Here is a 54,852-nt window from a genome sequence, read left to right on the forward strand (position 1 = left end):
CGGCGGCGGTGCCCTCGGCGAGGGTGCGGCCCTTGCCGAGGACGGCGATCCGGTCGGCGAGGCGGTCGGCCTCCTCCAGGTACTGGGTGGTCAGGAAGACCGTCGTGCCGCCGGCGGAGAGTTCGCGGACCACCTGCCAGAGTTCCTGGCGGCTGCGCGGGTCGAGGCCGGTGGTCGGTTCGTCGAGGAACATCACCCGGGTCGTGCCGGGGTCGCGGACGAGACCGGCGGCGAGGTCGAGGCGGCGGCGCATACCGCCCGAGTAGGTCCTGGTCAGCCGGGTGCCGGCCTCGGTGAGGCCGAAGCGTTCGAGGAGTTCGGCGGTGCGCAGGGCGGCGGCGGTACGGGACAGGCCGGAGAGCCGGGCCGCCGTCCACAGGTTCTCGGCGCCGGTCTGGGTCTCGTCGACGGCGGCGAACTGTCCGGTGAGGCTGATCGCCCGGCGGACCCGGGAGCGCCCGGTGACGACGTCGTGCCCGGCCACGCGCGCGTGGCCGGCGTCGGGCGTGGTGAGGGTGGCGAGGATGCGGACGGTGGTGGTCTTCCCGGCGCCGTTGGGGCCGAGGAGGGCGAAGACCGTGCCGTGGGGGACGTGGAGGTCGAGGGCGTCGAGGACGCGTACGTCTCCGTAGGTCTTGGTCAGGCCGGTGGCTTCGACGGCCGGGTCCATGGGCGTGCTCCTTCGGCTCATGAGGTCTGAGGACGGATCGCGTGACGGCGGTGGTGACGGGAGTGCTGGTGGCCGTGACGGCGGCAGTGACGGGGCAGTGACGGTGGCGGCCCGTGGACGGCCCCATTCCCGTACTGCGTATGCCATACGCGCTACTGTGTAAGGCTTACGCATTACTAGGATGGGTGTCAAGCGTGCGAGGTGCCGGGAGGCGGCGGGTTATGGCGGACGGCGAGGGTGACAGGGGTCGCGGCGACGGCGGGACGTTCCTGCCGCCGAGCATCGAGGCGGCCTGGGGGCTGCGGGAGCGCCCCTCGAAGGGCCCCAAGCCCGGCCTGACCCTGGACCGGATCGTCGACGCCGCCGTCGCCCTCGCCTCGGCCGAGGGGCTCGGCGCCGTCTCCATGGGCCGGGTCGCCAAGGAGCTCGGCGTCTCGACGATGTCGCTCTACCGGTACGTCTCCGCCAAGAGCGAGCTGTACGTCCTGATGCAGGAGGCCGCGACCGGCACCCCGCCCGCGCTCTTCCCGCCCGGCGCCGACTGGCGCGAGGCGCTGGAGTCCTGGGCGTGGGCGCTGCGCGAGGTCTACCACCGCAACCTCTGGATGCTGCGGATGCCCGTCTCCGGGCCGCCCGCCACCCCGAACCTGGTCGCCTGGTGGGAGAAGGCCCTCGTCGCCCTCGGCGGCACCGGGCTCGACGCGGGCGCCAAGGTCTCGGTGGCCATGCTGCTCGGCGGTTTCGTACGGAACGACGCCCTGGTCATGGCCGACCTCGCGGCCGTCATCGCGGCGGGCGGGGCGAGCCCCGAGGAGGTCCTCTCCCGCTACGGCCGGACCCTGCGACGGCTCGCCGACCCGGAGCGGTACCCGGAGGTGGCGCGGCTGCTCGACTCGGGCGTGATGGACGTCGCCGACGAGCCCGAGGCCGAGTTCCGCTTCGGTCTCGCCCGGCTGCTCGACGGGGTCGCGGTGCTGGTCGAGGGGCGTGCCTCGTGACGCGGGGCCCGGGCCTGCGGGGCTCCGGCGCGTCGTCCCCCGGCCTGCGCGAGCGGAAGAAGGAGCGCACCCGGCAGGCGCTCTCGGACGCGGCCGTCGCGCTCTTCCTCGAGCGGGGCTTCGACGCGGTGTCGGTCGCGGAGGTGGCCGCCGCCGCCGAGGTGTCGAAGCCGACTCTCTTCCGCTACTTCCCGGCCAAGGAGGACCTGGTCCTCCACCGCTTCGCCGACCACGAGGACGAGGCGGCGCGCGTGGTGGCCGCCGGGCGCCGTGCCGGTACCGCGCCGCTCGACGCGCTGCACGCGCACCTGCTCGACGGGCTCGCCCGGCGCGATCCGGTCACCGGGCTCTGCGACCATCCGGCGGTCCTGGCGTACCTCCGGCTCCTGTACGGCACGCCGGCCCTGGTCGCCCGGCTCCACGCGTACCGCGTGAGGTCGGAGGCGGCGCTCGCGGACGCGCTCGCCGCCGACGCGCCCGGGGGTGCCGGCCGGCTGGTCGCGCGGCTCGCCGCCGGGCAGATCGTGACCGTGCTGCGGGTCCTCGCGGACGAGAACACGGCCCGGATCGCGGGCGGGGAGACGGCCGAGGCGGTGGAGGCGGACGCGGTGGCGGCGACGGAGGTGGCGTTCCGCGCGTTGCGGGAGGGGCTTCCGTACTGAGGCCCTCCCTCCAGGACCCGGGATGCCGTAGACAAGTTAAAAACGTAACCCAGTAACTATTTCCGTTAGGCTTGCCGGAATGACGTCACTGGACCTTGAGCTCGCCCGCGAACGCTCCCACCACGACGCCTGCCGCGCCGCCCTGACCCGTATGACCGAGGACGTCGCCGGACAGGTCGTCACCGGCGAGGACGTCGCCGCGTCCGGCGCCGACGCCGAAGCCCTCGGGTACCACCTCCGCAGCCGCGCCAAGGAGATGGGGGAGCAGCCTCCGGGACCGCTGTTCTTCGGGCGCCTCGACCGCGAGGACGGCCAGACCCACCACATCGGCCGCCGCCGGATCGCCGAGGAACCCGCCGCTCCGCCGCTCGTCGTCGACTGGCGCGCCCCCGTCTCCCGCGCCTACTACCAGGCGGGCGCCCACGACCCGCAGGGCGTCGTCCGGCGCCGCCGCTTCGGCTGGGCCCCGTACAGCGGGGGCGCGTCGGAGGACCTGACCGCCCTGGAGGACGAACGCCTCACGGCCGGCGGGGCGGTGACGGTCAGTGCCCTCCTCGCCGGGGAGATCGAACGCCCCCGGGTGGGGCCCATGCGGGACATCGCCGCCACCATCCAGCCCGAACAGGACGACCTCGTACGCTCCGACCCGGCCGCCTCCCTGTGCGTGCAGGGCGCGCCCGGCACCGGCAAGACCGCCGTGGGCCTGCACCGGGCCGCGTACCTCCTCTACACCCATCCGCAGCGGATCCGCCGCTCCGGCCTCCTCGTCCTCGGCCCCCACCGTGCCTTCCTCTCGTACATCTCCGAGGTGCTGCCCGCGCTCGGCGAGACCGGCATCCGCCAGGCCACCCTCGACGAGGAGATCGCCCGCCACCCCGTGCGGGCCGAGGACGGCGAGGCGGCGGCCCTGGTCAAACACGACGCCCGGATGGCGGAAGTCCTGCACCGTGCGCTGTACGGCAGGGTCGACCCGGCCCCGGCGGAGGACCTCGCCGTCCCCGACGGCTCGTACCACTGGCGGCTGCCGGCCGGCCTGCTCGCCGAGATCGTCACGGCCGTACGGGAGGAGGCACCGCCCTACGCGACGGGCCGCGAACGGGTCCGCGCCCGGGTCGTACGGGCCCTTCAGCTCCGGGCCGAGCGCCGGTCGGGGCCGATGGGCGCGGCCTGGGCGCGGCGGATCGAACGGGCGCGGGCGGTGACGGCGTTCCTCGACGCGTGCTGGCCGAGGACGAGCCCGGAGGAGGTTCTCGCGGGTGTCCTCGCGGACCCGTCCGACCCCGCCCTGACGGCGGCCGAGCGGGCGGCGATCCGCTGGGACCGGCCGCCGCGTTCGTACCGCTCGGCGCGCTGGACCGCCGCCGACCTCGTCCTCCTCGACGAGCTCGCCGGGCTGATCGAGCGCCCCGAGAGCTACGGCCACGTCGTCGTCGACGAGGCCCAGGACCTCTCGCCCATGCAGTGCCGGGCCATCGCCCGCCGCACCGCCTTCGGCTCGCTCACCGTCCTCGGGGACCTCGCCCAGGGCACCACCCCGTGGGCCGCCCGCTCCTGGCGGGAGCAACTGGCCCACCTGGGCAAGGCGGAGGCGCCGGTGGTGCCGCTGACCCTCGGCTACCGGGTGCCGGCCGCGATCGTGGACCTCGCCAACCGGCTCCTTCCGCACCTGGGCGCCGACGTGCCGGCGGGGCGGTCCGTCCGCGCGGACGGCGAGGTGACGGCCCACCGGACGACGGACCTCCTCGCCGCGACCCGCGAGGCCGTGCGCCACGCGCTCACGGCGGAGGGATCGGTCGGGGTGATCACCGCCGACGCCCTGGCCGGGCCGGTGGGGGAGGCGGTCCGCGGCTGCGGGGCGGGGGAGCGGGTGAGCGTGCTTCCGGCGACGGCCGTCAAAGGCCTGGAGTTCGACCATGTCGTGGTGGTCGAACCGGCCGCGATCGTGGCGGCCGAGGCGCGCGGGGCGAACCGGCTGTACGTGGTGCTCACCCGGGCCGTGTCGCGGCTGACGCTGGTGCACGCGGGGGAGCTCCCGGAGTGGCTGGGGCGGAGTCCGGTGGGGGCGTCCGAGGGGTGACGGGGGCGGGTGCCAGTGGCTGTGGTGCCTCGGGGCAGGTGCCGGCGGGGGTGCCTGCTGGGGTTCGGGGCGGGCGGGCCGGTGCTGCTGTGGCTGCGGGGTCTCGGGGGCGGACGCGCTCCTCGGTGGTCGTGCTCCTCAGTGGGTGGTGAGGGTCCTGGTGGGCTCCGGCAGCCCGGCCGTCCCCGTGGGGCCGGTGGCGGCCGGACGGCGCAGCACGGTGAAGGCGACGGCCAGGGCGACGAGCAGGAGACCCGCGCCGACGCCGAAGGCCAGGTGGTATCCGCCGGTCAGGGCCTCGGCGGCGGGCCGGCCGGCCGCGGTGAGCGACTCGGTGCGGGTGGCGGCCAGGGTGGAGAGGACCGCGACGCCGAGTGCCATGCCGATCTGCTGGGTGGTGTTGAACAGGCCGGAGGCCAGGCCCGCGTCCGCCTCGTCGGCGCCCGACATGGCGAGCGAGGTGAGGGCCGGGAGCGCCAGGCCGAAGCCGGCGGCGAGCAGCATCACGGGCAGCAGGTCGGTGACGTACGAGGCGTCGACGGGGACGCGGGTCAGCAGACCGAGGACGCCGACGAGCAGGAGGAGGCCGGTGAGCAGGACGTTCCGCTCGCCGAAGCGGGCGATGAGGCGGGCGGAGGCACCGAGCGAGACGGCGCCGATGACGGCCGCGGCGGGCAGCATCGCGAGGCCGGTCCCGGCGGCCCCGTAACCGAGGACCTTCTGCAGGTAGAGGGCGACGAGGATCTGGAAGGAGAAGAGCGCGGCGACCATCAGCATCTGGACGGCGTTGGCGCCGGAGACGCTGCGCGAGCGGAGGATCCGCAGCGGCATGAGCGGGTTCGCGGCCTTCGCCTGGCGGAGCAGGAACCCGGCCAGGAGGGCGAGCGCGAGGGCCCCGAGGCCGAGGGTGTGCGCCGAACCCGCCCCGTACTCCTCGATCTTGACGACCGCGTAGATGCCGGTCATGAGCCCGGTGGTGACGAGGGCCGCGCCGATGACGTCGGCGCCCGCCCCGAGCCCGAGACCGCGGTCGGAGGGGAGCGCGCGGAGGGCGACGAGGACGGTGGCGACGCCGATGGGCAGGTTGATGAAGAAGATCCAGTTCCAGGTGAGGGCGTCGGTGAGGACACCGCCGAGGACCTGGCCGAGGGAGGCGCCGGCGGCGCCGGTGAAGCTGAACACGGCGATGGCGCGGGCGCGTTCGCGGGGAACGGTGAAGAGGGTGACGAGGATGCCGAGCCCGACGGCCGAGGACATCGCACTGCCGACGCCCTGGAGGAAGCGGGCGGCGATGAGGACGCCGGGGGAGGTGGCGACCCCGGCGAGGAGGGAGGCGGCGGTGAAGACCCCGGTGCCCGCGAGGAACATCCGCTTGCGGCCGATCAGGTCGCCGAGGCGGCCGGCGAGGAGGAGGAGCGAGCCGAAGGCGATGAGGTAGGCGTTGACGACCCAGCTGAGGCCGACCGGGGTGAAGCCGAGGTCGCTCTGGATGGCGGGCATGGCGACGGTGACGATGCTGCCGTCGAGGATCGTCATGAGCATGCCGGTGGCGAGGACGCCGAGGGCGAGCTGCGGGGAGAGGGGGCGGGTGCGGGCGGGTGTGGGCATGGGGGTCACTCCTGTTCGTGGGGTCCGAGGATCGAGGGGGCGACAGGAACGACATTAGCAGAAGGTTTTGTTGCAGACTATTTTTTACGGAACGAAGGTCGGGGTGCGGGTCGGCCATACTGATCGGCGGCATTCCAACGGGGTTGTGCCGCAGGGGACTTGGGGGTGGGCGGTGTGGGCGGGGACCTGCCGGAGCGCATCGGCGACTACGTCGTGGAGCGTGAGCTGGGCGCGGGCGGCATGGGGACGGTGTACCTGGCGCGGTCCCGGGGCGGACGTACCGTGGCCGTGAAGGTGGCCCGCCCCGAGCTGGCGGTCGATCCGCACTTCCGGGCCCGGTTCCGTGCCGAGGTCGACGCGGCCCGCAGGGTCGGCGGGTTCCACACGGCGCAGGTCGTCGACGCCGACCCGGACGCGGCGGCGCCCTGGCTGGCGACCGCGTACATCGCGGGGCCGACGCTGTCGGGTCTTGTCGCGCGACGGGGCCCGATGGGCGAGGACCGGCTGCGGCGGCTCGGCGCGGCGCTGGCGGAGGCGCTCCAGGCCATCCACGGCTGCGGTCTGATCCACCGCGACCTCAAGCCGGGCAACATCATCATGGCCGACGACGGCCCGCGCGTATTGGACTTCGGTATCGCCCGGGCCCTGGAGTCGACCCGGCTGACGTCCACCGGAGCGGCCTTCGGAACCCCTGGCTTCCTGGCCCCGGAGCAGGCCCAGGGCCTCGAGGTCGGCGGGCCGGCGGATGTGTTCGCGCTGGGCGCGGTCCTCGTCGCGGCGGCCGGAGGCCGTGCGTTCGGGGAGGGCACCCCGATGGCACTGATGTACCGGGCCGTGCACGAGCCGCCGGACCTGTCCGCCCTGCCCTCGGGCATGCGCCCGGTGGTCGCCGCCTGTCTGGCCAAGGACCCGGCGGCCAGGCCGACGCCCCGGGAACTGCTGGACCTGTTCGCGCCGGACACGGCGCCGAGCACGACGCCGGGCACGGTTCTGGACGCCGCTCCGGGCGCGACGGCTCCGGGACCCACGGGCACGGATACGGCCGCGCACCCGCCGACCTTGCCCGCCGCCCAGGCCGTGTCACCCGCGCCTGCCGGGCCGACACCGGCCGCCGGGTCGATCGCGGGGTCGGCCGCCGCGCCGTTCGACGGGGGCATCGCCGGTGCCGAGACCGTTGCCGCCGTGTCGTCCGCCGGGCCTCGGCCCGTGGACGCGCCGCCGGAGAGGAAGCGCGCGGGAACCCTCGTGGCGGGCGTGGCCGGAGCCCTGATCGCGCTCGGTGGCGCGGGCTACGGCCTCTACGCGTCCGTGGGCTCGGGCTCGGACGATTCCTTTCCCAAGGCCACGCACGAGATCGTCATCCCCGAGTCGATAGTGGGAGGCGCGTACGGGTGGGACATCGAGCACCGCCTCCCTCCGGACCCACAACCGGACAGCGAAAGCCGGAGGGATTCCACGCACTTCACCGCCGACTACACCGTCACCAGCACCGACCGCGACACGCCCCCCATGTCCCGGACGGTGAAGGTGTACGGCTCTTCCGGCCGGTACAAGAACCCGGAGGAGGACCGGGACGCCCTGATCGAAGCCATGACGGCGACAGGCAGCGAGAACGTCGTCGATGAGCCCAGAACGATCAGCGTCCCCGGCTCGGACGTCGAGTTCCGCTGTACGACGGTGGACCAGGAGACCGTGTGCGGCTGGGGTGACGCCAACACCACCGTCGCGGTCGCGTTCTACCCGAGCGGCGAGCTCGAACGGGCGGCGGCGGAGACCAGCGAGATCCGCGACGACCTACGCAAGCCGATCGTGCCCTCCGGGACGCCTTCGGGCGCGCCCTAGGCGCGCTGCCGCGCCCGGCGGGCCGCCTTCGGGCCCTCGACGGGGGTCTCCAGATGGCCGGTGACCAGCCGGTTCAGGGCCCGGAGGAGGACGGTCCGCTCGTCCTCCGGGAGGGAGGAGAGTGCGCCCTGATGCACCCCGTCGACGATCCTCTGGCTCTCCCGGGCGACCTTCGCCCCCGCCTCGGTCACGGCGATGATCCGAGCCCGCCGGTCGGTGCTCGAAGGCCGGCGCTCGGCGAGCCCGGCCTTCTCCAGGGCGTCGACGGTGACCACCATGGTCGTCTTGTCCATGTCCCCGATCTCCGCGAGCTGCGCCTGGGTGCGCTCCTCCTCCAGGGCGTGGACGAGGACGCAGTGCATCCGGGGCGTGAGCCCGATCGCCCCGAGCTCGGCGGCCATCCGGGTCCGCAGGACGTGGCTGGTGTGGTCGAGGAGGTAGGAGAGGTCGGGCTCGGTACGGGCGGGGGCCATGGCTGTCATGCCTGCCAGGGTAACGAGAATCGATCCGTCGCGGATTATCGAGAAGCGGACGGGCGAGGGGCACCATGGAGGCATGACGACGCCGATGCTCTTCCTGGACGTCGACGGACCTCTGGTTCCCTTCGGGGCGAGAGACGGCGCGTACCCGACGTACCCGCCCGCGCCACCCCCGTCCGTGGGCCCGCTCCTCGCGCGGCTCGACCCCGCGCAGGGGCCGCGGCTCGCGGCACTGCCGTACGAGCTGGTGTGGGCGACGACCTGGGAGGACGACGCGAACGCCTGGATCGCGCCGCGCCTCGGACTGCCCCCGCTGCCCCTGGTGCGGTGGCCGGACGACGGGCCGGATCCGGTGGCGGGGCTCCACTGGAAGACGGCGGCGCTCGTGGCATGGGCGGACGGGCGGCCGTTCGCCTGGGTGGACGACGAGATCGGGCCCGCCGACCGCGACTGGGTCGCCGCCCACCACCCCGGCCGGGCGCTGCTCCACCGGGTGGACCCCGCCCGTGGGCTCACGGAAGCGGACTACGAGACGCTCGCCGCCTGGGCGGCTGAGGCGCTGTTGTCGTAGCGGGGGCCTCAGAGGCCCCGGGCGCCGTCGATCCGTTCCCGCAGGAGGTCCGCGTGGCCGTTGTGGCGGGCGTACTCCTCGATCATGTGGATCAGGACCCAGCGGAGGGACACCTCACCGCGCCAGCCGTCGCGGCCCGAGACGTCGAGGTCCGGGGCCTCGGCCGCGAAGCGTTCGGCGAAGTCCACCGCCGCCCGCCAGGCCTCCCAGGCGGCGGCGACGGAGGCCGGGCCGGGCGCGGCGCCGTCGAAGTCGCCGTCCGGGTCCTCGGCGGAGGACCAGAGCGGGCCGGCGTCGTCACGGCCGGCCAGTACCTGCTGGAACCAGCGGCGTTCGACATCGGTGAGGTGTCGGACCAGGCCGAGCAGGGACAGGGTGGACGGCTCGACGGACCGCCGGGTCAACTCCCCTTCCCGCGCCCCTGTCAGACCGGCGCACTTCAGGACCAGGGTCGCGCGCTGGTCCGCCAGGAACCCGGCGAGCATCCGCCGCTCGTCCCCGGTCGCGGGACCGGAGAAACGGCGGGGCGCCGGGCCGCCCGTCTCGTCGAGGACCTCCGCGCGCCGCCTGGGGCTCACCACGCCGGCTCACCCGCCCCGCCGAGCCCGACCCAGTTTTCGACCCGGTCCCCGACCCGGTCCCCGTCCTCTGCGAGGTACGGCACGCCCCGCCGGATGCGTCCAACTCCCATGCTCGGCCTCCCTGTTGGCTTCGCGCCCATGCTGGCACGGGGACGGGCTCGGGGGAGGCGGTAGGGGGCGGCAGGGGTGGCGACTCTTGCAAGCACCTGCTTGCAATAGTTAGCAAAGGCTGGCATGGTCGGAGCATGGCATCGCTCAACGTCGGCAATCTCGGTGAGTACCTCCGCGAACAGCGGCGGACCGCCCAGCTGTCCCTGCGGCAGCTCGCCGATGCCGCCGGGGTCTCGAACCCGTACCTGAGTCAGATCGAGCGGGGGCTGCGCAAGCCCAGCGCCGAGGTGTTGCAGCAGGTCGCCAAGGCCCTGCGGATCTCCGCCGAGACGCTCTACGTACGGGCCGGGATCCTCGACGAGAAGGAGCGGGAGGAGCTGGAGACGCGCGCCGTCATCCTGGCCGATCCCTCGATCAACGAGCGGCAGAAGCAGGTGCTGCTCCAGATCTACGACTCCTTTCGCAAGGAGAACGCCGCCGAGGCCGCAGCGGCAGCCGCCGCGGCCGCGTCAGCCGCAGCCGTCGCGGACGCCGCCACTGCCGCCGACGCGCCCGCCGATGTCCCCGATGCCGAAACGCCCCTGAAGTAGCTCGCTCGTACGTCACATCCGGGAGGACCACCAGCATGGCCATCATCGACGAACTGCGTACCCCTCTCTACTTCGCCGCCGGCACCGCCGACCTCGCCGTGCAGCAGGCCAAGAAGGTCCCCGGCCTGATCGAGCAGCTCGCCGCCGAGGCGCCCGCGCGGATCGAGGCCGTACGGAAGACCGACCCCAAGGCCGTGCAGGAGAAGGTGACCTCCCAGGCCAAGGAGGCCCAGGCCACCGTTCAGTCGAAGCTCGCCGATGTCGTCGGCAATCTCGACACCGACCTCAAGAAGCTCGGCGAGACGGCCCAGGACCTCGCCCTGCGCGGTGTCGGTGTCGCCGCCGAGTACGCCGTCAAGGCGCGTGAGAAGTACGAGGAGGTCGCCGCCCACGGCGAGGAGGCCGTCAAGGCCTGGCGGGGCGAGGTCGCCGAGGAGATCGTCGAGATCGCCGTCGTCGTCGAGCCCGAGGAGAAGGCCGACGAGAAGGCCGACGAGCCGGCGGCGGACACCGCCGACGAGACGGCCGAGGCCAAGAAGGCGCCCGCCAGGAAGGCCGCCGCCCGCAAGGCACCCGCCAAGAAGACCTCCGTCGCCGCCGATACGGAGTAGGCCGGGGCACCAATACGGGTACCCGTGGCGTTGTACCGGGTACCTTGACCGCGAGGCGCTCTTCCTCTCTCTCCTAGGCGGTGCTCAGCATGTTGCGCGCGGGATTCGACTCCCTCCTCACCCTGGTGATCTTCCTGATCTTCACCGGCTTCGCCGTCGCCGCGCTCGTCTTCGCCGCCATGGCGCGCGAGGACGCCTACCGCGCCGCCGACAAGCAGACGAAGAAGTTCTGGCTGATCATCCTGGGCATCAACCTCGCCCTGAACCTGCTGCTTCCGATGCTCTTCCTGCAGATCGCGGGGGTGATCGCCGCCATCGTCTTCATGGTGGACGTGCGTCCCGCGCTCGCGCAGGTCTCCGGCGGAGGCCGTGGCGGCCGCGGGGGCGGCGGCTCCAGCAGCGACGGACCGTACGGCCCCTACAACGGCGGCCGATAGCGACGGCAGGAGCACATACGTACAGGTAGAGGTACCGGTACACACAGGTGCGCAGGTACAGGGCCCGGGGTCGTCCCCGGGCCCTGTCACGTTCCCGGGGGCAGCCCCCAAGCCCTGTGACGGTCCCGACCCCTGTGACGGCCCCGGGTCAGCCCCGGGTCCTGTCCCGTTCCAGCGCGAGGACCGCCACGTCGTCCGTCAGCTCGCCGCCGTTCAGGGACCGGACCTCCGTGACCGCCGCCTCCAGGAGCTCCTCGCCCCGAAGGCCCGAGGCCAGCTGTCGGTTGATCATCCCGACCATCCCGTCCTGGCCGAGCCGGGGCGAACCGGGTCCCGCCGAGCGGCCCTCGATCAGCCCGTCCGTGTACATGAGCAGGCTCCACGCCCCGCCGAGCTCGACCTGCCGGCGCGGCCAGCGGGCGCGCGGCAGCAGGCCGAGGGCCGGACCGCCGTCCTCGTACGGGAGCAGCCGGGCCGCCCGCCCCTGCCGGGCGATCAGCGGCGAGGGGTGGCCGGCCAGGCAGAGGCCCGCCCGGCGTCCGTCGGGCGCGATGTCGACGGTGCAGAGGGTCGCGAAGATCTCGTCGCTCTCCCGCTCGTGCTCCAGGACCTGCTGCATCGTCGAGAGCAGCTCGTCCCCGCACAGGCCGGCGAAGGTCAGGGCCCGCCACGCGATCCGCAGCTCGACGCCGAGCGCGGCCTCGTCGGGGCCGTGTCCGCAGACGTCGCCGATCATCGCGTGGACGGTGCCGTCGGGCGTACGCACGACGTCGTAGAAGTCCCCGCCGAGCAGGGCGCGGGAGCGGCCGGGCCGGTAGTGGGCCGCGAACCGCAGGTCGGAGCCCTCCAGGAGGGGCGTGGGGAGCAGCCCGCGTTCCAGGCGGGCGTTCTCCTGGGCCCTGAGCCGGGACTCGGCCAGCTTCACCTGGACGGCGTCGGCCCGCTTGCGTTCGACCGCGTACCGGATGGCCCGGCTGAGGAGCCGCCCGTCGAGTTCCTCGCGGAAGAGGTGGTCCTGGGCGCCGACCCGTACCGCCTCGGCCGCCAGCTCCGCGTCGGCGGAGGCCGCGAGCGCGAGGACGGCGTGGCGCGGGGCGAGGCGCAGGATGTGGCGCAGCGGGGCGAGCGGGTCGTCGCCCGCGGCGGTCCGGGGGCCGGGCAGGGAGAGGTCGACGAGGACGCAGTGGACGTCGTCGGTGAGGAGCCGTTCGGCCTCGGTGAGGTTGCGGGCGGTGCGGATACGGACACGGGTGCCCGCTGCGTCCGCCGCGTCGAGGAGTTCGGGTACGGCGAGGGCACCCGCCGGGTCGTCCTCGACGACCAGGAGAGTGAGATCGGTGCGGTCGGTTCCTGTGACTGTGCCTGTCATAGCGGTGGCGTCCGTAGCGGTGGCGTCGCCGGGTCCCGCAGCAGCAGAGACGATTCTCTGACGCGGTACGGATACGGGCATCGGTCCGGGTTTCCTTCCCTCCCCCCGAGGGTGCGCAGGGCGCCGGGTGGCGTCCCGCCCGTCCCGGACCATAGCGGTAGGGCGGTGCGCAGCGGAATGGTGATCAGGCGGTCGGCGGCCGCGTCGTGATTGGCATATGCCGCGGAAGGGGAGGTACTTGTCCCGGTATGCCCGGGCAGCGGGCCCCGGGGGCAATGAGAAAGGTCACGCTCCGACGGCGGCTCCCGCCACGGCGCCGTGGCGGGATTCCGTCAGCTCGGACGTACGGCTCCAGCCCCGGCCCCGCGCGTGGGTTCCGTCACGTCGGGCGTACGACTCCCAGGATCTCCATCGAGCCCGCCCCCGCGAGCGTCACGTTCCGCCCGGGGCGGGGGGCGTGCACCATCATGCCGTTCCCGACGTACATCCCGATGTGGCTCGCGTCCCCGAAGTAGACGATCAGGTCGCCCGGCCGCATGTCCTTGATGTCCACGCGCGGCAGCAGCCGCCACTGCTCCTGCGAGGTGCGCGGGATGTTCAGGCCCGTCGCCCCCCAGGCGCGCTGGGTCAGCCCCGAGCAGTCGTACGAGTCCGGGCCCTCCGCCCCCCACACGTACGGCTTGCCGATCTGGGCCGTCGCGAACGCGATCGCCTTCCTGGCGTCCGCCGTCGCGTCGGCCTTCAGGCCGGTGAGGACGCCGGTGCCGAGCCAGGTCGTCTGGGCCCGCTGCCGCTCCTGCTCCTCGAGGAGCCGCAGCCGCTCCCGCTCCTCGGCGGCGAGCTCGGACTCCAGCTTCTTCGCCGCGGCGATCTTCTCGTTGATCTGCTTCTTCGCCTGGGCCTGCCGGATGCGGTCGGCCTCCAGCTTGGTCCAGTTGGTGCCGGCGTCCTTGGCGTAGACGTCCAACTGGGCCTGGGTGCGGCTCATCTCGCCGAGGAGGTCGGTGGTGGCCTTCGCCCCCTCCTTGAGCCGGCCCGCGGCGTCGAGGAAGAGCTGCGGGTCGTCGGTGAGGACGAGCTGCGCGCCGTCGGGGAGGCCGCCGTTGCGGTACTGGGCGCGGGCGGCGGCGCCGGCCTGGGCCTTGAGCGCCTCGATCCTGGCGCGGCCCTCCACGATCATCCGGGCGACCTGGACGATCTCGGCGGACTGCTCCTTGGCCTTCTCCTCCGCGAGGTTGTACGCGTCGGTGGCGACGGCGGCCTGCCGGTACAGGGTGTCTATCTCCTTGCGCACCTGCTCCAGGCTCTTCTTCGGCGGGGGCGGCGGGAGCGGTGCGGCGGCGGCCCGGAGGGTCAGCGCGGGAGAGGCCAGCACGGTCAAGGCGCAGATCACGGTGATCGCGGCGGTGGCGTGGCGGCGTCGGTTCACGAGCTCCCCCTCGAGTGGCCAAATCTGATTTACCGTCAGTAACCTGGTGGCGGCGATGGCGATAGTGCCATGCGAAACCGGAAAACGACAGGGGAAACCGGGGCTTGTCGGGCCGGTTCCCCCCCCACGGGGGACGAGTGATGCGCGCGTGGCGTTCCCGGCGTACGGGAAATTCAGCGGGAGTTGGGGAAGGAGCCGCGCTTCCTTGTGCCCTCGGTCTCACTCCCGGGGCGCCAGGGCCTCCCACCGGACCGTCACCTCTCCCTGGCGCCACCGCCGGGGACCGTCCGTCAGGGGCCAGTCCGCCGCCAGGTCGCGGACGGCGCGGATCCACCGCTGCCGGGCACCGAGCGAGGCGTACGGGGCCGCCGCCGCCCACGCCCGGTCGAAGTCCCGCAGGAACGCGTGCACCGGCTCGCCCGGCACGTTGCGGTGGATCAGCGCCTTCGGCAGCCGCTCCGCGAGGTCCGAGGGGCGCTCCAGGGAGCCCAGCCGGGTCGCGAAGGTCACCGTCAGCGGCCCGCTCCGGTCGAGTGCCACCCACACGTGCCGGCGCCCGATCTCGTCGCAGGTCCCCTCGACGAGCAGCCCTCCCCCGTGCCCCCTGGCGCCGGAGGGGTTCCCGGGACCGGCGGGGTTCCCGGGCGCGAGCCGCTCGCACAGCCGCCGCCAGACGGCCGCGACCTGCTCCTCGTCGTACTGGCGCAGCACGTTCGCCGCGCGGATCAGGGAGACCTGGCCGGGGACCGGCACCTCGAAGCCGCCGTGCAGGAAGGAGAGGCCCTCGTGCTCGTACGGCTTCGCGGCCTCGACGCGGGCGGGTTCGATCTCGATGCCGTAGAGGCGGGTGCGGGGGTCGGCGGTGCGCAGCCGGGCGAGGAGTTCGACGGCGGTCCAGGGGGCGGCCCCGTAGCCGAGGTCCACGGCGACGGGCGGCTCGGGGGAGCGGCGCAGGGCGGGGCCGTGGACGGCGGCGATCCAGCGGTCCATGCGGCGCAGACGGTTGGGGTTGGTGGTCCCGCGGGTCGGCGTGCCGACGGGGCGGGTGGTGCGCGGGGCCATGCCATGAGCGTAAAGGTTCACGGCCCCCACCCGCCCCGGCCGGCCGGGCCCCGCCCGGTCCCCTTGGCGCCCTGCCCCGGTCCGGCAGGTTCCGCCCGGTCCGAACGGCGTTCCGACCCGGTCCGGCAGGCCACCGACCGGTCCGGTGCCGCCCTGCCCCGGTCCGGCAGGTCCCTGCCGGGCCCAAGGCACTCCGACCCGGCCGGCAGGTCCCGCCGGGTCCCAAGGCACTCCTACCCGGCCGGTAGCCCCGCCCGGCCTCAAGGCACTCCGACCGGCCCGCAGCTCCCGCCCGGTCCTCATGGCTCCCCGGCCTGGCCCGAACGCCGCCCCGCCCCGTCCGGCACGCCCCGCGCGATCCGGCCCGAACGCCGTCCCGCCCCGTCCGGCGGCCCCCGCCCCACTCGTCACTCCGCCCCCACCCCCGGTAATGAATTGGCAAAGCGCCCCGCCCGCCGGAAATGAAAGGTGCAATTCCGGTGTTGTGGCGGCTGGAGGACGGACCGCGCCCTCCGCCCGTCATGCCCGACACGGCTCGGCCGGTACGACCCGGCCCAGCTCAGCCCCCGAGGCCCCCGAGCGGAAGGACCGCCGACGTGAGCCAGTACGTGTCCCGGTTCGCCGGTACCCGGCACCGGCACCCGGCACCATCCCGGCTCCGGCTCCCCGGCTGGAACCGCACCCCGCGCCGCGTGGCCATGCTCAGCGTCCACACCTCCCCGCTGCACCAGCCGGGCACCGGCGACGCGGGCGGCATGAACGTCTACATCGTCGAGCTGGCGAAACGGCTCGCCGCCATCGACATCGAGGTGGAGATCTTCACCAGGGCCACCACCGGCGGTCTCCCCCCGGTCGTCGAGCTCACCCCGGGCGTGCTCGTACGGCACGTCGACGCCGGTCCGTACGAGGGTCTGGCCAAGGAGGAGCTGCCGGCCCAGCTCTGCGCCTTCACGCACGGCGTGATGCAGGCATGGGCGGGCCACCGGCCCGGCCACTACGACCTGGTCCACTCCCACTACTGGCTCTCCGGGCACGTCGGCTGGCTCGCCGCCGAACGCTGGGGCGTGCCGCTCGTGCACGCCATGCACACCATGGCGAAGGTCAAGAACGCGGCGCTCGCCGAGGGCGACACCCCCGAGCCCGCGGCCCGGGTGATCGGCGAGACGCAGATCGTGTCCGCCGCCGACCGCCTGATCGCGAACACGGCCGAGGAGGCCGACGAGCTCGCGCGTTTCTACGAGGCCGACCCCGGCAAGATCGCGGTCGTCCACCCCGGTGTCAACCTCGACCACTTCCGCCCCGCCGACGGCCGCGCCGCCGCCCGGGCCAGGCTCGGGCTGCCGCAGGACGCCTTCGTCCCGGTCTTCGCCGGCCGGATACAGCCCCTGAAGGCCCCGGACATCCTGCTGCGGGCCGCCGCGGCGCTGCTCGACCGGGACCCCTCGCTGCGGTCGCGGATGATCGTGCCGGTGGTCGGCGGCCCGAGCGGCAGCGGCCTCGCGAAGCCGGAGGGGCTGCAGAAGCTGGCCGCGCGGCTCGGCATCGCGGACATCGTGCGCTTCCACCCACCGGTGAGCCAGGACCGGCTCGCGGACTGGTTCCGCGCGGCGAGCGTCCTCGTGATGCCGTCGTACAGCGAGTCCTTCGGCCTGGTCGCCGTCGAGGCGCAGGCGGCCGGTACCCCGGTCGTCGCGGCGGCGGTCGGCGGCCTGCCCGTCGCCGTACGGGACGACGTGACCGGTTTCCTGGTGCAGGGGCACGACCCGGTGGACTACGCCCGCGCGCTGGGCCGGTTCGTCGCGGACCCGTCCCTGACGGACCGGATGGGCGCGGCGGCGGCCCTGCACGCCGGCTCCTTCGGCTGGGACACGGCGGCCTCGGGCACGGCGGACGTGTACACGGCGGCCGTGCACGACCATCGGCTGCGCGAGAACCGCCGTCGCGTACGCTCCCACCATGGCTGAGACCAAGGACGTCCGGCGGATCATCGAGTCCGCCTTCGACGACGCGGAACTGGAGTGGGAGTCTCCCGAACCCGGCTCCTACGTCGTCAAGCTCCCGGGCACGCGCAAGCTGTTCACGACGCTCTCCCTGCGCGCCGGCCGCCACTCGCTCTCCCTCAACGCCTTCGTCATCCGCCACCCCGACGAGAACGAGGCGGGCGTCCACCGCTGGCTCCTCGAGCGCAACCTCAAGCTGTACGGGGTGGGTTACGCGGTCGACGGCCTCGGTGACGTCTATCTGGCCGGCAAGCTTCCGCTCTCCGCCGTCACGCCCGAGGAGCTGGACCGGCTGCTCGGCTCGGTCCTGGAGGCGGCGGACGGCGATTTCAACACGCTCCTGGAGCTGGGCTTCGCGTCGGCGATCCGGCGCGAGTACGAGTGGCGGGTCTCGCGCGGCGAGTCGACCCGCAACCTCGACGCGTTCAAGAACCTGACCCAGAAGCCGTCGCGCTAGTCGCGCTAGTCGCGCGAGCCACGCGGAAACCTGCTCACCGCCCCCTTCCCGCAAGGGCTTTGCGGTGCCATGCTCACGCCCGGCGCACATCTGAACACCGTTCATATACATGAAAGGTTCAGGGGTATGGCACTCAGCAGAAGGCAGTTCGTCGGCGGCGCGGTGGCGGTGGCGGGAGCCACGACGGCGGGTCTCGGCACGACGGGGTTCACCTCGTCCGCCGACCCCGCCGCACTCTGGCGGGAGTTCGAGGCCGCCCCCTACACCCACCCGCAGATCCCCTACGTGGGCCGGGCCGGCGCCCACGGCGGCACCCGCCGCTCACCCCGCCCGCCGGTCGTGGCGAACGCCCTCACCTACGGGGCCACCCCCGACGGATCGGCCGACTCGGCACCCGCCATCAACCGCGCCCTCGCGGAGGCGGGGGAGCGGGGCGGCGGCACGGTCCTGCTGCCGCCGGGCACGTACCGGATCGACGACTACCTCCGGATCGGCCACAGCGGCGTCGTCCTGCGCGGCGCGGGCTCCGGCCGCACGACCCTGCTCGCCACCCGGAACCTCACCGAGCTGATCGGCCCGTACGGCTCCCGCTACGGCGGCGACAAGTCCTCCTGGTCCTGGGCGGGCGGCCTGATCTGGCTCTCCCCGCACGCCCGGCACGCCTCCCTCGTCACCGCGATACGGGACCGGGCCTGGCCCTTCGAGGGCTGGACCGGCAACCGGCGCGACGAGTGGACCTCCCTGACCGCCGTCCGCCCGGCCCGCCGCGGCGACCGGTCGGTCACCGTCGAGGACCCCTCGGCCCTCCGGCGCGGACAGCTGGTCCTCCTCCGCCTCGCCGACGACCCCGCCCACACCCTCCTGGAGCACATGGCGGGCGGCGGGCCGGGCCCGGAGGCGTACACCTGGGACGACAGGACGAAGCTGACCAGCTATGTCCCCTACGAGTGGCCCGTACGGATCACCGCCGTACGGGGCCGGACGGTGACCCTCGAACGGCCGCTGCCGCTCGACGCACGCCCCGAGTGGGACCCCCGACTCGTCTCGGGGGTCGATCCCCTCACCGGCTCGGGCGTGACCGGCCTGACCCTGGAGGCGGTGGAGACACCCCAGTCACCGCACCTCCTGGACAAGGGCTACAACGGCGTCACCTTCCAGTGCGCGTACGACTGCTGGGCCGAGGACGTGGTCGTCCGGCACGTTGACAACGGCTTCGGGCTCGTCGCCGCCTCCGCCTGCACCCTGCGGCGCACCCGGGTGGAGGGACGCGGCTCCCACCACCCGTACTACTGCCGGGAGGGGGCGCACGACAACCTGGTCGAGGACTTCCACGTCGCCGCCCGTACGGTCCCCGCCCCGGCCGGGACCCAGCTCCACGGCATCAACGTCGAGGGCCTGTCCAGCCACAACGTCTGGTCGCGCGGGGTGATGGAGATGGGCACCTTCGACACCCACCGGGGCATGCCCTTCGCGAACGTGCGCACCGAGATCACCGTCGAGAACAACGGCCGGCACGGCGGCGACGCCTCCGCGGGCCCGCTCTACGGGGCCCGGTTCGCCCACTGGAACGTGACGGTGACCAACGGCCGGGCCGGCCTGGTGAAGATCGACACGATCGCCCCGTACAGCGCGACCGTCGGCATCAGCGAGGTCCGCGAGTTCGACCAGACCGACGTCCCGGACTTCACGGGCGACCTCCACGCGCGCGTGGAGGCGTACGGAAGCCCGGGGTCGGTCCGCCCGCGGAACCTGTACGAGGCGCAGCGGGCGCTCAGGAGCTGACGGAAGAGGAGGGCGCGGCGCCCTGGCCCTTGTCCTGGTCCCGGCCCTTCGGGGCGACGGCGGGAGCGATCACCGTCGTGTCAGCGATCACCGTCGTGTCAGCGACCACCGTCGTGTCGATGTCACCCGCGTCGTCCGCGAGGGCGCGCCGCAGCCGGGTGAGATAGCCGGCGGCCGCGACGACGCCGATCGCGGCCGTCGCCGCCCACAGGACGTCGGGTCCGGGACCGTCGACGATCGCGCCGGCGCCGATCGGGGCGACGAATCCGGCGACGGCCCAGGACATGCCCATCACGCCCTGGTAGCGGCCCCGGGCGTGCTCGGGGGCGAGGCGGGCGGTGGCGGCGGCGTTCGTCGGGACGTGGATCATCTCGCCGACCGTCCAGACGACCACCGTCGCGGCGAAGGCCACGGAGGAGCCGGCGAGGGCGGTGGCGCCGGTGCCGAAGGCGAAGAGGAAGGAGGAGAGGGCCAGCAGGAGGACCGGCGAGCGCTTGTCGGTCAGCTTGTTGACGAGCAGCTGGAAGCCGACGATCACGATGCCGTTGACGGCGATGACGACGCCGTAGGAGGAGGGGGAGAGGCCCTGGTCCGCCATGGTCAGGGGCAGGCCGATCCAGGGGGCGGTGAAGACGAGGCAGACGAGCAGGTTGAGCAGCACGAGGGTGCGGAAGGGGGCGTCGCGCAGCACGGTGAGCATGCTGACCTTGTCCTCGACGACCGGCGCGCCGGTCGTGTCGGTGCGGGCCTCGGGCCGGGTCTCGGGGAGCCGGAGGAAGACGATGACGGCGCACAGGGTGGTGGCGACGGCGTCGACGACGAAGAGGGTGCGGTAGCCGAGGAAGATCGCGGCGCCGCCGCCGATGGAGGCGATGGCGAAGCCGAGGTTGAGGGCCCAGTAGTTGAGGGCGTAGGCCCGGCGCACGTCGTGGGCGGGGACCATGTCGGCGATGGTGGCGTTGATGGAGGGGCGGACGGCCTGCATGGCGACGCCCATGAGGAGGACGACCGTCGCGATGGCCCAGGCGCTGGTGACGACGGCGAGGGCGGCGGCGCAGGCGGCGGCCGCGAGGTGCATGGTGACCATGGTGGGCCGGCGGCCCCAGCGGTCGGTGAGCGCGCCGCCGAGCGGCGAACCGGCGACGCCGCCGAGGCCGTGGAGGGCGACGACGAGCCCGGCGAACCAGGCGGAGTGTCCGAGCTCCACCGTCAGATAGAGGGAGAGGAACGTCAGGACGAAAGCCCCGGTCCGGTTGACCAGGGTCGACAGCCAGAGCCACCAGAAGCCCTGCGGCAGTCCGGAGACCGTCGCGCGCGCCGATCGTCTGAGCGAGTCGATGGACATGTGTGGCCGCCCCCTGCTGTACGTAAGCCCTGCTTCCGGCTTCCGTAACTTACGCATCTCATGTGCCGGACGCCAGCGGATTGACGACGCGCGTCAATCGTCAGCGGTCTATTAGGCTCGTACGCATGGCCGACGCACCGTACAAGCTGATCCTCCTCCGCCACGGCGAGAGCGAGTGGAACGAGAAGAACCTGTTCACCGGTTGGGTGGACGTGAACCTCACCGCCAAGGGCGAGAAGGAGGCGACGCGCGGCGGCGAGCTGCTCAAGGACGCCGGCCTGCTGCCCGACGTGCTGCACACCTCCCTCCAGAAGCGCGCCATCCGCACGGCGCAGCTCGCGCTCGAGTCCGCGGACCGCCACTGGATCCCCGTGCACCGCTCCTGGCGCCTCAACGAGCGCCACTACGGCGCCCTCCAGGGCAAGGACAAGGCCCAGACGCTCGCCGAGTTCGGCGAGGAGCAGTTCATGCTGTGGCGCCGCTCGTACGACACCCCGCCGCCGGCGCTCTCCGACGACAGCGAGTACTCCCAGGCGCGCGACGCCCGTTACGCGACGATCCCGCCGGAGCTGCGCCCGCGGACCGAGTGCCTCAAGGACGTCGTGGAGCGGATGCTCCCGTACTGGTACGACTCCATCGTCCCGGACCTCCTCACCGGCCGCACGGTCCTGATCGCCGCCCACGGCAACAGCCTCCGTGCCCTGGTCAAGCACCTCGACGGCATCTCGGACGCCGACATCGCGGGCCTCAACATCCCGACGGGCATCCCCCTGTCCTACGAGCTCGACGAGAACTTCAAGCCCCTCAACCCGGGCGGCACCTACCTCGACCCGGACGCGGCCGCCGCGGCCATCGAGGCCGTGAAGAACCAGGGCAAGAAGAAGTAGCCCTGACACGCTGAAGAGCCCCCTGCCCGCGGGTTTTCCGGGCGGGGGCTCCTTGGTGCTCTGGGGCCGCCTGCCGGCCGTCAGGACGGCGCCCGGGCCCGTCGCATCAGCACTCTGCTGCCCCAGAAGCACATCCCCATCACTCACGCACGGCCCGTGTCGCTTCTGCACTCGACGCCTTGACCGGTCGCGCGGCGGTCGGGCTCCTGGGCAGTTTTCCGTCCGCGGTCGCGTACACAGCTTGGGAAAACCCCGAAGGAGTCCCTGACCTGCCGGTTTCAGGCGAGGTCGGGGACTCTGTCGTGCTCAGGGACCTTCTGGGGTCTCTCCGGGGAGGGAGGTTTCCTCGGACCTTTCGTCCACCCGAGGCGTCTCGGGGCGGTGCTGCAGGGCGTGCCGTACCTCGTGCCATGAGCGGATGAGGGAGGGGAGCCTGGAGAGGAGCTCGCCGACCTGTGCCAATAGCAACGTGATGCAGCCGAACGCGGCGAGGATCAGCAGCGCGACGTTGTCCCAGCTCATGCGGACCGCCTTTGCGTCCCTCGCCGTGGTGCCCGCAAGCCCTTCAGGCCGAGCGTGGCCCGGCCCAGTTGCACGTAGAGGTGGTCACCGGCGTCGTGTGCGGTGGCACCCGGAATGCCGATCAGCGGTGAGGTGAGGGACGCGGCGATGTCACGGGCGTAGGGGAATCCGTTCCACCGCAGTGTCCACTGGTCGCCCGCGCCCCACAACTGCTTTCCGTAGCGCTCCGTGCTGCCGTTGTCGCGCCGGTCCGGACGGTCCAGAGGGTCGGAGAACCAGTTTCCGATGGCCCAGCGGCCTTGGGGGTCGCGCGTGGCGATACGCGTGGCCAGGCCGGCCAGGAGGTGGGCGGCGTCGTCACTCATGGCAGGAACCTGCTTCAGTTGCTGCCTCTCCGTCGCGGTGAGGGACTTGTCGGCCTCGTGGAAGTCCCATCGGGGAGATGGCCGACGGTTTCCGCTCCATGTACCGGAGTGATTGCCCGTGACGACGAGTTCCGCGCCCGTGGGCAGGTGGTGCGCCACATAGGTGTGCCGACCGCGGAATTCCTTGAGCCTGAGGCCCGGCAGGGAACTTCCCCCGTCACGGCGGGGGAGCAGATACGGTGCCACGTTGTGCGGTACGTCCGTCACGAGGACGAGACGGTTGTGACGAGGCGACACCGTGATGTCGTACGCCACCAGAGTGTGCAGTCCCCACCGGGCAGGCGGTCGGGCGTCTCCGAGCCCCCACCGATTGAAGAGGCCCAAGGCCAGCAGGGCGCGAAGGGTGCGCTGGTTGTCCTGACAGGTGTCGAGGCCGAGCGATCCGTCGCGGGGGGTACCCGCAGTGGCCCCCTCTTTACGTTCCCCCGTGAACCCCATGCGGATGAGGGGGATGTTCTTCTTCACACTTCCGGGCATGCCGAAACCTCGTTGCCACCCGGCTGGCAAGGTCGGTCACACACCTCGTGAACCCAACGGAAGCCGTGCGGAGTTTGGGCGCACCGCGTCCAGCTGCAGCGTCCCCAAGTGCCGGGCCTGAGGAGTGATGCCGCCCTCGACTCTCCGCGAGCCGAATAGAAGCATCGTAGTCGACCTGTATGCCTGCGTGTGCTCCAAGGCCACCTTGTCAGTGGGGAGTTGTACGTTCTCAAGTGATCTGGTGAGGGGAACGGCATGGCGTATTGGCTGTTAGTGGCTGACGACAAGGGCTCGGTGTCCGAACTGTTTCGTGGGAGCGGGAGTTCCGACGACGGCTGGCATGCGGCACCGACGGTGGTCACCGAGCTCGAAATCAAAACCGGTGATCCGATCCTCCTTTGGCGCAAGGGGCGAAGTGGCGGTGTCGTGGCGCTGGGCGAGGTGGTCCGGACCGCCGCGGCCGAGCCCGACGTCTTCGGATGGTTGTCAGGGCGGCGCCGAGAGGAGAACGGCGGAGAGCCGAACCCTTCCCATACGAAGGTGGTTCCTCGATTCTCCCGGCTCGCGTTCTCCTCGCCGGTCTCGGGACAGAAGCTTCGCAGTGCCGGCCTGGCCCATGTGGTGCAGCGGGCCCGGTCCGCCAAGTGGGAGCAGCGGCTTCTCCAGCTCGACCTGACCGGCCTCCAGTGGGAGCACTTGGTCGAGTTGGTGGAAGAAGCCACGCCACCGAACGACACGCCCACCGCGTGGCACGTACCGCCCGGTGTCGTGGTCGCCCGTGCCGAACTCCACCAGCTCTACGGCGGTCCGCCGCGACTGCGGGTCGGCTCGAGCAGTAGAACTCCCAACGCCTTTCTGTTCCTCGATCAGGCCGGGGCGGGTGAACTCGCCCCGCGGCAGGACGGATCGGTTCTCCTCGCACCAGGACAGGCGCAGTGGACGGACGGGGCGTCGTACGAGAATCTCGTGGCTCTGGCTCATCGACGGCGCGGGATTCCGCTGAGGGTCTTTCTTACGCGGAAGGCCGACTGCCTCTATCTGGGGGAGTACGCGGTCGACAGCAAGCGCCCGATCGATCAATGGGTGGATACCGGCCCCCGGGACGTCCGCTCCCCGTACGCCCGCCGGCCCCACCCGGTGAACACGAGCACTCCCCTGTTTCGACTTCGCTCTCTGAGCGGCCTTGAGCTGTCCGATCTCGGGCAAGACCCCTTCGACGGCCGTGCCCGCGTCAGGCTTCGCCCCCTTCCCGCCGATGAGCAGGCCGCGATGGCCGCCGTACAGGAACTGCTGACTCTGCTCAGGTCGCAGCCGGGGACCGCTGCCTCACTCGGCAAGCTGGATGAGGCCCAGCTGTTGGCCCACCTGGTTCAGCGAGCCCGGCGGCAAGCCGATCTCGACCGGCTGCGTGCCGCCGTCGAGGAACCGGGTACCACGGAGGGCGATCTCCAGAAGATCGTCGAGGGGATGACCTGGATCTTCGGGGGAGAGTTCCTCCCCGGCACAGCACGCCGCAGCCTCACGTTGCGGGACCAGCTCGACCTTGCGCTGCTCAGGCCCGACGGGACACTGCACGGTGTAGAGCTGAAGAAGGCGAGCATCCCGTCCCTCGTCACGAAGTACAGAAACCACCTGATCGTCGGCAGAGAGGTCGACAAGGCCAAGGGGCAGGCGATCAACTATCTGTGCGAACTCGACGAGAAGCGGTCCCAGATTCTCGTCGACCTGCAGGTCGATTCCCGACGAGCCTCGATGACGGTCGTCATCGGCAACAGAGGGTTTCACGCTGCCGGGGCGTCGCCCGAGGAGATCGACGAGGTCTTCCGCACCCTCAACGCGCACCTGAGCCGCGTAAGTATCACCACGTACGACCGCCTGATCGAGAACGCGCAGAGGATGATCGATCTTTCGGCCTCGGAAGGGTAGCCCTCACCGCCACCCTGGCCTCCCCCTCCCACGCCGCCACCGGCGACTTCGGCTACCGCTTCGTCGGCATGGACGAGTACCCGCAGGCGGTCACGCTGCCCGACCCCGTGAGGGGGAGTGCGTCACGATCCCCGAGGCCGCCGATCCGGGATCCTCCGCGCCCGCCTTCGCACCGCACGTCGACACGGACGCGTACGCCGTCGTCTTCACCGAGGCCGACTGCACCGGCGACTCCTGGCCCCTTCGCTCCCGCGGCCGCCCCGCCACCGACCGCCTCGAGCTCCGCTCGGTCGTCTTCCTGCGCCGGTCCGGTCGACGGTCGATAATCACCGGCGCCGTGCACGCGGAGTCGTTACCGTCCAGGCCATGAGTACGTCCCACAGCACCTCTCTGCGCCTGGAGCGGGTCACCCCCGCCAACGTCGACGCCGCCCTCGCCCTGCGCGTCCACCCCCACCAGGAGCACAACGTCGCCCCCGTCGTGCGCTCCCTCGCCCAGGCGTACGCCTTCGGGGAGGCCGCCTGGCCGCGCCTCGTCTTCGACGGCGACGAACTCGTCGGCTTCCTGATGGCCTTCCTCGACATCCCCTGGGACGAGGAGAAGGCCCCCGCCGACCGGCGCAGCGGCCTCTGGCGGCTCAACATCTCCGCCGACGCCCAGGGCAAGGGGTACGGACGGTTCGCCGTCGAAGCCGTCCGCGACGAGCTCCGGCGGCGCGGAACCCGGCAGCTGTACGTCACCTGGGAGCCCGGCGAGAACGGCCCCGGCGCGTTCTACCGCCGGCTCGGCTTCCGCACGACCGGCGAGGTGAGCGGCGGCGAGACCGTCGGAGTCCTCGACGTGTGAGACGTACAGGACGTGTGAGATGTGCGGGATGTACGAGACCTACGAGACCTACGAGACGTACGAACGCATGACAAGGGGTGGGACGCGGATGTCGCCGCGCCCCACCCTCCCGCGCATCAGCCCGAGCAGCCGCCGCACTGGCACGGCGAGCCCGACTGGCAGCCGCAGCCGCAGCCCGAGCCGCAGCCGCAGGCTCCCAGGACCGGCAGGAACACCGCCTCGCGCGGCGCCTCCGCTCCGGAGTCGGTCGTCATCGGGGATTCGGCCATGAGGGTCCCTCCCTTTCGAGGCGCGCGTCGCCTCCCCTCATTGCATGCCCACTCGGACCGGCGCATCAACGGCGCATCGGAGCCCGCGCCGCCCGACGCTCCTACGCGCCCTCCACCGGGGCGTCCGACGCCTGCAGCTCGTCCGCGTGTTCACCCGTCACCAGGTACACGACCCGCTTCGCCACCGACACGGCGTGGTCGGCGAACCGCTCGTAGTACCGGCCGAGCAGCGTCACGTCCACCGCCGTCTCGATGCCGTGCTTCCACCGGTCGTCGATCAGGTGCTGGAACAGCGTCCGGTGCAGCAGGTCCATCTCGTCGTCGTCCTGCTCCAGCTGGAGCGCCAGGTCGACGTCCTTCGTGATGATGACCTCCGCCGCCTTCGCCATCAGGCGCTGCGCCAGCTGGCCCATCTCCAGGATGGTCGCGTGCAGGTCCCGGGGCACCGCCGACTCCGGGAACCGCAGCCGCGCCAGCTTCGCCACGTGCTGCGCCAGGTCGCCCGAGCGCTCCAGGTCGGCGCTCATGCGCAGCGAGGTCACCACGATCCGCAGATCCGTTGCCACCGGCTGCTGCCGCGCGAGCAGCGCTATCGCCCGCGCCTCCAGATCGTGCTGGAGGTCGTCGACCTTCTGGTCGGCCGCGATCACGCTCTCCGCGAGCTTCAGATCCGCGTCGAGCATCGCCGTCGTGGCGCGTCCGACCGCCGACCCGACGAGTCGGGCCATCTCGACCAGGCTCTCGCCGATCGAGTCCAGTTCCTCGTGGTACGCGTCCCGCATGGATGTCCCTCTCTACGCAAAGCTCCGGGGTCCGGGTGGGGCTTCGGACCCCCACGCTCCCACGTTCGGCCCCCTACGCGTCCGGTTCCACCCCCACACATGAACCATCACTTTCCCCCAGGTGAACTCTGGGCTACGCACGCCACTGTCCCGTCCGGGGCAAATGAACCGGCCCCGTCTTCCCAGTGAACTCTGAGCGACGAGTGTTCGAGGAGCCACTCGGACGGCTGGGAGAGTGTCCCCCGACCCGCATAACCTTGAGGGCATGGACGTGAACGCGGCAGTCGCCGCATTGGCCGCGATCGCCGGAGTGTGCACCGGCGTGATCGCCATGCTGGCGTTCCGCTGGAGCGAACGCGACCAGGCGCGGCCCACCCGTACCTCCCTGCACACCGACGCCGTGCTCCCGCCCGGCGTCGACACCGTGCTCTCCGTACTGCGCTCCTCCGCGGTCGTCCTCGACGAGAGCGACTCCGTGGTGAAGGCCAGCTCGGCGGCGTACGCGCTCGGTCTGGTCCGGGGCGGGAAGCTGGCCGTCGAGCCCATGCTCAACATGGCCCGCGACACGCGCCGCGACGGGGAGATACGGCAGGTCGAACTGGACCTGGCGCGGCGCGGCACCGGTCGCGGCGAGGCCCTCGCCGTCTCCGCCCGGGTCGCCCCGCTGGGTTCGCGCCTCGTCCTCCTCCTGGTCGAGGACCTCACCGAGGCCCGCCGTATCGAAGCGGTACGGCGCGACTTCGTCGCCAACGTGAGCCACGAGCTCAAGACTCCGACGGGTGCGCTCTCCCTGCTCTCCGAGGCTGTCATGGACGCATCGGACGACCCCGAGGCGGTCACCCGCTTCGCCGGCCGCATGCAGATAGAGGCCACCCGCCTCACCAACCTCGTACAGGAGCTCATCGACCTCTCCCGGGTGCAGAACGACGACCCGCTGGAGGACTCCGAGCCCGTGTCCGTGGACGAACTCGTCGCCGAGGCGATCGACCGCTCCCGGCACACCGCCTCCACCAAGCAGATCACCATGGTCTCGGGGGGAGAGGCCGACCTGCGGGTCTGGGGAAGCCGCGGCCAGCTCGCCGCCGCCCTCGGCAACCTCGTCGAGAACGCGGTCAACTACTCACCGGCCCGTACGCGGGTGGGCGTCGCCGCCCGCCGCGTCGCCGCCCCCGCCGGCGACCTGATCGAGATAGCCGTCACCGACCAGGGCATCGGCATCCCCGACAAGGACAAGGAGCGCGTCTTCGAGCGCTTCTACCGCGTCGACCCGGCCCGCTCCCGTGCCACCGGCGGTACGGGACTCGGCCTGGCCATCGTCAAGCACGTGGCCGCCTCGCACGGCGGGGAGGTCACCGTCTGGAGCACCGAGGGTCAGGGCTCCACCTTCACCCTGCGGCTGCCCGAGGCGGGCGCCGCACGGGACCGCCGACCCGCCTCCTCCCACACCCCTGATCTCATGACCGAACCGCTTCCTGCCCCGGAGGTCCTTCCGTGACCCGAGTGCTCGTCGTCGAGGATGAGGAATCCTTCAGCGACGCCCTGTCGTACATGCTTCGCAAGGAGGGCTTCGAAGTCGCCGTAGCGGCGACCGGGCCCGACGGTCTCGACGAGTTCGAGCGCAACGGGGCCGACCTCGTCCTCCTCGACCTGATGCTTCCGGGGCTGCCCGGTACCGAGGTGTGCCGCCAGCTGCGTGGCCGCTCGAACGTCCCGGTGATCATGGTGACCGCCAAGGACAGCGAGATCGACAAGGTCGTCGGCCTGGAGATAGGGGCCGACGACTACGTGACGAAGCCCTTCTCCTCGCGGGAGCTGGTCGCCCGCATCCGCGCGGTCCTGCGCCGCCGCGGCGAACCGGAGGAGGTCACCCCGGCCGCCCTGGAGGCCGGCCCGGTCCGCATGGACGTCGACCGCCACGTGGTGACGGTCGCGGGCGGCAAGGTCGACCTGCCGCTGAAGGAGTTCGACCTCCTGGAGATGCTGCTGCGCAACGCGGGCCGCGTGCTGACCCGTATGCAGCTGATCGACCGGGTCTGGGGCGCGGACTACGTCGGCGACACGAAGACCCTCGACGTCCACGTCAAGCGCCTCCGCGCCAAGATCGAACCGGACCCGGGCGCCCCGCGCTACCTGGTGACGGTCCGCGGCCTGGGCTACAAGTTCGAGCCGTAGGCCGGCCCGGCCGGAGTGGGCCGGACGGAGTCCGGCGCAGCGTCCCGAAGCCCGGGAGGCCCTCCGGGGCCGAGCGGTGTGAGGGGCGCGCGGGGAGAACGGCTCGAGCCGTAGGCCGAGCGGACCGCGTAGGCGCGTACGTACGAAGGGGTACCCCCGGCCGGGGGTACCCCTTCGCGCGTGCTGCTCACGGTCAGTGGCCGGCCGCGTGGCTCGCGTCGCCCGAGGGCTCGGCGCCGTGCTCGGCGCCGTGCTCCGCCTCGCCCGACGGCGACGCCGAGGCGGTGGGGGAGGAGCCCGGGGGCGCCGGGACGACCTCGGGGCCGAAGTCCTTGAAGTAGCTCGTCGCCGGGACGACGAAGGCAGCCAGGCTCACGTCGCCGGTCTTGCTGAGCTTGAACGTGACCTTCTGGGCGTCGCCGTCGCGGGTGGTCTCGTTGCCGTTCTCGATGACGGCGGAGGCGTTGCCCGCGCCGCCGAGGACGACGGAGCCGTTGGCCGGGACGGTGATCGGGCCGGAGCCCTGGGCCGGCTTCAGCGTCACCTTGGCACTGCTGCCCGGCAGGCTGATGGCTTCGAGGGTCTGCGGCTCGCTCCCGTTGTTGAAGACGGTGGCGGAGACGACGGCCGGGCCCTTGGAGGCGGCCTCGGGCTGGGTGATGACGAGCGCGTTCTGGATCTTGACGTCGTCCACCGTGACGGCGGCGTTGTCCGGCCGGACGCCGAGCGTCTGCGCGTCGTTGCCCGCCCCGCAGGCGGACAGCGCGGCGATGGAGAAAACGATGGCGGTGGCGGCGAGGGCGCCGCGTCGAAGGCTGCGGCTCACGGCGGCGGCATCTCCTAGGACGAACGGATCAGGCTACGGACAGGCTTCGGAACTAAGGATCAACTAAAGGTGCGTCAGCGCGCTTAGGTTACCGAGCCGCACTCTCCGTCCCGCACCCGACCCGCCCCTAACCGGTCACCGCCGCCTCCGGGGCCGCCCGGCGGGTTGTCCGCAGGTTGTCCGGCGGGTTGCCCGGCAGACGTCCGCCGGGCCGTCCGACCCCGCCCCCTCACACCGGCCGCCCTGGCCGGATCGCGACCCATTGACCTGTTGTTCACATAACCGCCTTGATCAATTCGAGGGCCGCCCCGCATTCCCCGGAGCCGTACCTCCGGAAAATCGCGGACCCGTGTCGGCTGATCAATTACGGAATCACCCCGTGATGACTCCGTACGGGTGGACGATCCTCGAACGGAGTACACGAAGAAGGCAGCTCCGAACGCGACAAATCGGGGCATCGCCCCTCCTTGGAGGAGGTTCGGGTAGGTGTAACGTGCGCGTTTCTCTCCGTCCGCACAGCCGCTCCGACCTGCGAATACCGCCTTCCGGAAGCCCTCCGCAGCACGCCCCCGTCGCTGTTGTCAAGCCCCGAGATATGCCCTGACCTGCGAAAACGCCATTCAGAAGAAGCCGAATCCGTGTTACCCTGGATAGCCACGGAAGGGGTACCTGTCACATGACGTTCAAGGTTGGCGACACCGTGGTCTATCCCCATCACGGGGCCGCGCTGATCGAGGCCATCGAAACTCGCCAGATCAAAGGCGTGGACAAGACCTACTTGGTGCTCAAGGTCGCGCAGGGTGACCTGACTGTTCGCGTGCCGGCGGACAATGCGGAGTTCGTCGGAGTTCGCGACGTGGTTGGTCAGGACGGGCTGGACCGGGTCTTCGAGGTGCTGCGCGCGCCGTACGCCGAAGAGCCGACGAACTGGTCCCGTCGCTACAAGGCAAATCTCGAGAAGCTCGCCTCCGGCGATGTCATCAAGGTCGCCGAAGTAGTCCGCGACCTGTGGCGGCGCGAGCGCGAGCGGGGTCTCTCCGCAGGTGAGAAGCGCATGCTCGCCAAGGCGCGGCAGATCCTGGTCAGCGAGCTGGCCCTCGCGGAGAACACGAACGAGGACAAGGCCGAGGCTCTTCTCGACGAGGTCCTCGCGTCCTGAGCGTGCTCTGACGACATCCGAGCACGTCACCAAGTGTAGCGATGCCGCGGTGCCCGATGGCGTGCTGTGATCCACACAGCGCTGCCGCCGGGCGCTGCGGCATGTTCGCGTACGCATGCGGAGCGTACGCACGGTCGCACGCGGACGGTCATCCATCGGACGGTCACCCGTCACGCATGCGCACCGCGGAGAAGGATCCCGCACCCCCTGTAACGTCCGGACTCCTGTGCTCGGGCGGCAACGCCTCGACCGTCGTCACGGAAAGGGCCCGGTCAAGGCGGAGCGTCCGGCACGGTGGAGGCCATACCCATGTCGGCCGCGGAAACAAACCTGCCGGAGTGCAACCGATGTCAGACGAAGCGCGTCCTTCTCGTACCGCCGTGGTGATCCCGGCGGCCGGCCGGGGCGTACGCCTCGGGCCGGGCGCCCCCAAGGCGCTGCGCACGCTGAACGGCACCCCCATGCTGATCCACGCCGTCCGCGCGATGGCCGCCTCCCGCGCGGTCTCGCTCGTCGTCGTGGTCGCGCCCCCCGACGGCGCCGCCGAGGTCAAGAACCTCCTCGACGCCCACGCCCTCCCCGAGCGGACCGACTACCTCGTCGTGCCCGGCGGCGAGACCCGCCAGGAATCCGTACGCCGCGGACTCGACGCGCTCCCCGAGGGCATCGCCACCGTCCTCGTCCACGACGCGGCCCGCCCGCTCGTCCCCGTCGAGACCGTGGACGCCGTCATCGAGGCCGTACGGGACGGGGCCGTGGCCGTCGTCCCCGCGCTGCCCGTCGCCGACACCGTCAAGGAGGTCGAACCGGCCGGGAGGCCCGGCGACCCCGAGCAGGTCGTCGCCACCCCCGTCCGGGCCCGGCTCCGCGCCGTCCAGACCCCGCAGGGCTTCGACCACGACACCCTGGTCGACGCCCACGCCACCGTCGCCCTCACCGGCGAGGGCGCCACCGACGACGCCGGCATGGTCGAGCGGCTCGGCACGCCCGTCGTCGTCGTGCCCGGCCACGAAGAGGCCTTCAAGGTGACCCGCCCCCTCGACCTCGTCCTCGCCGAGGCCGTACTCGCCCGCAGGAGGGCCAACGATGGCTTCTGAGCCCATGGACCGACCCCTGATCCCCCGTACCGGCATCGGGACCGACGTCCACGCCTTCGAGAAGGGCCGCGAACTCTGGTGCGCGGGCCTCCTCTGGGAGGCCTCCGACAGCGACGGGTACGGCCTCGCCGGGCACTCCGACGGCGACGTCGCCGCCCACGCCGCCTGCGACGCGCTCTTCTCCGCCGCCGGCATCGGCGACCTCGGCGCCCACTTCGGCACCTCCCGTCCCGAGTGGTCCGGCGCCTCCGGCGTCACGCTGCTCGCCGAGGCCGCCCGGATCGTCCGCGCCGAGGGGTACGAGATCGGCAACATCGCCGTCCAGGTCGTCGGCGTCCGGCCCAAGGTCGGAAAGCGGCGCGACGAGGCCCAGAAGGCGCTGAGCGAGGCGGCCGGCGCTCCGGTCTCCGTCTCCGGCACCACGACGGACGGGCTCGGTCTCACGGGCCGCGCCGAGGGCCTCGCCGCGCTGGCGACCGCGCTCGTCTACCCCGTACGCACCCCGTAGACGGGAGGCCGCGGACCCACACGCGGCCCGTAGACGGGAGGCCGCGGACCCGCACGCGGCCCGTAGGCGGGAAGGCCGTCGGACCCGTACGGCACCCCGTACGCACCCCGTAGGCGGGAAGGCCCGGCGAAAAACGTGCCCCGCGACCGGGAATCGGTCGCGGGGCACTACCACACGCCCACTACCCTGGTGTGGTGACCATTCGCCTGTACGACACCAGCGCCCGGCAGATCCGTGACTTCACCCCGCTCACGCCGGGCTGCGTCTCGATCTACCTCTGTGGCGCCACCGTCCAGGCGGCCCCGCACATCGGACACATCCGCTCGGGGCTGAACTTCGACATCATGCGCCGCTGGTTCGCGTACCGCGGCTACGACGTCACGTTCATCCGGAACGTCACCGACATCGACGACAAGATCATCGCGAAGGGCGCCGAGCAGGGCCGCCCCTGGTGGTCCATCGGCTACGAGAACGAGCGCGCGTTCAACGCCGGATACGACGCGCTGGGCTGCCTCCCGCCGACGTACGAGCCGCGCGCCACCGGGCACGTCCCCGAGATGATCGAGATGATGCGCGGCCTCATCGAGCGCGGTCACGCGTACGAGGCCGACGGCAGCGTCTACTTCGACGTGCGCTCCTTCCCGGGCTACCTGGAGCTGTCCAACCAGGACATCGACGACCTGCGCCAGCCCTCCGAGGAGGGCATCACGGGCAAGCGCGACCCGCGCGACTTCGCGATGTGGAAGGCGACCAAGCCGGGCGAGCCCGACTGGGAGACCCCGTGGGGCCGCGGCCGCCCCGGCTGGCACCTGGAGTGCTCGGCCATGGCCCACAAGTACCTCGGCTCCGCCTTCGACATCCACGGCGGCGGCCTCGACCTGATCTTCCCGCACCACGAGAACGAGATCGCCCAGGCCAAGGCCTACGGCGACGAGTTCGCGCGGTACTGGGTGCACAACGCCTGGGTCACCATGAGCGGCGAGAAGATGTCGAAGTCGCTCGGCAACAGCGTCCTCGTGTCCGAGATGGTGAAGAACTGGCGGCCGATCGTCCTCCGCTACTACCTGGGCACCCCGCACTACCGCTCGATGATCGAGTACAGCGAGGAGTCCCTGCGCGAGGCCGAGTCGGCGTTCGCCCGGATCGAGGGCTTTGTCCAGCGCGCCACCGAGAAGGCCGGGACGACCGTCGCCCCCGCCGCCGAGGTGCCGCCGGCCTTCGCCGAGGCCATGGACGACGACCTGGGCGTGCCGCACGCGCTCGCGATCATCCACACCACCGTCCGCCAGGGCAACAGCGCCCTCGCCGCGGACGACAAGGACGAGGCCATCGCCCGCCTCGCCGAGGTCCGCGCCATGCTCGGCGTCCTCGGCCTGGACCCGCTCGACCCGCACTGGGCCGAGGAGTCCGGCGGCGGCGAAGAGCTCCACGGCGTCGTCGACACCCTCGTACGGCTCGTGCTCCAGCAGCGCGAGTCGGCCCGCGAGCGCAAGGACTGGGCGACCGCGGACGCGATCCGCGACCAGCTGGGCCAGTCCGGCCTCGCCATCGAGGACAGCCCCGACGGCCCCCGCTGGACGCTGGGCAACCGTTAGAAGACGTGCCGCTCGGACCTCCGGGCGGCACACTTCACATACAGACACTTACAGACTTCTGTACGCATGCAGTGAGAGAAACAGGTAGCAGTCATGGCCGGGAACAGCCAGCGCAGGAACCGTCGCACGTCCAACAAGAAGGGCGCGACGGTCGGCAGCGGTGGCCAGCGGCGCAAGGGCCTCGAAGGAAAGGGCCCGACCCCCAAGGCCGAGAACCGCAAGGGCCACAAGGCGTTCCGCGTCTCCAACGCGATGGCCCGGAACACGGCCAAGCGCAAGCCCGTCGCCCGCCGCGGCGGCAAGGGCCAGTCCGAGATGGTCGTCGGCCGCAACCCGGTCTTCGAGGCCCTGCGCGACGGCGTGCCCGCCTCGACCCTGTACGTGCAGCAGTTCATCGACAACGACGAGCGCGTGCGCGAGGCCCTCAACCTCGCCACCGGCCGCGGCAACATCAACATCATGGAGGCGCCGCGCCCCGAGCTCGACCGGATGACGAACGGCCTCAACCACCAGGGCCTCGTCCTCCAGGTCCCGCCGTACGAGTACGCGCACCCCGAGGACCTCGCCGCGACGGCCTACGACCACCACGAGGAGCCGCTGATCGTCGCCCTCGACGGCATCACCGACCCGCGGAACCTCGGCGCCGTCGTCCGCTCCGTCGCGGCCTTCGGCGGCCACGGCGTGGTCGTTCCCGAGCGCCGCGCCGCCGGTATGACCGCCGGTGCCTGGAAGACCTCGGCCGGTACCGCCGCCCGTACCCCGGTCGCCCGTGCCACCAACCTGACGCGCTGCCTGGAGGCGTACCAGAAGGCCGGTCTCGCGGTCGTCGGCCTCGCCGCCGACGGCGACCGCGAGGTCCACGAGCTCGAGGCACTGTCCGGCCCGGTCGTCATCGTCGTCGGCTCCGAGGGCAAGGGCCTCTCCCGGCTCGTCGGCGAGACCTGCGACTTCCTCGTCCGCATCCCGATGCCGGGCGGCGCCGAGTCGCTCAACGCCGGTGTCGCCGCCGGCGTCGTGCTCTACGAGGCGGCCCGCCGCCGGATGGCCTGACCCGAACGGGTAACTCCCGGCCGTGGCGTGATCTTGACGGGTCTCGGACATTTGCGATCCGTCAAGGCAGTGTCCTAAACCCAGATCACTCGGTTAGATGAGTGTGGACACCAGAACGCCCCGGCCGGGGTTCGACGATCAGCCCGCGTTGAGCATGGTCAAGGTGGATTCCGATCCCGCCCAGGTGATCGTGAACCACGCCAGCTTCCGTGTGCGGCTCGCGCCGGCCCCGCAGCCGAAGTTCGGCGCCGGCGCCCGCACCGCAGCCCTGTCCGGGGCCGCGGCAGGAGCGGGCGGCCCGCGCCGTCGTCCCGTCGTATGGACCGGAAAGTCCTCACCGGGCGCGACCGGCCTCCTCCAGGCCGTCCGCGAGTCCTCCGTCTCCACCCTGGAGCCAGGCGTCGGCCATCCGGGCCACTCCGGACTCGACGCGGGCGCCACCCAGGCCATCCCGCGCATCGACGAGACCATGCCCACCCCGGTGGTGCCCGCCGGCGCCGCGCCCCTGCTGCCGCCGATGCGCCGCGCCGAGGGCGCGTACGACGAGCTGTACGAACTCAGGCCCGAGGAGACCGGCGGCCCGGCGGCGTACGAGGACGACGACGCGGCGCACGACCGGTCCGCGCAGCGCCACGGGCAGGACGGCGTCCGGCACGCCTACTACCCCGGCCGCCGCATGAACCTCGGCGTCGTCCTCCTCCCGCTCCGCGTCTTCCTCGGCTTCATCTCCATCTACGCGGGCATGGGCAAGCTCTGCGACCCCGTCTACTTCGACGGCGGCGAGCGCGGCTCCATGGTGAAGTGGCTCAACTCCCTGCACCCCTGGGCCCTCGCCGAACCCCTCCGGGACTTCGCCCTCCAGCACCCCGTCGGCGCCGGACTCACCGTCGCCTTCCTCCAGGTCGTCGTCGGCGTCCTCACCGTCCTCGGCCTCTGGCAGCGGGCCGCCGCCGTCGTCGGCGCCCTGCTCTCCGCCGCGCTCCTGCTGACCGTCAGCTGGAGGACCGTCCCGGTCTACGACTCCGCCGACATCATCTACCTGGCCGCCTGGTCCCCGCTGATCATCGCCGGAGCCCCCGTCTACTCCCTCGACGGCCGTCTCGCCGGAGAGGCCTGGCGCACCCTCGGGCCCCGCGCCGACCTGTGGGACCTCCGCCGCCGCGTGATGCGCCGCAGCACCCTCCTCGCCTCCGTCGTCGTCGGCCTCACCCTCCTCATCGGCTCCGTCCTCGGCGGCGCCGTCCGCTCCACCGAGATGATCACCGTCCCCGGTCCCAACGACGACCCGATCAACCACCTCCCCGGCCGGCCGCTCCCCACGGAGCCGACGCGCCGCACCCCCTCCGAGGCCGCGTCCACCGCGCCCGAGCCGTCCGCGACCACCAGCGAGGCGCCGGCCGAGCGCGAGGAGACGCAGGAGGCGAGCCGGCCGACCGAGACCACTCCCGAGGCTCCCCGGACCCAGGAGCAGCGCCCGACCGCCACCCAGGGCGCCGGCACCGGCACCGGCAGCCGTACGCCCACGCGCTCCGCGCCGGAGCCCCCGCCGACCACCAGCGACACCCCGACCACCACCGGCGGCACGACGAGCGGTGGCTCCACGGGCGGCTCGACCGGCTCGACGGGGACCCCGTCGGAGAGCAGCTCGACGACGGGCGGCGCGAGGAACCCGATCGGCGGCCTGCTGGGCTGAGGCCCCGTCAGGGAAACGTACGGACATACGGGAGGGGCGGCACCGCACACAAGCGGCGCCGCCCCTCCCGTATGCCGGGGCCCTCTGGTCTCACCCCCCTCTGGTCTCACCCTCCTCTGTCTTCTGTCTCAACCCCTCTGGGCGGCCAGCTCCTTCGCGGCCTCCGTCAGGTCCTTCGCGGTGTCGATGGCCCTCCAGTACGCGCCCTGGGGGAGCGGGAAGCCCGCCAGGCGCCGCTCGCGGGCGAGCCGGGGGAACGTGGTCCGCTCGTGGTCGCCCAGGTCCGGGAGGAGCTCCGTGAAGGCCGCGGAGAAGACGTACACGCCCGCGTTGATGAGGAACGGCGACGGCGGCGCCTCGACGAAGTCGGTGATGTGGCCGAAGGTGTCGGTCTCGACGGCGCCCCACGGGATACGGGGGCGGGCCAGGGCGAGGGTCGCGACGGCGTCCCGCTCCGTGTGGAAGGCGGCCATCTCGCGCAGCGAGAAACGGGTCCAGATGTCGCCGTTGGTGGCGTACCAGGGTTGGTCCGGCGCGGGCAGACGCGCGGCGGCGTACTTCAGGCCGCCGCCGCGGCCCAGCGGCTCGGCCTCGACGACCGTCGTCACCTTGAGGGGCAGGTCGGCGCCGTCCAGCCACTCCTGGAGCACTTCGGCGAGATGGCCGCAGGAGACGACGGCGTCGGTCACGCCCTCGGCGGCCAGCCAGGAAAGCTGATGGCCGATGATCGGGGTCCCGGTGCCCGGGATCTCGACCATCGGCTTGGGGCGGTCGTCGGTGTACGGGCGGAGCCGTGAGCCCTGGCCGCCCGCCAGGACCACGGCCTGCGTCGGAGAGGTGGTGTGCATACGGGGAACGATAGGCGTCCCGTACGCCCGACGGCCGGACGCGCGACGGCGCCTCAGCTCGCCCGCATCACGCCGGTCGCGTACGAGGTGTCGCAGACCGGCCGGGAGAAGGACTGGGCGCGGGTCGGGCCGTACTGCTCGACGGCGGCGCGGCCGAGGGAGCGGGCGATGGACATGCAGTGCTTGGCGAGGGAGGGCCGGTTCTCCACCTCGCGCTGGAGGTGGGTGAGGGCCGTGCCGGGGTCCTTCTCCTGGAGCTCGGCGAGGAGCTGGTCACGCAGGACGTCCTGCGGGGCACGGGACTTGGCCCGGACGGAGACCTCGGAGGAGGACGCCGTGAGCTGGGTCCCGGAGTCCTGGCCGGCCCACGGAACGGCGGACACCGCGAGCGTTCCCGAGAGCACCAGGACGACGGGCAGGACGAGGGCGAGAGAGCGGCCGATTCGGCGGGCAGTGTGCGTCACGCAGGCGAGCGTAGCGGCCGGTAGTGATATGGCGACATTTAGTCACTCTCACGGGGGATGGTTCGACGCGGTTTTTCGAATCCCGTGTTGACGCGAGAGGGGCCGACGGGCCCGGAACGCCGGGACCTGCCGGGATTTCGCCGGATAAACCACCAGGGATCCTGCCACCTGGACCAACGGCCCCGCGTCCACGAGGGACACGGGGCCGAGGAGAGGTCTCTCAGGTCTTCGGACCGGGGGTCAGTCGCTGAGGCGCGCACCCGTGGAGGTCGAGAAGACGTGGAGCTCGGAGGCGCGCGGCACGACGTGCAGCGTGGTGCCCTTGGCGGGGACGTCACGGCCGCCGACGCGGACGACCAGGTCCTTGTCCTCGCCGCCGACGCGGGTGGAGCCGTACACGAAGCCGTCGGAGCCGAGCTCCTCGACGACGTTGACGGTGACGGCGAGGCCGTCCTTGCTCGTCGGGCCCGAGACGTCGAAGTGCTCGGGGCGGACGCCGACGGTGACGGTGGTGTCGCCCTTGGCGGACGCGGCGGCGATCGCCTCGCGGGAGACGGGGACGATGCTGTTGCCGAACTTCACGCCGCCGTCGACGATCGGGACCTCGATCAGGTTCATGGCCGGGGAGCCGATGAAGCCGGCGACGAAGAGGTTGGCGGGCTTGTCGTACATGTTGCGCGGGGAGTCGACCTGCTGGAGCAGACCGTCCTTGAGGACCGCGACGCGGTCGCCCATGGTGAGGGCCTCGGTCTGGTCGTGGGTGACGTAGACCGTGGTGATGCCCAGGCGGCGCTGGAGGCCGGCGATCTGCGTACGGGTCGAGACGCGGAGCTTGGCGTCGAGGTTCGACAGCGGCTCGTCCATGAGGAAGACCTGCGGCTCACGCACGATGGCGCGACCCATGGCGACACGCTGACGCTGACCACCGGAGAGCGCCTTCGGCTTCCGGTCCAGGTACTCGGTGAGGTCGAGGATCTTCGCGGCCTCTTCGACCTTGGCGCGGATCTCGGCCTTGTTGACGCCGGCGATCTTGAGCGCGAAGCCCATGTTGTCGGCGACGCTCATGTGCGGGTACAGCGCGTAGTTCTGGAACACCATGGCGATGTCCCGGTCCTTGGGCGGCAGGTGCGTGACGTCGCGGTCACCGATGCGGATGGAACCGGCGTTGACGTCCTCGAGACCCGCGAGCATGCGCAGGGAGGTCGACTTGCCACAGCCGGAGGGCCCGACGAGGACGAGGAACTCGCCGTCGGCGATCTCGATGTCGAGCTGGTCGACGGAGGGCTTGGTGGCACCGGGGTACACCCGGGTCGCCTTGTCGAAAGTGACGGAAGCCATGGTGATGTGTCCCTTCACCGGCAGGAACGTGCCGGACGATCCGAGTAAAGGAAGGATTGAGGTCTAGTCCACCAAGGTGAACCGCAGGCGACGCTACCTGGCGATCCGGGATCTGTCAGCAGTCCGGGGGCGGTGAGATTTCCGACCGCCACCCGGACGACGTTGGATACACTGCACTCGCTGCCTCCTTAGCTCAGCTGGCCAGAGCACCGCTCTTGTAAAGCGGGGGTCGTCGGTTCGAACCCGACAGGGGGCTCAACGCAAAGGGCCAGCGCAGGGGCATGATTCCCCGGCGCTGGCCCTTTCGCATGATCACGGCCGTGCCACCTACGTGCCAGAAGGCCCCGGATCGCTGTCCTTCCGGGCTTGGCGGATCATCTCTCCGAGCTTCCCCGCGATGTGCTGATCACGGTCGCTCGTCATGTGCTGATAGATCAGCGCGGCCCGGGTCGTACTGTGCCCCATCCGCGTCATCAGCTCGCGCGTGCTGGCTCCGGCGCTGGAGGCCAGGGTGTTCCCGGTGTGGCGGAGGTCGTGGAAGTGCACGTCCCCGGAGACGCCGGCCTTCGTGCGGGCGGCGGTCCAGTCGTCCCGAAAGTTGGTACGCCGAAGCAGGCCGCCGCGGGGACCCCGGAAGAGGTGGCCGTCCTGACCGGCACCGGCGAAGTGCTCCAGGTGGTGAGCCAGCTCGGGGACGAGTTCGGCCGGGAAGGCGACCGGCCGGACGCCGGCGGCGGACTTCGGGGCCTTGTCGGCCAGCGTGCCGTTCTGCAGCTCCAACTGGGCACGGCGGACCAGGACCACGGAGCGGGCCAGGTCAAGGCACCCGCCGCGCACGGCGCGGCGCGCGCGGCCCGTCGCCCGGGCCTGCGCTCCTGTCTCCGCCCCGCTCCAGCCCGGCCGCCGGCCGCACGCCTGACAGCTCGGGTTGATGGGTGACGAACCCACGATGTGGCCGAGGCAATACGCGAGTGCGACCTCAAGACGATGCCTCCGGCGGGGGCGCTCAGGCTCCGGGATGGAGGGGGTCCGTACGCGGGTGCCGGCCGGTGGGTTGTAGCGGTGGGGAACTCCCATCCCGTCTGCCGTCATCAACCCAGGCAGAGCCGAGCAGACACGGCACCGGGCGTCCAGGTCGTTCGTACAGTGGTGCGCTCCACCTGGACGCCCGGCACCGCGTCCGCTCCACGGTGTGTGGGTCGACGGCAGACGGGATGGGAGTTGGGGCGGTTCGGTAGAGGGCCACCGCAGCAACCGCGCTTCTCGAACAAGAAACCACCGATCACCAGATAGGCACTTCTCGACACACTATCTTCCCTGCCGCTGAGAAGATTAATGAAGCGTTGAGCCGCAAGCATGAATTCCAGCCCCCGAACGCCAAACCTAGGCCCTGTAGGGAATTTTTGAGTTACTCTCCGAGCAGCCATCCCCTCACAGATCGGCACGCCAATGGCCGTAAGCATCCCTGACGCAGCAAATACCACCCAGCCCAACTGGCGGTTCTGTCGCGAATGCTTCGTCATCTACTGGAACGGTGACCCCAACAGTAACGGGAACTGCGCGGGAGGCCACTTCGAAGGTGAAGGGCACAAGGCGGCGGGCTGGGATTTCTACCTGATCAGCGACCCGGAGAACTCGGTCTGAAGGTAGCGCTGGTAGCGGCCCGCCAGGACTGAACAGGCGTCTTCACTTCGCCCGCAAAGTTCTCGATCGACACACGGACGCAGATCAACACGTAATCGTCTAGCCACCCCTCAGAACGGCAAAGAGAAAGTGAAGGGCCGAGACGCAAGGATTGAGTCTCACCTACAGCTTTCCGCGAATTGGAGGAAAGAATGGCCGTCCAGATTCCCGACGCGGTAAATACGACTCAGCGCGCATGGCGGTTCTGCAACCAGTGTTTCAGCCTCTTTTGGAACGGGTCCGAGGACGGAAACAAGGGAATTTGTAACGGCGCCCCCCAGCAAGGGGGCGGGCACAGGGCCCAGGGGTGGGATTTCTACCTCCTCGCTGACCCCGAGAACAGCGTGTGACCCCGACTCGGGCAAGTGTGACCATGGCGCAATGCAGCCCCACAGCCCCGCTAGGGCACTAGTGAGAAAAGCAGGGTCGCGTACCGCTCGCCAGGCGGCCTTCCCTACTTCGCCAGCAGGCCAGTGATCCGTAAGACGTCTCTCGGCGCCGGCATACCGTCGATCCAGTTGGAGCTACGGTCAGAGGGGCCGAGAGAACTTGTGGGCGTCGAACACATTCGTGTAGCGCTGGAGCTTGGCCTTAGGTCGCCAGCGGCTAGACACCTCGGAAGCCGACCGCGCGCAGGCGGACACTGTCTCAGGTGCTGACAGACGGCGGCGTTCGGGGCCGTGCCACACCCGTGCCAGATCGTGCGGGGAGCCGCGGGGAACGACGGGCATTGACGGGCCTTGGGCCGTCGATCAGCTCCCGCAGCATCCGTGCAGGTCAGGTACGACCCAGCCCTCCCTCTCTTGTAAAGCGGGGGTCGTCGGTTCGAACCCGACAGGGGGCTCCAGGTAGGAAACGCGAAGACCCCCGACCGATCGTGGTCGGGGGTCTTCGGCATGCATGGCCTCCACGGATGACATCAATCGGTGGAGTTCAGGCGCGGCCTGAACCCGTTCCTATCGGACGACGACGTTGTGGGCCGGGATGATCGTGGGCTGCACGTCGGCGTGGCCGAGGTCGGCCAGGATCGGACCGAAGGCCTTCGCGTGGTTTTCGAGGGCCTCCACGCTCTCCCAGACCTCGGTCACGCGGAACCCTCCGTCGATCGGCCCCGCCGCGTGAGAGACGAGACCTGGGTTCGGCAGGTCTGCGAACCGGGTGAAGCCCTGCCCGTCGGTCACCCGCTCGATGACCGTGTCGTAAAGCTCCTGCCCGGCGTCAGGGAAGTCGAAGGTGACGATGATGGCCATGCGGATGCCCCTCTCTCGGGCCGCCGCGAGGCTGCGGCAGCGCCCGCGATCATAGCCTTAGGTAATCAGGTGAGTTCACAGAGCGACGGAACGTCCCTCGATGGGTGACGCCGCAACGCGTGTGCGGAGTCACCGCTGCCGGAGCGGGGCGATCACGGGCGGTTCGCGGTGCGCCGAGCGCCTCTATGGCCCGTGGCCCGCACGCGTGGGGCGCCGGCAGGCGGGACGGGAGTCGGGGACGGGCGGCGCTGGAGGTGCGGCAGGGAGGTGGGTGATGGTGGGCAGGAACGATCGGTGGAACCACCCGCAGGGACACCGGGCGATCGCAGCGCTTGGGCAAGCCGGCGGCCCCCGACCTCGATCCCGGTCAGGGGCCGTTCATCCGCGGTGGGTGTGGGGTTGGAACCTACGGTGACATCGCTGCCGCGATGCTCTCTACTTCGTGTCCACGCAGGGGCACTGTCCCATTCGGCCCCGCGTGTCCCTGGGCAACCTCAATCCGCACTTCTGGCAGTGGGACGTGCCCCTCCGTATGTCACGCGCCGGAGGCGTATAAGCCTTGCCCTTTGGGCGCTCTACGGGATACGACATGGCCTAGCCCCCCAGTCCTGCCCCAAGACTGCGCCCGTCGAGGTGATGAGGCGTCAGCTGCGAGGCCTGGCGCTGAGTTTGGCAGGGAAAAGAGCGGCGCGTAAGCATTTGGCACACACAGAGCACTCTCGTAGCGTTCCGACCGTCCGACAGGACACGGGCCGGACGATGACCGATCCAGCCGACCAGGACCTGATTCTCCGCGCCCGTCGCCCGCCCCGGGCGCCGGTTCACCTGGGCTGCGGACGTGAGGCATTCGGGCGTACCGGCGTGTGGTCGGTTCACCCCTGGGTTGTCATGGGAGCGTGACGGAGAACTTCAGCCTTCGACGCCTACGCCGAACCGCGCAGCGGGGTGGTGCCGGTCGAGGCAGGCGGTCGACGGGTGAGCGTGCCAGCCCGGACAGCGGTACGAGGGAACGCGTGCAGTGGCTCGGACTGGCTGTGTCGACTCTGCCGGGTCTGGCCGCGGTTGCCGCTGTGCTGTTCACGTGGGTCACCGTGGGGCAAACCAAGGAAGAGATCCGGCTCGCGGAGCACGGTCAGATCACGAACCGGTTCAACGTCGCAGTCCAGCACCTGGGGTCCGAGAGTCTTGACGTCCGCCTCGGCGGTATCTACGCACTCCAGCGCATCATGCAGGATTCGACCCGCGACCATCCCACCATCGTCTCGGTCTTGTCGGCGTATGTGCGCGAGCACGCTCCCGATCCGAAAGGGGCACCCGCGGACGTCAGTCTCAGGCCTCCCACGGACATCCAGGGGGCTGTGAGCGTGCTTGCCGGCCGGAATCCGGAACCGGACGCGAATGCGCTGGTCGACCTGCAGTCCTCCGATCTCCGGGGCGTGCGCCTGAACCACCCGCATCTCGTGGGCGCTGACCTTGCGTACGCGGATCTCAGGTTCGCCGTCTGGCCCCATGCGAACCTGTCCGAGGCGCGTCTCGTCCATGCCTCGCTCATCAGTGCGGATCTGGCAGACTCGCAGCTCAGGGGGGTGAATCTGAGCGAATCGACTCTGTCGGGAACCCGTCTGATGCGCTCCGACCTCCGCAGGGCGGACATCACCGGTGCAGAACTCGACGATGCCCGTCTCACGGGCGCGAACCTCACTCGGGCCAATCTCACCCGTGCAAACCTCAAAGGTGCCGACCTAGCGGGAGCCGACCTCCGGGGCGCGAACCTCACCGATGCCGACCTGACACACGCGAACCTCGCCGGCGCGAACCTCCGTGGGGCGAATCGAACAAGGACGAAGTTCACGACGGAGGAGGACTGGTCCTTCCCCGTGCCTGATGCGGCCGAGAGCTCGGCGGGTTGACCCCTTGCACCGCCTGGCCGTCCGCATCCCGCCCGGCATCTCGCCCACCGGTGTCGGCGGACTTCTGCTCCCGACCGACTGGCTCACCGGATCAGCCGGCGGTAGCCGATCAGGGCTGCCGCGATGCCGACGAACGCCCGGAGGCGGAAGGGGACGGTATGACGCAGCCGAAGTGCGGCGCTCCGACACAGAGCGGTGGCCGGTGCCGGAGCAGGGCGATCAACGGAAGCTCACGGCGTGCCAAGCACCAGAAACCGTGGTCCGCGTACGGGGTGGAGCAGCGGAAGAAGAAGGAAGCCGAAGCGAAGATGCGGAAGCTCCGGAAGAAGCGGTGAACCAGGGAGATGCCGCTGAGCCCCACCGTTCCGTGGAGTCTCGGGTTTCGGTGTTCTGGGGTGGTCCGGTCCGGGACACTTGTTCGGTACGGGGGTGTACAGGTGGTTGGGGTGTTCTGCGGGAGGGGTGCGGTGGATGAGTCGGCGTTCCGGGGGGCTGATCGGTGTCTGGGCCGAGCAGCAGCGGGTGGCGCAGCGGCAGCGGGAGGGGCAGCGGCAGGCGGTGCTGCGGCAGCGGCGGGACGCGGAGCGGGCACAGCGCGCGTACGAGCGTGATGTGGCCCGGATGCAGCGGGAGCAGCGGGCCGCCTACCGGCAACAGCGGGACGCGGACGCCTTGCGGCGGACCCAGGAGCTCGACCAGCGGGTCGCCCTGCTCCAGTCGCTCCTCGCGACCGGGTGCCGGGCTCCCGCCTTCCGCGTGGAGTCCCTGCGGCGGGGGGAGGACGTCGAGCCGTTCTCGCCCGGGCCCCTCGGCGAACCCGTCCCCATGCCCGACCAGCGGTTCTACCAGCCGCAGGGATCGGCCTGGACCGCCTCCGGCCGGGCGCAGGCCGAGCGGGACGCGCGTGCCCGGTTCGAGCGGGACTGGTACGCCGCCCAGGCCGCCGAGGCCCGGCGGGTCGAGCAACTGGCCGCGTACCGGAGGGAGTACGACACCTGGGCCGCGGGTCGGCTCGCCGAGGTGCGCGCGCACAACAGCGGCGTCGCCGGGACCGTCGACGCCCTCAGGGCCGGACAGTCCGAGACCGTCGTCGAGTACTTCTCCGCCGTCCTCTTCGCCTCCACCGCCTGGCCGGAGGGGTTTCCCCGGGAGGTGTCCGCCGCGTACGAGCGCGGCGGGCGCGGGCTCGTACTCGACTGGGGCCTGCCCGGGTTCGAGGTCGTGCCCGAGGCCAAGGGCGTCAAGTACCTGCCCGGTACCGACCAGGAGAAGGAAGTCCCCCGGCCCGTGACGCGGCGCCGGGCGCTCTACCGTGACGTCCTCGCCCAGAGCGTCCTGCTCGCGGTGCGGGAACTGTTCGCGGCGGACCGCTTCGGCGTGCTGGAGAGGGTCGCCCTCAACGGGTACGTGGACGGCGTCGATCCCGCCACCGGCCTGGCGGCGCGGGTGTGCCTGGCCTCCGTGGTCGTGGAGCGGAGCGTCTTCGACCGGCTCAACCTGGAGCTCGTCGCGGCCGTGGAGTGCCTCACCGGCGCCCTTTCCGGGCGGCTCTCCGCCAAGCCCGACGAGCGCGTGGCCGTCGCGCCGCTGCTGACTCCCGAACGCGCGGGGACCGACGTCGTCGTGCAGGGAGACGGCGAGGAGCCCGATCTGCTCGCCATGGATCCCGTCGCCTTCGAGGGGCTCGTCGCCGAGCTGTTCCGGGCCCGTGGACTCCAGGCCGTCACCACGACCCGGTCCAACGACGGTGGCGTGGACGTCGAAGCCCTCGATCCCGATCCCATCAGCGGCGGGTCGATCCTCGTCCAGGTCAAGCGGTACCGGAACACCGTTCCCCCGTCGGCCGTGCGCGATCTCTTCGGGACCGTGCAGGGCGCCGGCGCGAACAAGGGCGTCCTCGTCACCACCTCCAAGTTCGGACCCGGCTCGTACACCTTCGCCAACGGCAAGCCCCTGACGCTCATCTCCGGGACCGAACTCGTCGACCTGCTCCACCAGCACGGCCTCCGGGGGCGGTTGGGGCCCGGAACCGGCACGGCGCGGGCCGCCGCCGTGGACACCCCCGTCGAGGCCGACGCCGACTTCAACCTGCTCGGCATGATGTGGTCCGGCTCGGCCGCGCTCGACGTGTGCGCGCTGGTCTGCGCGGGCAACCGCGTCCTCGGCGACGAGTGGTTCGTCTTCTTCAACAACCCCGCCACACCCGACGGTTCCGTGTCGATGGTCGCCGCCGCGCCCGGCGACCGGGCCGCGGTACGGGTCGGGTTCGACGCGCTGCCCGCGCGGGCCGACCGCCTGGTCCTCGTGGCCGCTGTCGATCCCGAGGTGAACCCGGACGCCGACCTCGGCGGGTTCACGGACGCCGGCATCCGGCTGCGGGACGACTCCGGGGCCGAACTCGACCGGCTCGTCGTCTCGGACGGGCGGCCCGGCGAGACGGCGCTCGTCCTCGGCTCCTTCCGGCGGCGCGCCGGGGGTGACTGGGACTTCGTCCTCGGTGGGAAGGGGTACCGGGGCGGGCTCGAGGAGCTCGTCGGGGACTTCGGCATCCAGGTGGAGTGAATGGGCGGGTGAGGGGGACAGGGGGCTGGCGGGTGAGGGGAGAGGGCGTTTCACCCCCCTCCCGTCCTGCCTCAGCGGCCCTTCCCGCTCTGCCTCAGCGGCCGCTCAAGCGGTTCGCCATGACCGCCACCCGGTCCGTCGTCGCCGTGCGGCCCGTCGCCTCGCGGGCGTCCGCCCCCCGGAACGCCGCGTACATCGTCTGTACCCCGAGCCAGCGCAGCGGCTCCGGTTCCCACTTGCGGACCTTGTGGTTCACCCACGGGAGGGCCGTGAGGTCGGTGGGGCCCGACTGGCCCGAGTCCTCCTTGATGAGGTCGCGCAGCGTGCGGGCCGCGAGGTTGGCCGTGGCCACGCCCGAGCCGACGTAACCGCCCGCCCAGCCCAGGCCCGTCGAGCGGTCGAGGGTGACCGTGGCGCACCAGTCGCGCGGGACGCCGAGGACACCGGACCAGGCGTGTTCCACCCGTACCCCCGCCAGCTGGGGGAAGAAGCGGACCAGGATGTCGCGGAGCGCCTCGATCGTCTGCGGCTGCGTGCGGCCGTCGTTGTCCGTCTTCGAGCCGAAGCGGTACGGGACTCCCCGGCCGCCGAGCGCGATACGGCCGTCGGCGGTGCGCTGGGCGTACATGTACGCGTGGGCCATGTCGCCGAGGGTCTCCCGGCCGTCCCAGCCGATGGACTCCCACTGGGCGTCGTCAAGGGGTTCGGTGGCGATCATCGAGGAGTTCATGGGGAGCCAGGTGCGGCGCTGGCCCGCGAGGGAGGCGGTGAAGCCCTCGGTGCAGCGCAGCACGTACGGGGCGCGGACCGTGCCGTAGGGGGTGACCGCGTGCTTCGGCTTGATCTCGGTGACCGGGGTCGACTCGTGGATCGTGACGCCGAGCGCCTCGACCGCGGCCGCGAGGCCCTTGACCAGCTTCACCGGGTGGAGGCGGGCGCCGTGCGGGGTCCAGGAGGAGCCGACGGCGCCGGTGACGCGGACGCGGTCGGCGGTCTCGCGGGCCCCGTACATCTCCCGGTCGGTCTCGCCGAACGCGATCTCGGTCGCGTGGAAGTCCTTCAGGCGGGCGAACTGGGCGGGGGAGAGGGCCACTTCGAGGACGCCGCCCCGGTGGATGTCGGCGTCGATCTTCTCCTGCTCGCAGACGTCGACGACCTCGCCGACGGTGGCGTTCATGGCCTGCTGGAGGCGGACGGCGGCGTCGTGGCCGTGCAGCTCGGCATAGCGGCCGCGGCCGGCGATGCCGTTGTAGAGCCAGCCGCCGTTGCGTCCGGAGGCGCCGTACCCGCAGAACTTCGCCTCGAGGACGGTGATGTTGAGGAAGGGGACGGCCTTCTTGAGGTAGTAGGCGGTCCACAGGCCGGTGTAGCCGCCGCCGACGATGCAGACGTCGGCGGTGATGTCGCCGGGGAGCGGTTCGCGGGGAGCGGGAGCGCCGTCCTGCGCGTACCAGAACGAGATGCCGCCGTTGACCGTACTCATGTGTATCCCTCTTCCGGGTGCGTGGGCGGGAGGTTACCCGGGGCCCCGGCTCCCTGGATACGGGGGCTTCGGCGGCGGTCCCCCGGTGGGGGCCGGCCCAGGTCGGAGGGTGCGTGGGTCCCTAGGGTAGGGGGATGGTTCATGTCCCGGAGGAACTGGCGGCGTCGCAGGCGAAGTGCAACGGGGAGGCCGGGCGGGCGTTCGTCGCCGCGCTGCCGGGTCTCGTCGAGGAGTTCCTCGACCGGTGGGGGCTGCGGGTCACGGGCCCTTCGATGCACGGGGTCGCCTCCCTGGTCCTGCCCGTCGAACGCGTGACGGACGGCACGCCGGCCGCACTGAAGACGCAGCTCCTCGACGAGGAGACGGAGGGCGAACCGGTCGGCCTGCGCGTCTGGGACGGGGACGGCGCGGTACGGCTCCTCGACCACGACCCGGGGACCGGCACGATGCTCCTGGAGCGGCTCGACGAGACCCGGCCGCTGACCTCCCTCGCCGACACCCGGGAGGCGATGGACGTCGTCGCGGGGCTGCTCGCGCGACTGGCGGCCTTTCCCGCGCCGGAAGGACTGCGGGGACTCGGCGACATCGCGGCCCGGATGCTCGCCGGGGTCCCGGACGCGGTCGTACGCCTCGGCGCGGAGGACGCGGCGGTGCTGCGGGACTGCGCGGCGGCGGTACGGGAAGTGGCGGGCGACCCGGGCGACCGGCTGCTGCACTGGGACCTGCACTTCGGGAACGTCCTGGCCGGCGGGCGCGAACCATGGCTGGTGATCGACCCGAAGCCGCTCGCGGGCGACCCGGGCTTCGAGCTGCTGCCGGCGCTGATGGACCGCTTCGATCCGGACGACGTCCTGTGGCGGTTCGACCTGCTCGCCGAGGTCGTCGGCGACCGGGGGCGGGCGGTGGCGTGGACGCTGGGCCGGGTCCTGCAGAACGGCCTGTGGGACGTCGAGGACGGCGAACCGGGCCTGGACGACGAGCAGGTGGCGGTCGCGCGGATCCTGCTGAAGGGGAGGGCGTGAGGGGCGGGCGCGAGGGGAGGCGGGGGTGAGGGGGCGGGTGTGACGGAGTCGTTCGTCAGGGCGCCTCCTTCCTTGGCAGGCTTGCCCCATGATTCGTACCGCCACTCCCGCCGACGTTCCCGTCATCCACGCCCTGATCCGCGACCTCGCGGAGTACGAGAAGGCCCTCCACGAGGTCCGTACGACCCCCGAGCAGCTTCACGAGGCCCTCTTCGGCGACCGGCCCGCCGCCTTCGCGCACCTCGCGACGGACGAGGCCGGTGAGGCCGTCGGCTTCGCGCTCTGGTTCCTCAACTTCTCCACCTGGCGCGGTGTGCACGGCATCTACCTGGAGGACCTCTACGTCCGTCCGGAGGCCAGGGGCGGCGGCCACGGCAAGGCGCTGCTGCGCGAACTGGCCCGGATCTGCGTCGAGCGCGGTTACGAGCGGCTGGAGTGGTCCGTACTGAACTGGAACACGCCGTCGATCGACTTCTACGAGTCCCTCGGCGCCCGCCCGCAGGACGAGTGGACGGTCTACCGCCTGACGGACGGGGCGCTGGCGGAGCTGGGCGCGGGCGGGGTGTAGGAAAGGGCCCATGGATACGGACACGAACAGGGACATGGGTACGGGCATGGGTACGGACACGGTCGCGGGCGTCGAGCAGCGGTTCCAGCGGATCACGGCCTTCATCGAGGCGCGGCTGACGCCGCTCTTCGACCCGGCGAACGGGAGCGACCACGGGTTCGGGATGGACGACACCTCCCGGGCCCTGCGTGCCACGCGCTACACCGTCCAGGCGGCGGCGGCCGTCAGCGGCCTCGTCGAGAAGCGGGAGTCGGCGCCGGAGCTGCGCCAGGTCGTGGACCAGGCGCTCGAGCAGAACTGGGACGTGCTGCGTTCCATCGCCCGGATGTGGGAGGACCACCCCGACTTCCTGAAGGAGTTCAAGGCGCACTCCTGGGACGTGGTCGGGGTCTGACCTCCCGAAGGAAGGCCGGGCCTCACGGCACCAGGACCACCTTGCCCGTCGTGCCCCTGGTCTCCAGGGCGCGGTGGGCGCCCGCCGCGTCCGCGAGGGGGAAGCGGTGGACCGCGGGGCGGAGGGCGCCGGTGGCCGCGGCTTCGAGGGCGGCGAGTTCGAGGTTGCGGACGTCGCCGCCCGCCTTCTGGATCATGACGGGGCCGAGGACGGACTCCGAGGTGATGCCGCGGGCGGCGAGTTCCTCCGGCGTGAAGGTGAGCGGTTCGCCGTCGTGGAGACCGGCGCCGGACCAGCCGAAGACGACGTGCTGCCCGCCCTCGCCGAGGAGGTCGACGGCGGTACGGCCGGTGTCGCCGCCGACCGAGTCGTAGACGACGGTGGCGGTGCGCCCGCCCAGGTACGCGCGGACCTTCTCCGGCCAGTCGGGCTCCTTGTAGTCGACGGCCAGGTCGGCGCCGTTCGCCTGGACGAGGGCGACCTTCGCGGGGCCGCCCGCGAGGCCGATGACGGTGGCGCCGGCGTTCTTGGCGTACTGGACGAGCAGGGTGCCGATGCCGCCGGCGGCGGCCGGGACGATCGCGACCGAGTCGGGGCCGAGTTCGGTGAACTGGAGGATGCCCAGGGTGGTACGGCCGGTGCCGATCATGGCGACGGCCTCCGCCTCGCCGAGGTGGTCGGGCAGGGCGTGGAGGCGGGCGGCGTCGGTGACGGCGAGTTCGGCGTACCCGCCGGGGACCATGCCGAGGTGGGCGACGACCCGCTTGCCGAGCCAGGCCGGGTCGGTGCCGTCGCCGAGGGCGTCGACGGTGCCGGCGACCTCGCGACCGGGGACGGTGGGGAGCGCGGCGGGTGCCGGGAAGGGGCCGGTCATCCCCTGGCGGAGCGCGGTGTCGAGCAGGTGCACGCCGGCCGCCGCGACCCGGATGCGGACCTGGCCGGGACCCGGGACGGGGTCGGGCGTCTCCTCGTACGTGAGGTTCTCGGCGGGGCCGAAGGCGTGGAGGCGGATGGCGTGCATGAGGGGTCCCCTGTCGTCGTAGTACGGATGGCCGGGTGTCGGGTGCCGGGTGGCGGTGGCGACGGGGTAAGCCTCTGACCTCAAGCATGCTTGAGGTCAAGGCGTGTTTTTCTTCAGGCGCGTTCAGGTGGGTTCAGGCGCGCTTCAGGGCGGGGCGGTTCGCGCGCAGGGCCAGGGACACCGCCTCGACCGCGCTCGTGAACGACACCTCCGACAGCACGCCCGGCGCCGCCACCTGGTCGCCCACCAGGTACACGCCGTCGCCCCGGTCGACGGCCGGCCGGTCGCGCCAGGTCGTGCCGGGCCGGTCGACCGCTCCCGTACGCCCCTGGGACACGGACTCCCGCCGCCACACCGTCCGTTCGCGCCAGCCGGGGAAGCCGAGGTCGAGGAGGCGTTCGGCATGGGCCACGCCGTCCGCCCTGGTCGCTCCGGGGCCGATGGGCAGCTGGGCCTGGATCAGCTGTTCCCCGGCCGGGGCGAGCGTCGGGTCCTGGGCCGTGAACCGCTCGATCCAGCCGGGCGCGTCCAGGTCGGAGATCACGAACGGGTCCCCCTTCCGGCCGCGCAGCGCCAGGTCGAGCAGGAGCGTGCGGCCGCTCTCCCAGGTCAGCGACGGGTCGCCGAGGAGCCGGGCGGCGGCCGGCAGGGAGGTGGCGACGATCACCGGCCCCTCGCCCACCGGAAGGTCCTCGACGCGCGACGACGTCTCGATCCGTACGCCCGTCTCCCACGCGCGCGCGACCATCCGCTCGATCAGCCGGCCCCAGCCGCCCCGCACGTAGTGCGCCTCGGGCGGCAGGGCGGCGGCCCGGTGCAGCCGCTCCTGGACGAAGCGGGCGGAGAGCGCGCCGGGGTCGTGGTGGAAGAGCGCGACCCCGGCGTACGCGGCGGCCACGCGCGCGGTCCGCTCGCCCGCGAGGCCGGAGGCCCAGGTGTGGAAGTCGAGGTCCACCGGGGCCTTCTCGGCGGTACGGAGGGTCTGGCGCAGGAAGCCGAGCGGCGGGGTGCGGCGCAGGGCGCCGGCGCGGTGGAAGCGGAACCGGAGGCCCTCGGCGGCCGGCAGCGGCGCGAGCGGGCCGAGGAGACCGCGCTGCTCGAGCCAGGTCCAGTGGGGGCCGCCGGCGTAGAGCGCGTGCGGGCCCTCGTTCGTGCGGTACGTGCCCTCGGCCGTACGGGCCCGGCCGCCCGGGGTCCGGTGGGCCTCGTGCACGGTCACCCTGAGGCCGGCCTCGGCGGCGGTGATGGCCGCGGTCAGTCCGGCGAAGCCGCCGCCGATGATCGTGAGCTTCCGCATGTCCGTCTCCCGTACGTCCGTCTCGGTCGCGCCGGTCGCGCGACCGGCCTTGTACGGGGGACGGGAGACGGGGGTGCGTTCGTGACATCGGGGGCGTTGTCAGTGGCGTACCTCACCATGAGGACATGGCGACGACTCGGAAGAAGAAGGCGGCCGTGGCGGGGGCGCGGCGGCCGGAGGTGCGGCTTCCGCCGCTGCGGGCGTACGAGGGCGGGCTCGAGCCGGACGGGGACTACGACGGGCTCGAACTGGCCGGGCTCGACCTGGCGGGGCAGTCGGGGGAGGGCGCGCGGTTCCTGGACTGCGCGCTGCGCGAGTGCGGGCTCGACGAGGCGCGCCTGTCGGGGGCCCGGTTCCTCGACTCGGTGCTGACGGGCGTACGGGGGGTGGGAACGGTCCTGGCCGGGGCGCAGCTGCGGGACGTGGAGGTGGTGGACGCGCGGCTCGGCGGGACGCAGTTGCACGGGGCGGTGCTGGAGAGAGTCGTGGTGCGGGGAGGCAAGAGCGACTACCTGAACCTGCGGGCGGCGAAGCTGAAGGACGTCGTCTTCGAGGGGTGTGTGCTGAGCGAGCTCGACTTCGGGGGCGCGGTGCTCGAACGGGTGGAGTTCGTGGACTGTGTCCTGACGGGGGTCGACTTCAGCGGGGCGCGCCTCAAGGACGTGGACCTGCGAGGGGTCCAGCGGCTCGGGATCGAGCGCGGGGTGGAGTCGCTGGCGGGGGCCGTGATCTCGACGGCGCAGCTCCTCGACCTCGCGCCGGTGCTCGCGGCGCGGCTGGGGGTGCGGGTGGAGGGGTGACGCCCGGCACCCGCCCCGCGGCAGGCCCTGGGGGCCTACGGCAGGCGGGGGAAGCGAGCCTGGAGGGACCAGATGGCCGGATTGTCGGCGAGGCCCTCGTGCATGTCGGTGAGGTCGGCGATCAGGTCGTGCAGGAAGTCGCGGGCCTCGCGGCGCAGGAGCGAGTGGCTGAAGGTGAGGGGCGGCTCGTCGCCCGGCATCCAGTCGGCCTCGACGTCCACCCAGCCGAAGCGGCGCTCGAAGAGCATCCGGTCCGAGGACTCGGTGAAGTCGAGCTCCGCGTACTGGGGCCGGGAGGCGCGGTTGCCGCGCGGGTCCTGGTCGAGCTGCTCGACGATGTCGCACAGGGCCCACGCGAAGTCGAGCACCGGCACCCATCCCCAGGCTGTGGACACCTCGCGGTCCGCCTTGGTGTCGGCGAGGTACACGTCCCCGCAGAACAGGTCGTGGCGCAGGGCGTGGACGTCCGCGTGGCGGTAGTCGGTCTGCGGCGGGTCGGGGAAGCGACGCGAGAGGGAGTAGCCGATGTCGAGCACGGAACCGATGGTGTCACGCCCCTGGCCGCGGTTCACACGCGACGACCAGGGTCGGACGGTCCCGGCGTGCGTGCGATGACCGCGTCCGGACGAGCCTCTGCCCGGACGTGGTTCCGAGGGGCCGGGCGGGGCGTGCCCGGCTCGAGGGTCAGCGGCGGCCGTGGACCGCTCGGGCCACGCGGGGGCCCAGCCAGCGCTTGAGGCGGCGCAGTGGTTCCAGCTGCCCGGCCGCGCGGTCGATCCGGTAGTACAGCTGCGGCGGGATGTGCGGGAGCAGCGGCGAGTGGCGCTGGCCCAGGAGCGCGAACATCCGGGCCGGCTCCAGGCACATGTAGCGGGGGAGGTTCTCGTACCACTGGGCGCTGTAGCGGGCCGCGCTCTGCGCGGAGACGAGTTCGGCGCGGCGCCGCTTCCCGTACGTGGTGAGGGCCGTGTCGAGGTCCGTCGCCGACCGCAGGGCGTCCGCGAGGGCGAGCGCGTCCTCCAGGGCCAGGGTGGTGCCCGCGCCGATCGAGTAGTGGGTGGTGTGGGCGGCGTCGCCGAGGAGGACCAGGTTGCCGCGGTGCCAGACCCGGTTGGTGAGGGTGCGGAAGGTGAGCCACTGGGCGGCGGCGTCGGCCCGGTCCCGGCCGATCAGCTCGTGCCCGTCGAGGAGGTCGTGGAACAGCTTCTCCAGGAGGTGCAGGCTGTCGGCCTCGCCGCGCGTGTCGAGGCCGAGGCCCGTCCACGTCTCCGGGGAGCACTCGACGACACAGGTCGAG

General features: G+C 71.8%; 51 protein-coding genes, 2 tRNA genes and 1 pseudogene (2 of these 54 running past the window's edge). 31 read left to right on the forward strand and 23 right to left on the reverse strand.

Annotated elements, in window-relative coordinates; translation table 11 throughout:
- A protein-coding gene (locus ACFWUY_RS22510; protein ID WP_384111528.1) for an ABC transporter ATP-binding protein crosses the window boundary here: on the reverse strand, window positions 1–670 show its 5' portion. 335 nt of this gene lie to the left of the window's left edge; only the first 670 of its 1,005 coding nucleotides appear in the window; the start codon lies at window positions 668–670; its stop codon lies off the left edge, out of view.
- Window positions 671–891: 221 nt separating this feature from the next.
- Here ACFWUY_RS22510 and ACFWUY_RS22515 point away from each other — a divergent pair, with 221 nt between their 5' ends.
- The 3 genes from ACFWUY_RS22515 (at window position 892) to ACFWUY_RS22525 (ending at window position 4,407) form a co-directional block, all read left to right on the forward strand.
- Window positions 892–1,668: a TetR/AcrR family transcriptional regulator gene (locus tag ACFWUY_RS22515; protein WP_384111531.1), complete on the forward strand. Its 777-nt coding sequence runs from the start codon at window positions 892–894 to the stop codon at window positions 1,666–1,668.
- Entirely contained in the window at window positions 1,665–2,330 is a 666-nt protein-coding gene (locus ACFWUY_RS22520) for a TetR family transcriptional regulator (protein ID WP_384111534.1), read from the forward strand. The genes ACFWUY_RS22515 and ACFWUY_RS22520 overlap by 4 nt, the downstream gene beginning before the upstream one ends.
- Window positions 2,331–2,409: 79 nt before the next feature.
- A complete protein-coding gene (locus ACFWUY_RS22525) occupies window positions 2,410–4,407 on the forward strand; it encodes a HelD family protein (RefSeq protein ID WP_384111539.1) in 1,998 nt (665 codons plus the stop codon).
- A gap of 138 nt (window positions 4,408–4,545) precedes the next feature.
- Here ACFWUY_RS22525 and ACFWUY_RS22530 read toward each other — a convergent pair whose 3' ends face one another.
- Entirely contained in the window at window positions 4,546–6,015 is a 1,470-nt protein-coding gene (locus ACFWUY_RS22530; RefSeq protein ID WP_384111543.1) for an MFS transporter, read from the reverse strand.
- Window positions 6,016–6,255: 240 nt separating this feature from the next.
- On the opposite strand from ACFWUY_RS22530, the pseudogene ACFWUY_RS22535 reads away from it, so the two are divergent.
- A pseudogene (locus ACFWUY_RS22535) lies at window positions 6,256–6,988 on the forward strand (serine/threonine-protein kinase); the annotation flags it as partial.
- Window positions 6,989–7,853: 865 nt separating this feature from the next.
- On the opposite strand, the gene ACFWUY_RS22540 reads toward ACFWUY_RS22535, so the two are convergent.
- Window positions 7,854–8,339 carry a MarR family winged helix-turn-helix transcriptional regulator gene (locus tag ACFWUY_RS22540; protein ID WP_384111546.1) on the reverse strand — a complete coding sequence of 162 codons (486 nt, stop codon included), beginning with the start codon at window positions 8,337–8,339 and terminating at the stop codon, window positions 7,854–7,856.
- A gap of 73 nt (window positions 8,340–8,412) precedes the next feature.
- Between ACFWUY_RS22540 and ACFWUY_RS22545 the strand changes: the two genes are divergently transcribed.
- The gene (locus ACFWUY_RS22545) at window positions 8,413–8,907 is read left to right on the forward strand and encodes a hypothetical protein (RefSeq protein ID WP_384111549.1); all 495 of its coding nucleotides are present in this window, start codon (window positions 8,413–8,415) and stop codon (window positions 8,905–8,907) included.
- Between the two features lie 8 nt (window positions 8,908–8,915).
- On the opposite strand, the gene ACFWUY_RS22550 is transcribed toward ACFWUY_RS22545, so the two are convergent.
- Window positions 8,916–9,488, reverse strand: a complete 573-nt coding sequence (locus tag ACFWUY_RS22550) for a DinB family protein (RefSeq protein WP_384111552.1) — start codon at window positions 9,486–9,488, stop codon at window positions 8,916–8,918.
- 245 nt (window positions 9,489–9,733) lie between these two features.
- On the opposite strand from ACFWUY_RS22550, the gene ACFWUY_RS22555 reads away from it, so the two are divergent.
- From ACFWUY_RS22555 to ACFWUY_RS22565, 3 genes are all read left to right on the forward strand, one after another.
- A complete protein-coding gene (locus tag ACFWUY_RS22555; protein ID WP_384111555.1) occupies window positions 9,734–10,189 on the forward strand; it encodes a helix-turn-helix domain-containing protein in 456 nt (151 codons plus the stop codon).
- A gap of 35 nt (window positions 10,190–10,224) precedes the next feature.
- Window positions 10,225–10,800 carry a hypothetical protein gene (locus tag ACFWUY_RS22560; protein WP_384111557.1) on the forward strand — a complete coding sequence of 192 codons (576 nt, stop codon included), beginning with the start codon at window positions 10,225–10,227 and terminating at the stop codon, window positions 10,798–10,800.
- 89 nt (window positions 10,801–10,889) lie between these two features.
- On the forward strand, window positions 10,890–11,237 hold the full coding sequence (locus ACFWUY_RS22565) for a DUF2516 family protein (protein WP_384111559.1): 348 nt from the start codon (window positions 10,890–10,892) through the stop codon (window positions 11,235–11,237).
- 148 nt (window positions 11,238–11,385) lie between these two features.
- On the opposite strand, the gene ACFWUY_RS22570 is transcribed toward ACFWUY_RS22565, so the two are convergent.
- The 3 genes from ACFWUY_RS22570 to ACFWUY_RS22580 form a co-directional block, all read right to left on the reverse strand.
- Window positions 11,386–12,606, reverse strand: a complete 1,221-nt coding sequence (locus ACFWUY_RS22570; RefSeq protein WP_384111563.1) for a PP2C family protein-serine/threonine phosphatase — start codon at window positions 12,604–12,606, stop codon at window positions 11,386–11,388.
- A gap of 379 nt (window positions 12,607–12,985) precedes the next feature.
- Window positions 12,986–14,035, reverse strand: coding sequence for an NlpC/P60 family protein (locus ACFWUY_RS22575; RefSeq protein ID WP_384111566.1), 1,050 nt, complete (start codon window positions 14,033–14,035; stop codon window positions 12,986–12,988).
- Window positions 14,036–14,254: 219 nt separating this feature from the next.
- A complete protein-coding gene (locus ACFWUY_RS22580; RefSeq protein WP_384111569.1) occupies window positions 14,255–15,097 on the reverse strand; it encodes a class I SAM-dependent methyltransferase in 843 nt (280 codons plus the stop codon).
- Between the two features lie 596 nt (window positions 15,098–15,693).
- Between ACFWUY_RS22580 and mshA the strand changes: the two genes are divergently transcribed.
- The 3 genes from mshA (at window position 15,694) to ACFWUY_RS22595 (ending at window position 19,336) form a co-directional block, all read left to right on the forward strand.
- Complete coding sequence (gene mshA, locus ACFWUY_RS22585; RefSeq protein ID WP_384111572.1) at window positions 15,694–17,061, forward strand: D-inositol-3-phosphate glycosyltransferase; 1,368 nt, start codon at window positions 15,694–15,696, stop codon at window positions 17,059–17,061.
- On the forward strand, window positions 17,054–17,554 hold the full coding sequence (locus ACFWUY_RS22590; protein ID WP_384111574.1) for a YbjN domain-containing protein: 501 nt from the start codon (window positions 17,054–17,056) through the stop codon (window positions 17,552–17,554). Before mshA ends, ACFWUY_RS22590 begins: the two co-directional genes overlap by 8 nt.
- Before the next feature lie 126 nt (window positions 17,555–17,680).
- Window positions 17,681–19,336, forward strand: a complete 1,656-nt coding sequence (locus ACFWUY_RS22595) for a glycosyl hydrolase family 28-related protein (RefSeq protein WP_384111577.1) — start codon at window positions 17,681–17,683, stop codon at window positions 19,334–19,336.
- Here the strand turns inward: ACFWUY_RS22595 and ACFWUY_RS22600 are convergent.
- Window positions 19,326–20,681, reverse strand: a complete 1,356-nt coding sequence (locus tag ACFWUY_RS22600) for an MDR family MFS transporter (RefSeq protein WP_384111580.1) — start codon at window positions 20,679–20,681, stop codon at window positions 19,326–19,328. The genes ACFWUY_RS22595 and ACFWUY_RS22600 overlap by 11 nt on opposite strands.
- Before the next feature lie 125 nt (window positions 20,682–20,806).
- Here ACFWUY_RS22600 and ACFWUY_RS22605 point away from each other — a divergent pair, with 125 nt between their 5' ends.
- Window positions 20,807–21,568, forward strand: a complete 762-nt coding sequence (locus ACFWUY_RS22605; RefSeq protein ID WP_384111583.1) for a phosphoglyceromutase — start codon at window positions 20,807–20,809, stop codon at window positions 21,566–21,568.
- 306 nt (window positions 21,569–21,874) lie between these two features.
- On the opposite strand, the gene ACFWUY_RS22610 is transcribed toward ACFWUY_RS22605, so the two are convergent.
- The gene (locus tag ACFWUY_RS22610; protein WP_384111586.1) at window positions 21,875–22,090 is read right to left on the reverse strand and encodes a hypothetical protein; all 216 of its coding nucleotides are present in this window, start codon (window positions 22,088–22,090) and stop codon (window positions 21,875–21,877) included.
- Entirely contained in the window at window positions 22,087–22,992 is a 906-nt protein-coding gene (locus ACFWUY_RS22615) for a hypothetical protein (protein ID WP_384111589.1), read from the reverse strand. Before ACFWUY_RS22615 ends, ACFWUY_RS22610 begins: the two co-directional genes overlap by 4 nt.
- Before the next feature lie 255 nt (window positions 22,993–23,247).
- On the opposite strand from ACFWUY_RS22615, the gene ACFWUY_RS22620 reads away from it, so the two are divergent.
- Both ACFWUY_RS22620 and ACFWUY_RS22625 read left to right on the forward strand, forming a co-directional pair.
- Complete coding sequence (locus ACFWUY_RS22620) at window positions 23,248–24,918, forward strand: Shedu anti-phage system protein SduA domain-containing protein (RefSeq protein ID WP_384111592.1); 1,671 nt, start codon at window positions 23,248–23,250, stop codon at window positions 24,916–24,918.
- Between the two features lie 366 nt (window positions 24,919–25,284).
- Complete coding sequence (locus ACFWUY_RS22625) at window positions 25,285–25,764, forward strand: GNAT family N-acetyltransferase (RefSeq protein ID WP_384111595.1); 480 nt, start codon at window positions 25,285–25,287, stop codon at window positions 25,762–25,764.
- Window positions 25,765–25,880: 116 nt separating this feature from the next.
- On the opposite strand, the gene ACFWUY_RS22630 is transcribed toward ACFWUY_RS22625, so the two are convergent.
- Both ACFWUY_RS22630 and phoU read right to left on the reverse strand, forming a co-directional pair.
- Window positions 25,881–26,033 (reverse strand): hypothetical protein, encoded by a 153-nt coding sequence (locus ACFWUY_RS22630; protein ID WP_384111598.1) that lies wholly within the window; start codon window positions 26,031–26,033, stop codon window positions 25,881–25,883.
- A gap of 101 nt (window positions 26,034–26,134) precedes the next feature.
- Entirely contained in the window at window positions 26,135–26,815 is a 681-nt protein-coding gene (gene phoU, locus ACFWUY_RS22635) for a phosphate signaling complex protein PhoU (protein WP_384111601.1), read from the reverse strand.
- Between the two features lie 265 nt (window positions 26,816–27,080).
- On the opposite strand from phoU, the gene ACFWUY_RS22640 reads away from it, so the two are divergent.
- Window positions 27,081–28,310: a sensor histidine kinase gene (locus ACFWUY_RS22640; RefSeq protein ID WP_384111603.1), complete on the forward strand. Its 1,230-nt coding sequence runs from the start codon at window positions 27,081–27,083 to the stop codon at window positions 28,308–28,310.
- Window positions 28,307–28,987, forward strand: coding sequence for a response regulator transcription factor (locus ACFWUY_RS22645; protein WP_015035162.1), 681 nt, complete (start codon window positions 28,307–28,309; stop codon window positions 28,985–28,987). The genes ACFWUY_RS22640 and ACFWUY_RS22645 overlap by 4 nt, the downstream gene beginning before the upstream one ends.
- Window positions 28,988–29,180: 193 nt before the next feature.
- Here the strand turns inward: ACFWUY_RS22645 and ACFWUY_RS22650 are convergent, their stop codons facing one another.
- The gene (locus ACFWUY_RS22650; protein WP_384111606.1) at window positions 29,181–29,813 is read right to left on the reverse strand and encodes a DUF461 domain-containing protein; all 633 of its coding nucleotides are present in this window, start codon (window positions 29,811–29,813) and stop codon (window positions 29,181–29,183) included.
- A gap of 676 nt (window positions 29,814–30,489) precedes the next feature.
- On the opposite strand from ACFWUY_RS22650, the gene ACFWUY_RS22655 reads away from it, so the two are divergent.
- The 6 genes from ACFWUY_RS22655 (at window position 30,490) to ACFWUY_RS22680 (ending at window position 36,915) form a co-directional block, all read left to right on the forward strand.
- Window positions 30,490–30,972, forward strand: coding sequence for a CarD family transcriptional regulator (locus ACFWUY_RS22655; protein ID WP_003953493.1), 483 nt, complete (start codon window positions 30,490–30,492; stop codon window positions 30,970–30,972).
- Between the two features lie 347 nt (window positions 30,973–31,319).
- A complete protein-coding gene (gene ispD, locus ACFWUY_RS22660; protein ID WP_384111609.1) occupies window positions 31,320–32,069 on the forward strand; it encodes a 2-C-methyl-D-erythritol 4-phosphate cytidylyltransferase in 750 nt (249 codons plus the stop codon).
- A complete protein-coding gene (gene ispF / locus ACFWUY_RS22665; RefSeq protein WP_384111615.1) occupies window positions 32,059–32,577 on the forward strand; it encodes a 2-C-methyl-D-erythritol 2,4-cyclodiphosphate synthase in 519 nt (172 codons plus the stop codon). Before ispD ends, ispF begins: the two co-directional genes overlap by 11 nt.
- A 194-nt stretch (window positions 32,578–32,771) precedes the next feature.
- Window positions 32,772–34,172 (forward strand): cysteine--tRNA ligase, encoded by a 1,401-nt coding sequence (cysS, locus tag ACFWUY_RS22670; RefSeq protein ID WP_384111623.1) that lies wholly within the window; start codon window positions 32,772–32,774, stop codon window positions 34,170–34,172.
- A gap of 93 nt (window positions 34,173–34,265) precedes the next feature.
- Complete coding sequence (rlmB, locus tag ACFWUY_RS22675; RefSeq protein ID WP_384111630.1) at window positions 34,266–35,222, forward strand: 23S rRNA (guanosine(2251)-2'-O)-methyltransferase RlmB; 957 nt, start codon at window positions 34,266–34,268, stop codon at window positions 35,220–35,222.
- A gap of 97 nt (window positions 35,223–35,319) precedes the next feature.
- Entirely contained in the window at window positions 35,320–36,915 is a 1,596-nt protein-coding gene (locus ACFWUY_RS22680) for a DoxX family membrane protein (RefSeq protein WP_384111633.1), read from the forward strand.
- 128 nt (window positions 36,916–37,043) lie between these two features.
- On the opposite strand, the gene ACFWUY_RS22685 is transcribed toward ACFWUY_RS22680, so the two are convergent.
- From ACFWUY_RS22685 to ACFWUY_RS22695, 3 genes are all read right to left on the reverse strand, one after another.
- Complete coding sequence (locus tag ACFWUY_RS22685) at window positions 37,044–37,763, reverse strand: NDP-sugar synthase (protein WP_384111636.1); 720 nt, start codon at window positions 37,761–37,763, stop codon at window positions 37,044–37,046.
- Window positions 37,764–37,816: 53 nt separating this feature from the next.
- Window positions 37,817–38,227, reverse strand: a complete 411-nt coding sequence (locus ACFWUY_RS22690) for a hypothetical protein (protein ID WP_384111639.1) — start codon at window positions 38,225–38,227, stop codon at window positions 37,817–37,819.
- A 240-nt stretch (window positions 38,228–38,467) separates the two neighbouring features.
- Window positions 38,468–39,565, reverse strand: a complete 1,098-nt coding sequence (locus ACFWUY_RS22695; RefSeq protein WP_384111642.1) for an ABC transporter ATP-binding protein — start codon at window positions 39,563–39,565, stop codon at window positions 38,468–38,470.
- A 182-nt stretch (window positions 39,566–39,747) separates the two neighbouring features.
- Here ACFWUY_RS22695 and ACFWUY_RS22700 point away from each other — a divergent pair.
- Window positions 39,748–39,821, forward strand: a tRNA-Thr gene (locus ACFWUY_RS22700).
- Between the two features lie 71 nt (window positions 39,822–39,892).
- Here the strand turns inward: ACFWUY_RS22700 and ACFWUY_RS22705 are convergent.
- Window positions 39,893–40,513 (reverse strand): tyrosine-type recombinase/integrase, encoded by a 621-nt coding sequence (locus ACFWUY_RS22705; RefSeq protein ID WP_384111645.1) that lies wholly within the window; start codon window positions 40,511–40,513, stop codon window positions 39,893–39,895.
- 1,509 nt (window positions 40,514–42,022) lie between these two features.
- Between ACFWUY_RS22705 and ACFWUY_RS22710 the strand changes: the two genes are divergently transcribed.
- Window positions 42,023–42,095 (forward strand) — tRNA-Thr (locus tag ACFWUY_RS22710).
- A 109-nt stretch (window positions 42,096–42,204) separates the two neighbouring features.
- Here the strand turns inward: ACFWUY_RS22710 and ACFWUY_RS22715 are convergent.
- Window positions 42,205–42,498, reverse strand: a complete 294-nt coding sequence (locus ACFWUY_RS22715) for a hypothetical protein (RefSeq protein WP_384111648.1) — start codon at window positions 42,496–42,498, stop codon at window positions 42,205–42,207.
- Window positions 42,499–43,511: 1,013 nt separating this feature from the next.
- Here ACFWUY_RS22715 and ACFWUY_RS22720 point away from each other — a divergent pair.
- The 3 genes from ACFWUY_RS22720 to ACFWUY_RS22730 all read left to right on the forward strand — a co-directional run bounded on the left by ACFWUY_RS22720 (window position 43,512) and on the right by ACFWUY_RS22730 (window position 46,970).
- On the forward strand, window positions 43,512–44,408 hold the full coding sequence (locus tag ACFWUY_RS22720; RefSeq protein ID WP_384111651.1) for a pentapeptide repeat-containing protein: 897 nt from the start codon (window positions 43,512–43,514) through the stop codon (window positions 44,406–44,408).
- 158 nt (window positions 44,409–44,566) lie between these two features.
- On the forward strand, window positions 44,567–44,743 hold the full coding sequence (locus ACFWUY_RS22725) for a hypothetical protein (protein ID WP_384111654.1): 177 nt from the start codon (window positions 44,567–44,569) through the stop codon (window positions 44,741–44,743).
- A gap of 136 nt (window positions 44,744–44,879) precedes the next feature.
- Window positions 44,880–46,970, forward strand: coding sequence for a restriction endonuclease (locus tag ACFWUY_RS22730; protein ID WP_384111656.1), 2,091 nt, complete (start codon window positions 44,880–44,882; stop codon window positions 46,968–46,970).
- A gap of 94 nt (window positions 46,971–47,064) precedes the next feature.
- Here ACFWUY_RS22730 and ACFWUY_RS22735 read toward each other — a convergent pair whose 3' ends face one another.
- A complete protein-coding gene (locus ACFWUY_RS22735; protein WP_384111659.1) occupies window positions 47,065–48,453 on the reverse strand; it encodes an NAD(P)/FAD-dependent oxidoreductase in 1,389 nt (462 codons plus the stop codon).
- A 134-nt stretch (window positions 48,454–48,587) separates the two neighbouring features.
- Here ACFWUY_RS22735 and ACFWUY_RS22740 point away from each other — a divergent pair, with 134 nt between their 5' ends.
- The 3 genes from ACFWUY_RS22740 (at window position 48,588) to ACFWUY_RS22750 (ending at window position 50,437) form a co-directional block, all read left to right on the forward strand.
- Complete coding sequence (locus ACFWUY_RS22740) at window positions 48,588–49,475, forward strand: aminoglycoside phosphotransferase family protein (RefSeq protein WP_384111663.1); 888 nt, start codon at window positions 48,588–48,590, stop codon at window positions 49,473–49,475.
- Between the two features lie 88 nt (window positions 49,476–49,563).
- The gene (locus ACFWUY_RS22745) at window positions 49,564–50,043 is read left to right on the forward strand and encodes a GNAT family N-acetyltransferase (RefSeq protein WP_384111667.1); all 480 of its coding nucleotides are present in this window, start codon (window positions 49,564–49,566) and stop codon (window positions 50,041–50,043) included.
- Window positions 50,044–50,053: 10 nt separating this feature from the next.
- A complete protein-coding gene (locus ACFWUY_RS22750) occupies window positions 50,054–50,437 on the forward strand; it encodes a hypothetical protein (RefSeq protein WP_384111670.1) in 384 nt (127 codons plus the stop codon).
- A gap of 22 nt (window positions 50,438–50,459) precedes the next feature.
- On the opposite strand, the gene ACFWUY_RS22755 is transcribed toward ACFWUY_RS22750, so the two are convergent.
- Window positions 50,460–51,458, reverse strand: a complete 999-nt coding sequence (locus ACFWUY_RS22755; RefSeq protein ID WP_384111673.1) for a zinc-binding dehydrogenase — start codon at window positions 51,456–51,458, stop codon at window positions 50,460–50,462.
- A gap of 133 nt (window positions 51,459–51,591) precedes the next feature.
- Window positions 51,592–52,755, reverse strand: a complete 1,164-nt coding sequence (locus ACFWUY_RS22760) for a phytoene desaturase family protein (RefSeq protein WP_384111679.1) — start codon at window positions 52,753–52,755, stop codon at window positions 51,592–51,594.
- A gap of 125 nt (window positions 52,756–52,880) precedes the next feature.
- Here ACFWUY_RS22760 and ACFWUY_RS22765 point away from each other — a divergent pair, with 125 nt between their 5' ends.
- Window positions 52,881–53,555: a pentapeptide repeat-containing protein gene (locus tag ACFWUY_RS22765; protein ID WP_384111684.1), complete on the forward strand. Its 675-nt coding sequence runs from the start codon at window positions 52,881–52,883 to the stop codon at window positions 53,553–53,555.
- A gap of 35 nt (window positions 53,556–53,590) precedes the next feature.
- Here ACFWUY_RS22765 and ACFWUY_RS22770 read toward each other — a convergent pair whose 3' ends face one another.
- Together ACFWUY_RS22770 and ACFWUY_RS22775 are read right to left on the reverse strand one after the other, a co-directional pair.
- Window positions 53,591–54,091, reverse strand: coding sequence for a hypothetical protein (locus ACFWUY_RS22770; protein ID WP_384111685.1), 501 nt, complete (start codon window positions 54,089–54,091; stop codon window positions 53,591–53,593).
- A gap of 148 nt (window positions 54,092–54,239) precedes the next feature.
- Window positions 54,240–54,852 carry the 3' portion of an FAD-dependent monooxygenase gene (locus ACFWUY_RS22775; protein ID WP_384111687.1) on the reverse strand. 593 nt of this gene lie beyond the right edge of the window, so 613 of the gene's 1,206 nt are visible here — the last part of the coding sequence; its start codon lies beyond the right edge, outside the window — the gene reads right to left on this strand; it ends in the stop codon at window positions 54,240–54,242.

Source organism: Streptomyces sp. NPDC058664 (genome assembly GCF_042716635.1).
Lineage (GTDB): Bacteria > Actinomycetota > Actinomycetes > Streptomycetales > Streptomycetaceae > Streptomyces.

What these genes read in the sequence shown, in the direction of transcription:
- ACFWUY_RS22715 (WP_384111648.1), bottom strand. Translation starts at nt 42,498, where the DNA reads ATGGCCATCATCGTCACCTTCGACTTCCCTGACGCCGGGCAGGAGCTT.
- ACFWUY_RS22580 (WP_384111569.1), bottom strand. Translation starts at nt 15,097, where the DNA reads ATGGCCCCGCGCACCACCCGCCCCGTCGGCACGCCGACCCGCGGGACC.
- ACFWUY_RS22655 (WP_003953493.1), top strand. Translation starts at nt 30,490, where the DNA reads ATGACGTTCAAGGTTGGCGACACCGTGGTCTATCCCCATCACGGGGCC.
- ACFWUY_RS22620 (WP_384111592.1), top strand. Translation starts at nt 23,248, where the DNA reads ATGGCGTATTGGCTGTTAGTGGCTGACGACAAGGGCTCGGTGTCCGAA.
- ACFWUY_RS22745 (WP_384111667.1), top strand. Translation starts at nt 49,564, where the DNA reads ATGATTCGTACCGCCACTCCCGCCGACGTTCCCGTCATCCACGCCCTG.
- ispF (WP_384111615.1), top strand. Translation starts at nt 32,059, where the DNA reads ATGGCTTCTGAGCCCATGGACCGACCCCTGATCCCCCGTACCGGCATC.
- ACFWUY_RS22765 (WP_384111684.1), top strand. Translation starts at nt 52,881, where the DNA reads ATGGCGACGACTCGGAAGAAGAAGGCGGCCGTGGCGGGGGCGCGGCGG.
- ACFWUY_RS22695 (WP_384111642.1), bottom strand. Translation starts at nt 39,565, where the DNA reads ATGGCTTCCGTCACTTTCGACAAGGCGACCCGGGTGTACCCCGGTGCC.
- ACFWUY_RS22640 (WP_384111603.1), top strand. Translation starts at nt 27,081, where the DNA reads ATGGACGTGAACGCGGCAGTCGCCGCATTGGCCGCGATCGCCGGAGTG.
- ACFWUY_RS22610 (WP_384111586.1), bottom strand. Translation starts at nt 22,090, where the DNA reads ATGAGCTGGGACAACGTCGCGCTGCTGATCCTCGCCGCGTTCGGCTGC.
- ACFWUY_RS22600 (WP_384111580.1), bottom strand. Translation starts at nt 20,681, where the DNA reads ATGTCCATCGACTCGCTCAGACGATCGGCGCGCGCGACGGTCTCCGGA.
- ACFWUY_RS22590 (WP_384111574.1), top strand. Translation starts at nt 17,054, where the DNA reads ATGGCTGAGACCAAGGACGTCCGGCGGATCATCGAGTCCGCCTTCGAC.
- ACFWUY_RS22530 (WP_384111543.1), bottom strand. Translation starts at nt 6,015, where the DNA reads ATGCCCACACCCGCCCGCACCCGCCCCCTCTCCCCGCAGCTCGCCCTC.
- ACFWUY_RS22515 (WP_384111531.1), top strand. Translation starts at nt 892, where the DNA reads ATGGCGGACGGCGAGGGTGACAGGGGTCGCGGCGACGGCGGGACGTTC.
- ispD (WP_384111609.1), top strand. Translation starts at nt 31,320, where the DNA reads ATGTCAGACGAAGCGCGTCCTTCTCGTACCGCCGTGGTGATCCCGGCG.
- ACFWUY_RS22615 (WP_384111589.1), bottom strand. Translation starts at nt 22,992, where the DNA reads ATGCCCGGAAGTGTGAAGAAGAACATCCCCCTCATCCGCATGGGGTTC.
- ACFWUY_RS22555 (WP_384111555.1), top strand. Translation starts at nt 9,734, where the DNA reads ATGGCATCGCTCAACGTCGGCAATCTCGGTGAGTACCTCCGCGAACAG.
- ACFWUY_RS22540 (WP_384111546.1), bottom strand. Translation starts at nt 8,339, where the DNA reads ATGACAGCCATGGCCCCCGCCCGTACCGAGCCCGACCTCTCCTACCTC.
- ACFWUY_RS22750 (WP_384111670.1), top strand. Translation starts at nt 50,054, where the DNA reads ATGGATACGGACACGAACAGGGACATGGGTACGGGCATGGGTACGGAC.
- ACFWUY_RS22560 (WP_384111557.1), top strand. Translation starts at nt 10,225, where the DNA reads ATGGCCATCATCGACGAACTGCGTACCCCTCTCTACTTCGCCGCCGGC.
- ACFWUY_RS22730 (WP_384111656.1), top strand. Translation starts at nt 44,880, where the DNA reads ATGAGTCGGCGTTCCGGGGGGCTGATCGGTGTCTGGGCCGAGCAGCAG.
- ACFWUY_RS22595 (WP_384111577.1), top strand. Translation starts at nt 17,681, where the DNA reads ATGGCACTCAGCAGAAGGCAGTTCGTCGGCGGCGCGGTGGCGGTGGCG.
- ACFWUY_RS22740 (WP_384111663.1), top strand. Translation starts at nt 48,588, where the DNA reads ATGGTTCATGTCCCGGAGGAACTGGCGGCGTCGCAGGCGAAGTGCAAC.
- ACFWUY_RS22755 (WP_384111673.1), bottom strand. Translation starts at nt 51,458, where the DNA reads ATGCACGCCATCCGCCTCCACGCCTTCGGCCCCGCCGAGAACCTCACG.
- ACFWUY_RS22685 (WP_384111636.1), bottom strand. Translation starts at nt 37,763, where the DNA reads ATGCACACCACCTCTCCGACGCAGGCCGTGGTCCTGGCGGGCGGCCAG.
- ACFWUY_RS22760 (WP_384111679.1), bottom strand. Translation starts at nt 52,755, where the DNA reads ATGCGGAAGCTCACGATCATCGGCGGCGGCTTCGCCGGACTGACCGCG.
- ACFWUY_RS22625 (WP_384111595.1), top strand. Translation starts at nt 25,285, where the DNA reads ATGAGTACGTCCCACAGCACCTCTCTGCGCCTGGAGCGGGTCACCCCC.
- ACFWUY_RS22680 (WP_384111633.1), top strand. Translation starts at nt 35,320, where the DNA reads ATGAGTGTGGACACCAGAACGCCCCGGCCGGGGTTCGACGATCAGCCC.
- ACFWUY_RS22735 (WP_384111659.1), bottom strand. Translation starts at nt 48,453, where the DNA reads ATGAGTACGGTCAACGGCGGCATCTCGTTCTGGTACGCGCAGGACGGC.
- ACFWUY_RS22525 (WP_384111539.1), top strand. Translation starts at nt 2,410, where the DNA reads ATGACGTCACTGGACCTTGAGCTCGCCCGCGAACGCTCCCACCACGAC.
- ACFWUY_RS22630 (WP_384111598.1), bottom strand. Translation starts at nt 26,033, where the DNA reads ATGGCCGAATCCCCGATGACGACCGACTCCGGAGCGGAGGCGCCGCGC.
- rlmB (WP_384111630.1), top strand. Translation starts at nt 34,266, where the DNA reads ATGGCCGGGAACAGCCAGCGCAGGAACCGTCGCACGTCCAACAAGAAG.
- ACFWUY_RS22565 (WP_384111559.1), top strand. Translation starts at nt 10,890, where the DNA reads ATGTTGCGCGCGGGATTCGACTCCCTCCTCACCCTGGTGATCTTCCTG.
- ACFWUY_RS22545 (WP_384111549.1), top strand. Translation starts at nt 8,413, where the DNA reads ATGACGACGCCGATGCTCTTCCTGGACGTCGACGGACCTCTGGTTCCC.
- ACFWUY_RS22725 (WP_384111654.1), top strand. Translation starts at nt 44,567, where the DNA reads ATGACGCAGCCGAAGTGCGGCGCTCCGACACAGAGCGGTGGCCGGTGC.
- ACFWUY_RS22605 (WP_384111583.1), top strand. Translation starts at nt 20,807, where the DNA reads ATGGCCGACGCACCGTACAAGCTGATCCTCCTCCGCCACGGCGAGAGC.
- phoU (WP_384111601.1), bottom strand. Translation starts at nt 26,815, where the DNA reads ATGCGGGACGCGTACCACGAGGAACTGGACTCGATCGGCGAGAGCCTG.
- ACFWUY_RS22570 (WP_384111563.1), bottom strand. Translation starts at nt 12,606, where the DNA reads ATGACAGGCACAGTCACAGGAACCGACCGCACCGATCTCACTCTCCTG.